This window comes from Roseibium sediminicola (genome assembly GCF_023156505.1).
GTDB classification, from domain to species: Bacteria; Pseudomonadota; Alphaproteobacteria; order Rhizobiales; family Stappiaceae; genus Roseibium; species Roseibium sediminicola.
The window spans coordinates 171,303-225,361 of the sequence record NZ_JALNMJ010000010.1; the positions used below are offsets into that span (position 1 = coordinate 171,303).

Annotated in this window: 55 protein-coding genes, 2 pseudogenes and 1 other annotated feature (1 of these 58 only partly in view); of the genes and pseudogenes, 39 read left to right on the forward strand and 18 right to left on the reverse strand. The window is 61.3% G+C overall.

Features of this window, described 5'->3' with window-relative positions; all coding sequences use genetic code 11:
• From M0H32_RS15720 to M0H32_RS15730, 3 genes are all read right to left on the reverse strand, one after another.
• On the reverse strand, positions 1–36 hold the 5' end (the start) of the coding sequence (locus M0H32_RS15720; RefSeq protein WP_248155666.1) for a hypothetical protein. It extends 129 nt beyond the left edge of the window; only the first 36 of its 165 coding nucleotides appear in the window; it begins with the start codon at positions 34–36; its stop codon lies off the left edge, out of view.
• A gap of 150 nt (positions 37–186) precedes the next feature.
• Positions 187–603: a hypothetical protein gene (locus tag M0H32_RS15725; RefSeq protein WP_248155668.1), complete on the reverse strand. Its 417-nt coding sequence runs from the start codon at positions 601–603 to the stop codon at positions 187–189.
• Positions 603–947 carry a hypothetical protein gene (locus M0H32_RS15730; RefSeq protein WP_248155670.1) on the reverse strand — a complete coding sequence of 115 codons (345 nt, stop codon included), beginning with the start codon at positions 945–947 and terminating at the stop codon, positions 603–605. Before M0H32_RS15730 ends, M0H32_RS15725 begins: the two co-directional genes overlap by 1 nt.
• A 198-nt stretch (positions 948–1,145) precedes the next feature.
• Between M0H32_RS15730 and M0H32_RS15735 the strand changes: the two genes are divergently transcribed.
• The gene (locus M0H32_RS15735) at positions 1,146–1,904 is read left to right on the forward strand and encodes a LexA family protein (protein ID WP_248155672.1); all 759 of its coding nucleotides are present in this window, start codon (positions 1,146–1,148) and stop codon (positions 1,902–1,904) included.
• Positions 1,905–2,111: 207 nt separating this feature from the next.
• The gene (locus M0H32_RS15740; protein WP_248155674.1) at positions 2,112–2,426 is read left to right on the forward strand and encodes a hypothetical protein; all 315 of its coding nucleotides are present in this window, start codon (positions 2,112–2,114) and stop codon (positions 2,424–2,426) included.
• A gap of 34 nt (positions 2,427–2,460) precedes the next feature.
• Here the strand turns inward: M0H32_RS15740 and M0H32_RS15745 are convergent, their stop codons facing one another.
• The gene (locus M0H32_RS15745; protein WP_248155676.1) at positions 2,461–3,402 is read right to left on the reverse strand and encodes a GlxA family transcriptional regulator; all 942 of its coding nucleotides are present in this window, start codon (positions 3,400–3,402) and stop codon (positions 2,461–2,463) included.
• A 77-nt stretch (positions 3,403–3,479) separates the two neighbouring features.
• Here M0H32_RS15745 and M0H32_RS15750 point away from each other — a divergent pair, with 77 nt between their 5' ends.
• From M0H32_RS15750 to M0H32_RS15775, 6 genes are read left to right on the forward strand one after another with little or no spacing between them, the layout of a single operon-like run.
• Positions 3,480–4,640, forward strand: a complete 1,161-nt coding sequence (locus tag M0H32_RS15750) for an acyl-CoA dehydrogenase family protein (protein ID WP_248155678.1) — start codon at positions 3,480–3,482, stop codon at positions 4,638–4,640.
• Between the two features lie 3 nt (positions 4,641–4,643).
• Entirely contained in the window at positions 4,644–6,671 is a 2,028-nt protein-coding gene (locus M0H32_RS15755; protein ID WP_248155680.1) for an acetate--CoA ligase family protein, read from the forward strand.
• Entirely contained in the window at positions 6,671–7,453 is a 783-nt protein-coding gene (locus M0H32_RS15760; RefSeq protein ID WP_248155682.1) for a carnitinyl-CoA dehydratase, read from the forward strand. The genes M0H32_RS15755 and M0H32_RS15760 overlap by 1 nt, the downstream gene beginning before the upstream one ends.
• A gap of 9 nt (positions 7,454–7,462) precedes the next feature.
• Complete coding sequence (gene bcoG, locus M0H32_RS15765) at positions 7,463–8,380, forward strand: 3-dehydrocarnitine:acetyl-CoA trimethylamine transferase BcoG (RefSeq protein WP_248155684.1); 918 nt, start codon at positions 7,463–7,465, stop codon at positions 8,378–8,380.
• Between the two features lie 2 nt (positions 8,381–8,382).
• Entirely contained in the window at positions 8,383–9,147 is a 765-nt protein-coding gene (locus tag M0H32_RS15770) for an SDR family oxidoreductase (protein WP_248155686.1), read from the forward strand.
• Positions 9,144–10,568: a carnitine 3-dehydrogenase gene (locus M0H32_RS15775; RefSeq protein WP_248155688.1), complete on the forward strand. Its 1,425-nt coding sequence runs from the start codon at positions 9,144–9,146 to the stop codon at positions 10,566–10,568. Before M0H32_RS15770 ends, M0H32_RS15775 begins: the two co-directional genes overlap by 4 nt.
• 327 nt (positions 10,569–10,895) lie before the next feature.
• Here the strand turns inward: M0H32_RS15775 and M0H32_RS15780 are convergent, their stop codons facing one another.
• Complete coding sequence (locus tag M0H32_RS15780; RefSeq protein ID WP_248155690.1) at positions 10,896–11,378, reverse strand: CBS domain-containing protein; 483 nt, start codon at positions 11,376–11,378, stop codon at positions 10,896–10,898.
• A 122-nt stretch (positions 11,379–11,500) separates the two neighbouring features.
• Here M0H32_RS15780 and M0H32_RS15785 point away from each other — a divergent pair, with 122 nt between their 5' ends.
• Positions 11,501–11,686 carry a hypothetical protein gene (locus M0H32_RS15785; RefSeq protein ID WP_248155692.1) on the forward strand — a complete coding sequence of 62 codons (186 nt, stop codon included), beginning with the start codon at positions 11,501–11,503 and terminating at the stop codon, positions 11,684–11,686.
• Positions 11,687–11,698: 12 nt separating this feature from the next.
• Here the strand turns inward: M0H32_RS15785 and nqrM are convergent, their stop codons facing one another.
• Together nqrM and M0H32_RS15795 are read right to left on the reverse strand one after the other, a co-directional pair.
• Positions 11,699–11,938, reverse strand: a complete 240-nt coding sequence (gene nqrM, locus M0H32_RS15790; protein ID WP_248155694.1) for a (Na+)-NQR maturation NqrM — start codon at positions 11,936–11,938, stop codon at positions 11,699–11,701.
• Between the two features lie 18 nt (positions 11,939–11,956).
• On the reverse strand, positions 11,957–12,991 hold the full coding sequence (locus M0H32_RS15795; RefSeq protein WP_248155696.1) for an FAD:protein FMN transferase: 1,035 nt from the start codon (positions 12,989–12,991) through the stop codon (positions 11,957–11,959).
• Between the two features lie 172 nt (positions 12,992–13,163).
• On the opposite strand from M0H32_RS15795, the gene M0H32_RS15800 reads away from it, so the two are divergent.
• The 7 genes from M0H32_RS15800 (at position 13,164) to M0H32_RS15830 (ending at position 21,117) form a co-directional block, all read left to right on the forward strand.
• Complete coding sequence (locus M0H32_RS15800; RefSeq protein ID WP_345779333.1) at positions 13,164–14,507, forward strand: Na(+)-translocating NADH-quinone reductase subunit A; 1,344 nt, start codon at positions 13,164–13,166, stop codon at positions 14,505–14,507.
• A 3-nt stretch (positions 14,508–14,510) separates the two neighbouring features.
• Entirely contained in the window at positions 14,511–15,710 is a 1,200-nt protein-coding gene (locus tag M0H32_RS15805) for an NADH:ubiquinone reductase (Na(+)-transporting) subunit B (RefSeq protein WP_248155700.1), read from the forward strand.
• Positions 15,703–16,515, forward strand: a complete 813-nt coding sequence (locus tag M0H32_RS15810) for a Na(+)-translocating NADH-quinone reductase subunit C (protein WP_248155702.1) — start codon at positions 15,703–15,705, stop codon at positions 16,513–16,515. The genes M0H32_RS15805 and M0H32_RS15810 overlap by 8 nt, the downstream gene beginning before the upstream one ends.
• Positions 16,515–17,168 (forward strand): NADH:ubiquinone reductase (Na(+)-transporting) subunit D, encoded by a 654-nt coding sequence (locus M0H32_RS15815; protein ID WP_248155704.1) that lies wholly within the window; start codon positions 16,515–16,517, stop codon positions 17,166–17,168. The genes M0H32_RS15810 and M0H32_RS15815 overlap by 1 nt, the downstream gene beginning before the upstream one ends.
• The gene (gene nqrE / locus M0H32_RS15820) at positions 17,168–17,776 is read left to right on the forward strand and encodes an NADH:ubiquinone reductase (Na(+)-transporting) subunit E (RefSeq protein ID WP_248155706.1); all 609 of its coding nucleotides are present in this window, start codon (positions 17,168–17,170) and stop codon (positions 17,774–17,776) included. The genes M0H32_RS15815 and nqrE overlap by 1 nt, the downstream gene beginning before the upstream one ends.
• 12 nt (positions 17,777–17,788) lie before the next feature.
• Entirely contained in the window at positions 17,789–19,009 is a 1,221-nt protein-coding gene (gene nqrF / locus M0H32_RS15825; RefSeq protein ID WP_248155708.1) for an NADH:ubiquinone reductase (Na(+)-transporting) subunit F, read from the forward strand.
• Between the two features lie 431 nt (positions 19,010–19,440).
• Entirely contained in the window at positions 19,441–21,117 is a 1,677-nt protein-coding gene (locus M0H32_RS15830) for a hypothetical protein (RefSeq protein WP_248155710.1), read from the forward strand.
• Between the two features lie 115 nt (positions 21,118–21,232).
• On the opposite strand, the gene M0H32_RS29645 is transcribed toward M0H32_RS15830, so the two are convergent.
• The 3 genes from M0H32_RS29645 to M0H32_RS15845 all read right to left on the reverse strand — a co-directional run bounded on the left by M0H32_RS29645 (position 21,233) and on the right by M0H32_RS15845 (position 23,436).
• The gene (locus M0H32_RS29645) at positions 21,233–21,952 is read right to left on the reverse strand and encodes a BA14K family protein (protein ID WP_345779334.1); all 720 of its coding nucleotides are present in this window, start codon (positions 21,950–21,952) and stop codon (positions 21,233–21,235) included.
• 131 nt (positions 21,953–22,083) lie between these two features.
• Positions 22,084–22,395 (reverse strand): BA14K family protein, encoded by a 312-nt coding sequence (locus tag M0H32_RS29740; protein ID WP_425607325.1) that lies wholly within the window; start codon positions 22,393–22,395, stop codon positions 22,084–22,086.
• A gap of 339 nt (positions 22,396–22,734) precedes the next feature.
• Positions 22,735–23,436: a Crp/Fnr family transcriptional regulator gene (locus M0H32_RS15845; RefSeq protein WP_248155712.1), complete on the reverse strand. Its 702-nt coding sequence runs from the start codon at positions 23,434–23,436 to the stop codon at positions 22,735–22,737.
• Between the two features lie 124 nt (positions 23,437–23,560).
• On the opposite strand from M0H32_RS15845, the gene M0H32_RS15850 reads away from it, so the two are divergent.
• Together M0H32_RS15850 and M0H32_RS15855 are read left to right on the forward strand one after the other, a co-directional pair.
• Entirely contained in the window at positions 23,561–24,073 is a 513-nt protein-coding gene (locus tag M0H32_RS15850; protein WP_248155714.1) for a FecR domain-containing protein, read from the forward strand.
• Positions 24,070–25,941, forward strand: a complete 1,872-nt coding sequence (locus tag M0H32_RS15855; protein ID WP_248155715.1) for a CHASE2 domain-containing protein — start codon at positions 24,070–24,072, stop codon at positions 25,939–25,941. Before M0H32_RS15850 ends, M0H32_RS15855 begins: the two co-directional genes overlap by 4 nt.
• Here the strand turns inward: M0H32_RS15855 and M0H32_RS15860 are convergent.
• Both M0H32_RS15860 and M0H32_RS15865 read right to left on the reverse strand, forming a co-directional pair.
• Positions 25,914–26,132, reverse strand: a pseudogene (locus M0H32_RS15860) (GDCCVxC domain-containing (seleno)protein). The gene M0H32_RS15855 and the pseudogene M0H32_RS15860 overlap by 28 nt on opposite strands.
• A 124-nt stretch (positions 26,133–26,256) precedes the next feature.
• Positions 26,257–26,823 (reverse strand): cytochrome b, encoded by a 567-nt coding sequence (locus M0H32_RS15865; protein ID WP_248155717.1) that lies wholly within the window; start codon positions 26,821–26,823, stop codon positions 26,257–26,259.
• 183 nt (positions 26,824–27,006) lie between these two features.
• On the opposite strand from M0H32_RS15865, the gene M0H32_RS15870 reads away from it, so the two are divergent.
• Positions 27,007–27,750, forward strand: a complete 744-nt coding sequence (locus tag M0H32_RS15870; RefSeq protein WP_248155719.1) for an SDR family NAD(P)-dependent oxidoreductase — start codon at positions 27,007–27,009, stop codon at positions 27,748–27,750.
• Here M0H32_RS15870 and M0H32_RS15875 read toward each other — a convergent pair.
• From M0H32_RS15875 to M0H32_RS15885, 3 genes are read right to left on the reverse strand one after another with little or no spacing between them, the layout of a single operon-like run.
• On the reverse strand, positions 27,747–29,360 hold the full coding sequence (locus M0H32_RS15875) for a 5-guanidino-2-oxopentanoate decarboxylase (RefSeq protein WP_248155721.1): 1,614 nt from the start codon (positions 29,358–29,360) through the stop codon (positions 27,747–27,749). The genes M0H32_RS15870 and M0H32_RS15875 overlap by 4 nt on opposite strands.
• Positions 29,348–30,547, reverse strand: a complete 1,200-nt coding sequence (locus M0H32_RS15880) for a pyridoxal phosphate-dependent aminotransferase (protein WP_248155723.1) — start codon at positions 30,545–30,547, stop codon at positions 29,348–29,350. Before M0H32_RS15880 ends, M0H32_RS15875 begins: the two co-directional genes overlap by 13 nt.
• A gap of 12 nt (positions 30,548–30,559) precedes the next feature.
• Entirely contained in the window at positions 30,560–31,204 is a 645-nt protein-coding gene (locus M0H32_RS15885; protein WP_248155725.1) for a TetR family transcriptional regulator C-terminal domain-containing protein, read from the reverse strand.
• A gap of 302 nt (positions 31,205–31,506) precedes the next feature.
• Here M0H32_RS15885 and M0H32_RS15890 point away from each other — a divergent pair, with 302 nt between their 5' ends.
• From M0H32_RS15890 to M0H32_RS15910, 5 genes are all read left to right on the forward strand, one after another.
• Positions 31,507–32,280, forward strand: a complete 774-nt coding sequence (locus M0H32_RS15890) for an ABC transporter ATP-binding protein (protein WP_248155727.1) — start codon at positions 31,507–31,509, stop codon at positions 32,278–32,280.
• 200 nt (positions 32,281–32,480) lie between these two features.
• The gene (locus tag M0H32_RS15895; protein ID WP_486660017.1) at positions 32,481–33,194 is read left to right on the forward strand and encodes a transporter substrate-binding domain-containing protein; all 714 of its coding nucleotides are present in this window, start codon (positions 32,481–32,483) and stop codon (positions 33,192–33,194) included.
• A gap of 73 nt (positions 33,195–33,267) precedes the next feature.
• Positions 33,268–33,996, forward strand: coding sequence for an ABC transporter permease (locus tag M0H32_RS15900; protein ID WP_248155731.1), 729 nt, complete (start codon positions 33,268–33,270; stop codon positions 33,994–33,996).
• Positions 33,996–34,811: an ABC transporter permease gene (locus M0H32_RS15905; protein ID WP_248155733.1), complete on the forward strand. Its 816-nt coding sequence runs from the start codon at positions 33,996–33,998 to the stop codon at positions 34,809–34,811. Before M0H32_RS15900 ends, M0H32_RS15905 begins: the two co-directional genes overlap by 1 nt.
• A 13-nt stretch (positions 34,812–34,824) precedes the next feature.
• Complete coding sequence (locus M0H32_RS15910; protein ID WP_248155735.1) at positions 34,825–35,988, forward strand: M20 aminoacylase family protein; 1,164 nt, start codon at positions 34,825–34,827, stop codon at positions 35,986–35,988.
• 30 nt (positions 35,989–36,018) lie between these two features.
• Here M0H32_RS15910 and M0H32_RS15915 read toward each other — a convergent pair whose 3' ends face one another.
• On the reverse strand, positions 36,019–37,296 hold the full coding sequence (locus M0H32_RS15915) for a flavin monoamine oxidase family protein (RefSeq protein WP_248155737.1): 1,278 nt from the start codon (positions 37,294–37,296) through the stop codon (positions 36,019–36,021).
• 598 nt (positions 37,297–37,894) lie between these two features.
• Here M0H32_RS15915 and M0H32_RS15920 point away from each other — a divergent pair.
• The 4 genes from M0H32_RS15920 to M0H32_RS15935 all read left to right on the forward strand — a co-directional run bounded on the left by M0H32_RS15920 (position 37,895) and on the right by M0H32_RS15935 (position 40,280).
• Complete coding sequence (locus M0H32_RS15920) at positions 37,895–38,110, forward strand: hypothetical protein (RefSeq protein WP_248155739.1); 216 nt, start codon at positions 37,895–37,897, stop codon at positions 38,108–38,110.
• A 204-nt stretch (positions 38,111–38,314) separates the two neighbouring features.
• Positions 38,315–38,848: a HAMP domain-containing protein gene (locus M0H32_RS15925; RefSeq protein ID WP_248155741.1), complete on the forward strand. Its 534-nt coding sequence runs from the start codon at positions 38,315–38,317 to the stop codon at positions 38,846–38,848.
• Entirely contained in the window at positions 38,845–38,994 is a 150-nt protein-coding gene (locus M0H32_RS15930; RefSeq protein WP_248155743.1) for a hypothetical protein, read from the forward strand. Before M0H32_RS15925 ends, M0H32_RS15930 begins: the two co-directional genes overlap by 4 nt.
• Before the next feature lie 233 nt (positions 38,995–39,227).
• Entirely contained in the window at positions 39,228–40,280 is a 1,053-nt protein-coding gene (locus tag M0H32_RS15935) for a DMT family transporter (protein WP_248155745.1), read from the forward strand.
• 32 nt (positions 40,281–40,312) lie between these two features.
• On the opposite strand, the gene M0H32_RS15940 is transcribed toward M0H32_RS15935, so the two are convergent.
• Positions 40,313–40,768 carry an Lrp/AsnC family transcriptional regulator gene (locus tag M0H32_RS15940; protein WP_248155747.1) on the reverse strand — a complete coding sequence of 152 codons (456 nt, stop codon included), beginning with the start codon at positions 40,766–40,768 and terminating at the stop codon, positions 40,313–40,315.
• Positions 40,769–40,890: 122 nt separating this feature from the next.
• On the opposite strand from M0H32_RS15940, the gene M0H32_RS15945 reads away from it, so the two are divergent.
• The 9 genes and pseudogenes from M0H32_RS15945 to M0H32_RS15985 form a co-directional block, all read left to right on the forward strand.
• Positions 40,891–41,730 carry a PhzF family phenazine biosynthesis protein gene (locus M0H32_RS15945; RefSeq protein WP_248155749.1) on the forward strand — a complete coding sequence of 280 codons (840 nt, stop codon included), beginning with the start codon at positions 40,891–40,893 and terminating at the stop codon, positions 41,728–41,730.
• Positions 41,699–42,391: a hypothetical protein gene (locus M0H32_RS15950; protein ID WP_248155751.1), complete on the forward strand. Its 693-nt coding sequence runs from the start codon at positions 41,699–41,701 to the stop codon at positions 42,389–42,391. The genes M0H32_RS15945 and M0H32_RS15950 overlap by 32 nt, the downstream gene beginning before the upstream one ends.
• A gap of 71 nt (positions 42,392–42,462) precedes the next feature.
• Positions 42,463–43,734: a sarcosine oxidase subunit beta family protein gene (locus tag M0H32_RS15955; protein ID WP_248155753.1), complete on the forward strand. Its 1,272-nt coding sequence runs from the start codon at positions 42,463–42,465 to the stop codon at positions 43,732–43,734.
• Positions 43,735–43,745: 11 nt separating this feature from the next.
• Positions 43,746–44,042 carry a sarcosine oxidase subunit delta gene (locus tag M0H32_RS15960; RefSeq protein WP_248155755.1) on the forward strand — a complete coding sequence of 99 codons (297 nt, stop codon included), beginning with the start codon at positions 43,746–43,748 and terminating at the stop codon, positions 44,040–44,042.
• Entirely contained in the window at positions 44,039–46,990 is a 2,952-nt protein-coding gene (locus tag M0H32_RS15965; RefSeq protein WP_248155757.1) for a sarcosine oxidase subunit alpha family protein, read from the forward strand. The genes M0H32_RS15960 and M0H32_RS15965 overlap by 4 nt, the downstream gene beginning before the upstream one ends.
• Positions 46,983–47,555 (forward strand): sarcosine oxidase subunit gamma, encoded by a 573-nt coding sequence (locus M0H32_RS15970; protein WP_248155759.1) that lies wholly within the window; start codon positions 46,983–46,985, stop codon positions 47,553–47,555. The genes M0H32_RS15965 and M0H32_RS15970 overlap by 8 nt, the downstream gene beginning before the upstream one ends.
• Positions 47,556–47,839: 284 nt before the next feature.
• Entirely contained in the window at positions 47,840–48,010 is a 171-nt protein-coding gene (locus tag M0H32_RS15975) for a hypothetical protein (protein WP_248155761.1), read from the forward strand.
• 142 nt (positions 48,011–48,152) lie between these two features.
• Positions 48,153–49,040: a hypothetical protein gene (locus tag M0H32_RS15980; protein WP_248155763.1), complete on the forward strand. Its 888-nt coding sequence runs from the start codon at positions 48,153–48,155 to the stop codon at positions 49,038–49,040.
• Between the two features lie 89 nt (positions 49,041–49,129).
• A pseudogene (locus tag M0H32_RS15985) lies at positions 49,130–49,516 on the forward strand (transposase); the annotation flags it as partial.
• Between the two features lie 51 nt (positions 49,517–49,567).
• On the opposite strand, the gene M0H32_RS15990 reads toward M0H32_RS15985, so the two are convergent.
• A complete protein-coding gene (locus tag M0H32_RS15990; RefSeq protein ID WP_248155765.1) occupies positions 49,568–50,314 on the reverse strand; it encodes a substrate-binding periplasmic protein in 747 nt (248 codons plus the stop codon).
• Between the two features lie 655 nt (positions 50,315–50,969).
• Here M0H32_RS15990 and M0H32_RS15995 point away from each other — a divergent pair.
• Together M0H32_RS15995 and M0H32_RS16000 are read left to right on the forward strand one after the other, a co-directional pair.
• On the forward strand, positions 50,970–52,706 hold the full coding sequence (locus M0H32_RS15995) for a sensor domain-containing diguanylate cyclase (RefSeq protein WP_248155767.1): 1,737 nt from the start codon (positions 50,970–50,972) through the stop codon (positions 52,704–52,706).
• A gap of 79 nt (positions 52,707–52,785) precedes the next feature.
• Positions 52,786–54,017 (forward strand): IS3 family transposase gene (locus M0H32_RS16000; RefSeq protein ID WP_248155769.1). Its coding sequence is split into 2 segments (ribosomal slippage): positions 52,786–53,080 and positions 53,080–54,017, totalling 1,233 coding nucleotides; the frame shifts between segments, so codons are not numbered across the junction.
• Positions 53,073–53,189: a sequence feature (AL1L pseudoknot), on the forward strand. Its footprint overlaps the gene before it by 117 nt.
• Positions 54,018–54,059 lie beyond the last annotated feature (42 nt).

Consider the following 54,059-nt stretch of genomic DNA (forward strand, 5'->3'; position numbering starts at 1 on the left):
GGCGTGCAATTGCGCCTTGGTGAGATAGCTGTTCATCCTGCCGCTTCCCAAACCCTTGAAAAATATGCCTCTCGCCAATCTCACCCACGACGCACCGCAAAGCTGGCTCGCCGACCGCCGGACACGCAACACAGCCGTTGATTGACCCGCGCAGTGTAATCAACCGAATTTGTCTGACAACTGCTTTCATGCCGCCTGCTCCCGTAAACCACCGCCCATTTGCCGGTCCAGCTCATAGGAAAGCAGGACTGACATCGTCACCGTCGGAGCAGCTGGATTCAGCTGTTTGGCAACCGCCAGAAGCGCCTGAAGATCGATCCTGTCGAAGTGATCCAGAAACCCCTGCCGGTCGACCCAGTCCGGCTTGTTGAGCACCAGCCAGGACACCGCGGTAAAACAGGGCGCAGACCAGTTGCCGCGGTTTTCCGCGGTATTGATCAGGCCGAAGACCAGCCGCAAATGCTCCGGACCGTGCTTCTTCAGAAGCGTCTGACAGGTGCGTCGCGCCTTGGATTGATGCCGGCCCTCTGCCCGTCTTGTGTGCGCGACGAAATGCACGCCAAATTCGGCGGCGATCCTGTCGACCACTGCACCTGATGCCATCACACCACCTCCTGTTTACCGGTCTGCGGCTTGCGCAGGGTCGCAAAGGCCTCTTCGGCGCGCTCCCGCGCCGTTCTTGGCATTTGTTCATGCTTTGTTCTTCTTGCTTCAAATCCCGCGCTTCGTCCGGTCCCATGCCGGGCCGGACCTGTCGTCCCCTTTGATGTTGCCGGCCTCTGCTCCTGGCCCAGCTTCAAGTGTCTCAGCTCCAGGGTCAGAAGCCTGTTGCGCGCCTTTTCCAGCGCAAAATCGTCTTCCAACCGGGAGCCGGGCCGTTCCGCCCGGATCCTGCAATGGGCGACCTTGGCCCGGGCGGCATCGATTTCGTCCTCGATGTTTCTCATGACAAGCGCTCCCGTTTTCCGGTTCTGCAGACCCTTGAGACCAGCGCGCCGATCCCTTTCTCCACCCTCCTCAGGGCGATCCGTTTGACAGTCATCGTCGCTCCAACGCTATTACTAACGACACAAATCTGATGTACGCTTTATGCGTACAAGTGTCAACGTTTACTCCATACAAATTTGCTGCTATGACGTATGTAAATGACGCATTGGATCGACGCTGCCATGGAGACGAACACACAATCCGCCCCATCGGCTCAGCTTGTGGAACTGAAGGACCGCAGCGGCCTGTCGATCCGTGCGATCGCCCGCGCGATGGGCTATCAGAATGCGTCGTCTATCCAGCGCTATTTCAGCCCCGACTACGCCAAGCCGGCTCTGCCGGCGGATTTCGTCGCCAAATTGCTGCCGGTCCTGATCGGCAAGGGCGAAAGACCCATCAGCCGGGACGACATCCTGGCTCTCGCTCCGACTTCGCTGACGGATCTGGAAGCCGCAAGTGCCCCCTCAAGAGCAGCCGTCGCCCTGGATCTCAAGGGCCAGGTTGCGGCGGGTCTTTGGATGGAAGCCGGTCTTTTCGAGACCGATGCAATCCGGGAAACCAGCATCGCGGGAGACCTCCGATTCCCGAGTGAAAGCCAATATCTTCTTGAAATAAAAGGCGAAAGCTTGAATCGGATTGCCCAGGACGGCGACTTCATCCTGTGCCTCGACTATCTGGAAGCCGGAATTGAAATGAAATCCGGCGACCTTGTCGTTGTGGAACGGTCCCGGGACGGCGGCCACACGATCGAACGCACTGCCAAGCGCGTTGTCCGCCGCAATGGCATGATCGAACTGCGGCCTGAGTCCGACGATCCGCGCTTCCAGGAACCGGTCATCTTCGACGAGCATGACGAAGAAACCACCGAAGTCCGCATCATCGCCAAGATCCTTAGCGTCATCCGCCAGATCGTCTGAAACCCGCGCCGAAACACCTGACCGACTGTCTTCGCCAGCGTCGATCCGATGCCAGCGCCGGCGCGCGATGACAAGGCAAAATCGCGCGCGCGCCACCTCCCCTTCGCCGGACACCCAAGACCCGCTCGCCGACATATCACATACGCAAAATTTGACATATACGCAAAATGCGTACATACTTGCATATAGAGTATTTGGGAGGATTTAATGAGTTTGAACCTCGACAGGAGCTTTTATTCAGTCATTTCCGATCTTGGAAAATGCCTCTACACGCCGGAGATGGAGCTGGACGAAATGAGCCTTCCCCAGATTATCCGGGACTTGCGGGCCGGTCAGCTGGAGAATGTCCGCGCCATACTGGAATTCAACCCGGCGGAGGGCTGGTGCAACGACGTTACCGGTGACGTCCTGGCGGCGGCGTTTCCGGCGGAGATCGGAACAGTGGAGCCGGACTGGTCGGATTATCACGAAGAACGCTTGGACGGCCACCGCGCCGGGGTCTCCGTCCTGGTGGCCGCCTGAGGCCTTTCAGCCAGGGCCCGGTTCAAAGTCTGAACTAGCTCCGGTGCGCCCGGGGCGGCTGGCCGAATTCCTGTCGGTAGGCCCGGGTCATGGCGCTGGCATTCTGATAGCCGCAGCGCTCGGCGATCTCCGCGATGCTGAGCCGGGTCAGCGACACCAGCCGCCGTGCCTCCCGCAGGCGGATCGCCTTGTAGACGGCAAGCGGCGTCATCCCCACCTCCTGCCGAAAGTGCTCCTCCAGGCTGCGCTGGTCGACATTGAGCCGGTCCGCCAACGTGCCGATGGCAAGGGGGCTCTCCAGGGTTCTGCGCATCAGCGCCGCCGCGCTGCGCACCAGGCTGTCGGCAGTCAGGCGCAGCCGGGGGTCCTGTCGTTCGAAGGCATCGCCATGCATGAAATTGGCGGAAACCTCCAGCGCAAACATGGCGCCGTGCTGCTGTTTGATAAGCTCCAGCGTCAGCTCGAAAGTTGTCGACGCCCCCCCACAGGTGCACGTGTCCCCGTCCAGGACCACACGGTCCTCGACCACGTCCACGTCCGGGAACGTTTCGGCAAACAGAGAGAGCTCGTCCCAGTGAATGGTGGCCTTGCGGCCCTCGAGTAGCCCCGCCGCCGCCATCAGCCAGGCCCCCGTGTCCATGCCAACAAGGGTGCCGAACCGTTTTCTTGCAGCGCGCAGCACCCTCTGCATGCGTGCGCCGGCAAAACCGGTATAGTCGTAGCTCGGCATCACGAACAGAAAGTCCCCGGCGGGCATAGCCTCGGCCCAGGACCTTGTCGCCACTGGCAGGCCGCTGGAGGAGGTCACGGTGCCGCCGTCCAGGCTGACATGTTCCCAGACATAAAGCGGCCGGCGCGCAATCGTGTTGGCTGCCCGGAACGGTTCGACCGCATTGGCCAGGCAATAAACCGAGAACATGTCGAACAGGAAAACGCAGATCCTGCGAGGACCAGCCGATTTTTCCGAAACCTGCATCTATATTTACCAAAACTGCATAGTGACGTTTTGCCTCTTGTCTCACTCTCAAGACAACGAAGCAAGAGGAGGTCCCGATGGAGTTTGGCTTGAGCGAAGAACAGGAGATGATCGTCTCCACGGTCCGCTCCTTCGTGGAAAACGAGATCTATCCGCATGAGGCAATGGTGGAGAAAACCGGCCAGGTGCCCGTTGAGCTCGGCGAAGAGATCAAGCGGAAATGCATCGATCTCGGCTTCTATGCCTGCAACTTCCCGGAAGAGGTCGGCGGCGCGGGCCTCAGTCATTTGGACTTTGCCCTGGTCGAGCGCGAACTCGGTCGTGGCTCAATGGCTCTCAACCACTTCTTCGGACGCCCGCAAAACATACTGATGGCGTGCGAAGGCGACCAGAAGGAACGTTATCTGCTGCCGGCGGTGCGCGGCGAGAAGATGGACGCGCTCGCCATGACCGAGCCGGACGCCGGCTCGGATGTGCGCGGCATGAAATGCCAGGCGGTGCGTGATGGCGGCGACTGGGTGATCAACGGATCCAAGCACTTCATCTCCGGGGCGGAACACGCGGATTTTTTCATTGTCTTTGTGGCAACAGGCGTCGACGAAACCCCGAAGGGACCGAAAAAGCGCATCACCTGTTTCCTGGTCGACCGCGGCACGCCCGGCTTCGAGGTCCGCGACGGCTACAACTCCGTCAGCCATCGCGGCTATAAGAATTGTATCCTCTATTTCGACAATTGCCGGCTTCCGGACGCCCAGGTTCTCGGCGAGGTCGATGGCGGATTCGAGGTGATGAACGAATGGCTTTATGCCACCCGGATCACGGTCGCGGCCATGAGCGTCGGCCGCGCGCGCCGCTGTTTCGACTATGCGGTAAACTATGCCGCGGAGCGCAAGCAGTTCGGTCAGGCGATTGCCAAGTTTCAGGGGATCAGCTTCCAGGTCGCCGACATGATCACCGAGATCGACGCTGCCGACTGGCTGACGCTCGCCAGCGCCTGGCGGCTCGACCAGGGTTTGCCCGCCAACCGCCAGATTGCCAGCGCCAAACTCTACGCCTCGGAAATGCTGGCAAGGGTCACCGACGCGACACTGCAGATCTTCGGCGGCATGGGGCTGATGGACGACTTCCCCATCGAACGCTTCTGGCGCGATGCACGTGTGGAGCGGATCTGGGACGGCACCAGCGAGATCCAGCGCCACATCATTAGCCGCGACATTTTCCGCCCGCTCGGAGCCTGATCCATGCGCTCCCTGGAACGTCTGCTCAGGCCGCGATCCATCGCCGTCATCGGCGGCGGCACCTGGTGCCGAAACGTCGTCCGTGAATGCCGCAAGGCCGGCTTTGACGGCGACCTCTGGCCCATCCATCCGACCCGCAGCGAAATCGAAGGAGTCCAGGCAGTCCGCTCCGTGGATGAGCTGCCGTCAGCGCCCGACGCCGTCTTCATCGGCGTCAATCGAAACGCCACCATCGAGGTTGTCGGAGCCCTCGCCCGTCTGGGTGCGGGCGGCGCGATCTGCTTTGCCTCCGGTTTCAGCGAAGCCACCCGCGAATTGGCAGACGGCGCCGATCTTCAGGCCGCTCTGGTCGAAGCCGCGGGCGGCATGCCCATCCTCGGGCCCAACTGCTACGGCTTCCTCAACGCCCTTGACGGCGCTTCGCTCTGGCCGGACCAGCACGGACTGCCCCCTGTTGAGACCGGCGTCGCCATCATCGCCCAATCGTCCAACATCGCTCTAAACCTCACCATGCAGACCCGAGGTCTGCCGATTGCCTATCTGATGACGGCCGGCAACCAGGCCCAGACGGGCCTCTCGGCGATCGGCAACGCGCTTCTCGACGACGACCGCGTCACCGCCATCGGGCTCTATATCGAAGGCCTCGACGATCTTGCCGCCTTTGAGGCCTTCGCCCGCCGCGCCCATGCGCTCGGCAAGCCGGTCGTTGCCTTGAAGATCGGCCGCTCGGAAGCCTCGCAGGCCGCGACCGTCTCGCACACGGCATCGCTTGCGGGCAGCACCGCGGGCTCCGACGCCCTCTTCAAGCGCCTCGGCATTGCCCGCGTCGACAGCCTGCCCGCGCTTCTGGAAACCTTGAAGCTGGTGCATGTCGCCGGCCCGCTCGCCAATGCCAACATCGCGTCCATGTCCTGTTCCGGCGGCGAAGCCAGCCTGATCGCCGACACTGCCGTCGGTCGCATGGTTTCCTTTCCGGCCCTGACCGCCGATCAGCGGTCCGCGCTTGCCGATGCCCTCGGCCCCAAGGTCGCGCTCGCCAACCCACTCGACTATCACACCTATATCTGGGGCGACGAAGCCGCCATGAGCCGCTGCTACGCAGCGATGATGCTCGGCGATCTTTCCCTCGGGCTCGTCATACTCGACATTCCGCGCCAGGACCGCTGCGATCCGCAGGCCTGGCTGATGGTGTTCGACGCCGTTGAAGCGGCCCAGAAATCCTCCGGCAAGCAGATGGCCATTCTGAGCTCCCTGCCCGAGCTGATGCCGGAGGCCATCGCAACCGACCTGATCGCCCGGGGTATTGTCCCGCTCTGTGGCTTCGACGAGGCCCTGTCCGCCATCGAAGCGGCCGCACTTTTCGGCAAGCCCTTGACCGCCGACCCGGTCCATATCCCCGGCCCTGTCCTTGCCCCACGCCTTGTCGAGGAAAAGGACGCCACGGCTTTGCTCGCGAGCCACGGCCTGCGCATTCCGGCCAGCAAGTCAGCGGACAGTCCCGCAGCCGCCGCGCAAGCCGCCGAAGAAATCGGCTTCCCGGTGGTCCTGAAAGGGACCGGCATAGCCCACAAGACCGAGGCCGGTGCTGTCATGCTCAATCTCAGCACGGCCTGCGAGGTGCATCAAGCGGCCGAGACCATGCCGACGGCCACGTTCCTGGTTGAGGAGATGGTCACCGGAACCCTTGCCGAGCTCCTGGTTGGCGTCGTCCGCGACCCGGCCCATGGCTACGTGTTGACCCTCGCAGCCGGTGGTACCCTGACAGAGATTCTGCAGGACAACACCTCGCTCGTCCTGCCTGTTCGAGAAGAAGATATCCGCAAGGCTCTCGACAGTCTGAAGATTGGTCGGGTGCTCCAGGGCTATCGTGGCATGCCACCTTGCGATCAGGATGCCATCGTCGCCGCCGTCCTGGCCGTTCAGGCCCTTGCCCTCGGCGCACCGGTCGAGGAAGTTGAAATCAATCCCCTGCTCTGCGGCAGGGACTTTGCCATCGCCGCCGACGCGCTGGTGAGACTGGGAGGAAACTGATGGAAGGTCCCATCAAGACCGAAAGACGCGGCCACATCCTGGCCGTCACGCTGGACCGGCCCAAGGCCAACGCCATTGATCTCGCCACCAGCCGGATCATGGGCGACGTCTTCACCGACTTCCGCGACGATCCGGAGCTGCGCGTCGCCATCGTCACCGGTGCGGGCGAGAAATTCTTCTGCCCCGGCTGGGATCTGAAGGCCGCCGCCGACGGCGATGCGGTTGACGGCGACTATGGCAAGGGTGGTTTCGGCGGCCTGCAGGAACTTCGCGGCCTCAACAAGCCGGTGATTGCCGCCGTCAACGGCATCTGCTGCGGCGGCGGCCTTGAACTGGCACTGTCCGCCGACATCATCCTCGCCGCCGACCATGCCACCTTCGCCCTGCCGGAGATCCGCTCAGGCACGGTGGCCGATGCGGCCAGCATCAAGCTGCCGAAGCGCATCCCCTATCACATCGCCATGGAGATGCTGCTGACCGGCCGCTGGATCGAAGCGGACGAAGCCGCCCGCTGGGGCCTGATCAACCACATCTATCCCGCGACCGATCTGATGGTGGAAGCCTGGAAGCTGGCCGAGCTGCTCGCCTCCGGTCCGCCGCTTGTGTACGCGGCGCTGAAGGAAATCGTGCGCGAAGCGGAAGACATGAAGTTCCAGGACGCCCTCAACCGCATCACCCGAAGCCAGTTCGAAACGGTCGAAAAGCTCTATCGCTCGGAAGACCAGAAGGAAGGCGCCCGCGCCTTTGCCGAAAAACGCGATCCGGTCTGGAAAGGCCGCTAGGAGTTCAAAATGCCCCTTCAAATGAACCGCGACGTCTTCATCACCTGCGCCGTGACCGGCTCCGGCGGCACCCAGGACAAGTCTCCTCACGTGCCGCGCAGCCCGAAGCAAATCGCCGACAGCGCCATTGACGCTGCCAAGGCGGGCGCGGCCATCGTTCATTGCCATGTACGCGAACCGGAAACCGGCGCTCCGTCCCGCCGCCTGGACTATTACCGGGAGGTCACCGAGCGTATCCGCGATGCGGATGTCGATGTGGTCTTGAACCTCACGGCCGGCATGGGCGGCGACATCGTCTTCGGATCCACCGAGGCCCCACTCCCTGTCAATCCGGCCGGTACCGACATGATCGGCGCCACCGAGCGCATGGCCCATGTCCGTGAGTGCCTGCCGGAAATCTGCACGCTGGACTGCGGCACCATGAATTTCGCCGAGGCGGACTATGTCATGACCAACACGCCGGGCATGCTGCGCGCCATGGGCGCCATGATGACCGAGCTCGGCGTCAAGCCCGAGATCGAGGCTTTCGACACCGGGCACCTGTGGTTCGCCAAGCAGCTGGTCAAGGAGGGCACTCTCGCCTCCCCGGCCCTGGTGCAACTGTGCATGGGCGTGCCCTGGGGCGCTCCGAACGACCTCAACACCTTCATGGCCATGGTCAATGCCATTCCGGACGACTGGGCCTGGTCGGCCTTCAGCCTCGGCCGGGACCAGATGCCCTATGCGGCCGCGGCCGTTCTGGCCGGCGGCAATGTTCGCGTCGGCCTGGAAGACAACATTTTCCTCGAAAAAGGCGTTCTTGCCACCAATGCCCAGCTGGTTGAAAAGGCCGTCGGCGTGGTCGAAGGCATGGGCGCCCGCATCATTGGGCCGGAAGCTGTTCGTGAGAAGCTCGGCCTGACCAAACGCGCACCGGTGGCAGCCTGACCATGAGCTCGCGCGTCCTTGTCACGGCCGGTGCTTCCGGCATCGGCCGTGCCATTGCAGAACGGTTCTTAGGCGAAGGGAACCGGGTCGCCATCTGCGACGCAGATCCTGCCGCGGTAAAGGCGTTTGCGGAAACGCATCCGGCCGCGATCACAGCCGTTGCCGACGTCACCTCCGAAGAGGACATGGACCGGTTCCTGACCGGCCTTGAGGCCGACTGGGGCGGCATTGACATCGTCTGCGCCAATGCCGGCACAGGTGGCCCCGCCGGAGCCATCGAGACGCTGGATTACACGGAGTGGCAACGCTGTGTCGCGACCAATCTGCATGGCGCTTTCCTGACCTGCCGCTGGGCGGCCAGGGTGATGAAGGCTCAAGGGCATGGCCTGATCACGCTTACCTCCTCCACCGCCGGTCTTTACGGCTACCCGTTCCGCTCCCCCTATGCCTCGGCCAAATGGGCCATCGTCGGCCTCACCAAGACCTTGGCCATGGAGCTCGGGCCCCATGGCATCCGGGTAAACGCCGTCTGTCCGGGCGCTGTCGAAGGCGATCGCATGGACCGGGTCGTTGCCATGGAAGCCAGGGCCCGCGGCGAGACCGAAGAGGCCATTCGCCAAAGCTACGTCAAAGGCGTCTCGCTCAGGACCTGGGTGACCGCCGAGGACGTCGCCAACAGCATCCACTTTCTGGCGTCCGAAGCCGGCGCCCGTATTTCAGGACAGATCCTGGCCATTGACGGCCACACGGAGACACTCGCACCATGACCCAAAAAGCATGCATCGTCGGCGGCGGCGTGATCGGCGGCGGCTGGGCCGCCCGTTTTCTTCTGAACGGCTGGGACGTTGCGGTCTTCGACCCCGACCCGGAAGCCGAACGCAAGATCGGCGAGGTTATCGCCAATGCCCGCCGCAGCCTGCCGTCCCTCTATGACAAACGCCTGCCGGACGAAGGCAAACTCACGTTCCATAATGATCTGACCGAAGCCGCAAAGGGCGCCGACTGGATCCAGGAAAGTGTGCCGGAACGGCTGGAGCTGAAACACAAGGTGCTCGGCAACCTGACCGAGATGGCGTCCCCGACCACCGTCATCGGCTCCTCCACCTCCGGCTTCAAACCCTCGGAACTTTGCGCGGAAGGCGCCCGCGCCATCGTCGCCCACCCGTTCAACCCGGTCTATCTGCTACCGCTGATCGAGCTGGTCGGCGATCCTGGCGAGACGGCGCGCGCTGCGGAAATCCTGCGGTCCATCGGCATGTTCCCGCTGACTGTGCGCAAGGAGATCGACGCCCACATCGCCGACCGCTTCCTGGAAGCGGTCTGGCGCGAGGCCCTCTGGCTGGTCAAGGACGGCATCGCCACGACGGAAGAGATCGACGAGGCCATCCGCATGGGCTTTGGCCTTCGCTGGGCGCAAATGGGCCTGTTCGAGACCTACCGCATCGCGGGAGGCGAAGCCGGCATGAAACATTTCATGGCCCAGTTCGGCCCGTGCCTCACCTGGCCCTGGACCAAGCTGATGGACGTGCCTGAGTTCACCGACGAGCTGGTCGATCTGATCGCAGGCCAGTCGGACGACCAGTCGCGACATCTTTCGATCCGCGAACTGGAGCGGCTGCGTGACGACAATCTCGTCGGCATGATGCGCGCCCTGAAAAAAAGCGGCAGCGGCGCCGGTGGCGTTCTGGTGGCCCACGAAAAGGCCCTTGCCAATGCCGAACCGGCCGAACTCCCGGTCACCGTGGACCGCCAGATCCCGCAAAGCTGGACCGATTACAACAATCACATGAACGAGGCCCATTACCTCGAAGCCGGCGCGGCGGCGACCGATCGCTTCATGGAACTGATCGGTGCGGACGCGGACTATATCGCCTCGGGCAAGAGCTATTTCACCGTCGAGAACCACCTGCGCTATCTGGACGAGCTGAAAGCGGGCGAACGCCTCACCGTCACCACCCAGGTCCTTCAGGGCGAAGGCAAGAAGATGAAGCTGTTCCATTTCCTGAAAAACGGCGACGGCAAGGTGGCCGCCACAATGGAAACCATGCTGCTCCATGTCGACCTCACCACCCGCGCCAGCTGCCCACCGCCCCCTGAGGTCGAGGAAAAACTGACTGCGTTTGCGAAGGCCCATACCACGCTGCCCGTGCCCGATGGCGCAGGGCGTTATGTGGGGCAGCGGGGTTAGCTCGGGAGCATTCGAACCCGAAAGGCCAAAACCTCCGGTCGTCACACCCACCGACGTCATCCTGAGGAGGACCGCCAGGTCCGTCTCGAAGGATCGGCAGCGCGCTCAGAAGCCTGTGGCCTATCCTTCGAGACGCGCGCAAGCGCGCTCCTCAGGATGACGCTGGTGAGGATACAAAGTCCGAAGTGACACGATGCGTCCACCTGGTGAGCGGCAATGGACAGACCGGCGCCCCCCTCCACCGTCATTCCGGACAAGTGCAGCGAAGCTGCGCGCAGATCCGGAATCCAGCGCATCGGCGTGAGCGCAGCGAACTCCGTTTCCCTCTTACCCCACGATCAGCTGCTTCAGCTGCAGCGCTTCGTACTCCAGTTCGGTCAGCCGGTAATTGACCACATCGCCAATGGTGATGATGCCCGCGAGGGCGTCGTCCTCGACCACCGGCATGTGGCGGAAGCGGCCGTCGGTCATCTTGCGCAGCACCGTGATCAAAGCATCGTCCGGGTGACAGACCTCAACGGTCTTCGTCATGATGTCCTCTACCTTTTGCGGCAGGGTCTGTCCCGGCGTTTCGGCCAGCCGGCGCACGATGTCGCGCTCCGAAAGGATGCCCTGCAGCCTGCCGTCGGCGTCCTTCACCACCACCGCGCCGATTTTCTTGTCGCGGAGCATCACCACCGCCTCATGCAGCGTGTTCTGCGGGCGCAGCGCATGAACGTCCGATCCCTTTTTATCTAGGATCTTCCGTACGGTCGCGGTTTCATGCTTGAGATTGGTGTCTGGAGTCTGGCTATGCGTCGTCGCGTGCATCTTGTCTTTTCGGCTGGGGGCCTGATAAGAGCTTGGCATGTATATGGCTCCTTACTGATTGACCGCCTCGGGCAGTAAGGAACAGCTTAACCGAAACTGGTCGGCCTAAGGAACTCTCCAAATTGGCAGAATATTTTCTGACGCCCCTGACCGCCACGATCTTCTTCGTGCTCGCCTGTCTGGCGGGCTATCAGTACCGCCGCGTCTGGGTCAAGGAAGGGCCACGCTGGCAATTGTGGCTCTATGGTGTGATCGCCGGCGCCTGCCTGGCGCTGGTAGCGTTCATTCCGGTGTCGGCCACCGGGTAACAAGGACGGCTTTCAGCCCTCTTGCGCTTCCATTTCCTTGAGCATCTTGCGGGCGCGCGGGCACGCCAGACGTTCCCGCAGCGGGCTGTTCGGATCGATTTCCTTGTTGCAGACCAGGCAATGATCCGCATCGGCAATCGCGTTCAGCCCGCCGCAACTTCCCTTGATGGTCCGGCCGGAAAAGATCACGCCGACCGCCATCCCGGTGATGACGGTCAAAAGAAGCGCGAAAGCCAGAACAAAGGTCAGCACGGTCTCGGTCCGTTCGGTTTAGGCCTGAAGGGCAGCGAACCTGTCGCTGGACGAGGTCACGAAACCCTTGTCGCCCGCATCCGCATGCCGGTCAATGAACAGCACCGCCAGATCACGCTGATTTGCGATCTCAAGGCCCCGCTCGGTGCCATGCACCAGCAGCGCGGTCGCCCAGGCATCCGCCAGCATGGCGTTTTCCGCCAGGACGGTTACGGAGGCGGTGCGGTGGGTGATCGGCCGGCCGGTCTTGGCATCGATGATGTGCGAGTAGCGCTGGCCGTCCTGCTCGAAATAATTGCGGTAGTCGCCGGAGGTTGCCATGCCTAGATTGGAGACGCTGGCGACCTTGTAGGCCTGACGGTTGAGGGCATCGGGAGATTCGATGCCGATCTGCCAGTCGAGCCCGTCGGCATTGCGGCCGGACACATAGAGATCGCCGCCGATTTCAACCATGAAATCGGTCAAGCCGAAGCTTTTGACCACCTGGGCCATCTGGTCGATGCCGTAACCCTTGCCGATCGACGGCAGAAAGATCTGCGTGTTCGGACGGCCCTTGCGGACCTGTGTGCCATTGACGCTCAGGCCGTCCGTCTGACCAGCGGCATCGAAGGCGGCTGCAAGCTTGTCGGCGGAAGGCTGTGCATGAGCGGAACCGCCCTTGGCGCCGAAACCCCAGGCTTCGATCACCGGGCCGAGGGTGATGTCGAACTGGCCTTCGCTGGCGGCATGGACGTCCTTGGCGGCGCTGATGACCCGGGCAAGATCCTCGGAGACGGACATCGGCTGGGTCGAGGCATGCGCGTTGAAACGCGACACTTCGGAGGACGCGTCCCAGTTGGACATCTGCGCGGTGACCTTGAAGAGACTGTTTTCGATTGCCAGACGCAGGGCGGCCTTGTCCACGCCGCGCTCATGGTCTAGAGCCTTGACCGAATAACTCGTCCCCATCGTCGATCCTGAAAGCTCGACAACATCCGCACCGCCTTTACAGGCAGCCACGGTGAGCGACATCAGGATGAAACTCCGCCGGGAGAATTTAATGTTAGTTGGCACGATACCAGCCTCCGATCGATCACCTGCGACTTTCGCCGCGCACTCAGTCGCGCTTTTCATTGGTTCCGGTGTCTGATTCAACAAAAAAATGGAGCTAATTGGCAAATTAGTTCTTTTTCGCGGCGCAAAAACGTAGGATACGGCGTTTTGTCGAAATCTGGAGGCCAGATGCGTGCAAAGCTTTAAGCTTAAAAAAGGTCTTGATCTTCCGGTGCTGGGGGCACCTGTGCAGGAGATCAAAGACACCAAAGAGACAGAAACAGTGGCGGTTCTGGCCGCGGACTATGTCGGCCTGAAACCCAGGCTCCTGGTCCAGGAGGGCGATGTTGTCGGCCTCGGCGCCCCGCTGCTTTTCCACAAGGACACGCCCGATGTGATGATCGCCGCGCCGGCCTCCGGCCAAATCAAGGCAGTCAATCGGGGCGCGCGCCGGGTTCTGATCAGCATCGAGATCGAAGTCGACAAGGACGCCGCAGCGCCGGTCGATTTTTCTTCTGTTGGCGACACCACGACGGCCGAAGGGCTCACTGAGCGCCTGTGCGCCTCTGGCCTGTGGACCTCTTTCCGCACCCGCCCCTATTCCAAGGTTCCGGACCCCGCCACCCGCCCGGCGGCCATCTTCGTGACCGCCATGGACACCGAACCGCTCGCTGCGGACCCGGCCGTGATCCTCGCCGAAAGCGGCGCTGACTTTGCCAAGGGTCTCGAAGCGGTCGCCTCCTTGAGCGGTGGCAAGACCTATCTCTGCCAGGAGACCAACGCTTCCATTCCCGGACGCGAAGTCGCCGGGGTCGAAACCGCCGGTTTCTCGGGTCCGCATCCGGCAGGCCTCGCCGGCACCCATATGCATTTCCTGGAAGCGCCCGGCTCCACCAGAACCGTCTGGACCATCGGCTACCAGGACGTCATCGCCATCGGCCGTCTGCTTAAGACCGGCCAGGTTGACCCCTCGCGGGTGATTGCCCTGTCCGGTCCGCGCTGCGCCCAACCTCGTCTGATCCGCACGGTTGCCGGCGCTTCCCTGGAGGCTCTGTCCATGGGCGAGATCGAAGGCGATGCGCCGGTGCGCCTGATTTCCGGGTCGATCCTGAGCGGCCGTCTCGGCGAGGGGCCGAGCGCCTATCTCGGCCGCTACGCCCGCCAGCTGACGCTGATCGAAGAAGACCACAAGCAGATCCCGCTCGGCTGGATCCGTCCGATGGCATCCAAATATGCCTTCCAGCCCGTGCTCGGCTCGGCCTTCACGAAAAAGCTCTACGCGCTGACGTCCAACCTCAATGGCGGCCGTCGCGCCATGGTCCCGCTCGGCACCTTCGAAGAGCTGATGCCGCAGGATTTCCTGCCGACGCAGCTGCTGCGCGCGCTTCTGGTCATGGACACGGACCAGGCCCAGGCGCTTGGCGCGCTGGAACTGGATGAGGAAGATCTGGGGCTGGTCGGTTTCGCCTGCCCCGCCAAATATGAATACGGCATGGCACTGCGTGACTGCCTTGCCAAAATTGAGAAGGAGGGCTGATCCTTGGGCCTTCGCAACTTCTTCGACCGCATCGAACCACATTTCGTGAAAGGCGGCCGCTACGAGAAGCTGTTCCCCGTCTACGAGATGGTGGAAAGCTTCATCTACACGCCGAAGACGGTGACCACGGCAGCGCCTCATGCGCGCTCCTATGTCGATATGAAGCGGATCATGACCTATGTGGTCATCGCCACGATCCCCTGCATTCTCGTCGGGCTCTACAATGTCGGCTTTCAGGTGAATTCGGCGATCGCCGTTCACGGCGCTTCCGGCTGGCGCGCCTTCATCATCGAGGCGCTGGGCATCGGCTTCGATCCGGCCAATCCCTTCGCCAATTTCGTGCATGGCGCGCTTTATTTCCTGCCGATCTACATCACCACACTGGTGGTCGGCGGCATCTGGGAAGTGATTTTCGCCACCGTGCGCGGCCATGAGGTCAACGAGGGTTTTCTTGTCACCTCCATGCTCTACGCGCTGATCCTGCCCCCTTCGGCGCCCCTGTGGCAGGTGGCCCTCGGCATTTCCTTCGGCGTGGTCATCGGCAAGGAAGTCTTCGGCGGCACGGGCAAGAACTTCCTCAACCCGGCCCTCACCGGCCGCGCCTTCCTCTATTTCGCCTATCCGGCGCAGATGTCCGGCGACACCATCTGGACGCCCGTCGACGGTTTCTCCGGGGCAACCGCTCTTTCCATCGGCGCCTCCGACGGCTACCAGCAGCTCGCCGCCCATGGCGTCACCTGGATGGACGCGTTTCTGGGCTTCATCCAGGGCAGCATCGGCGAGACCTCGACCCTCGCCTGCCTGATCGGCCTTGCCTTCCTGCTCCTCACCAAGATCGCCAACTGGCGCCTGGTGGTCGGTTGCCTGATCGGCATGATCGGCTTTTCCTCGCTGCTCAATCTGATTGGCTCTGACAGCAATCCGATGTTTGCCATGCCCTGGTACTGGCACCTGGTGGTCGGCGGCTACGCCTTCGGTCTCGCCTTCATGGTCACCGAACCGGTGTCGGCGTCCCACACCAATCTCGGCCGCTATATCTACGGCGCGCTGATCGGCTTCATGGTGGTGATGATCCGCGTCATCAACCCGGCCTTCCCGGAAGGCATGATGCTGGCCATTCTCTTCGGTAACGTTTTTGCACCGCTGATCGACTATTTCGTGGTGCAGGCAAACATCAAACGCAGGGCGAAGCGCAATGCCTGACGTGAGTGGAAACAACAACAAGGGCTTCATCCGGCGCTTCCTGGATCTGCCGCCGGATTCGGTCCCCAAGACCGTCTTCGTTGCCGTCACCCTGTGTCTGGTGGCCTCGATGATCGTGTCGGCCGCCGCCGTCGCCCTCCGCCCGGTCCAGGAGATCAACAAGCTCCGTGACAAGCAGGTCAACATTCTGCAGGTCGCCGGCCGGTATGATCCGGCGGTGGATATCACCGAGGCTTTCGCCGAGTTCGAGCCGCATGTGCTGGAGCTTGAAACAGGCGAATTCACCGACGCATTCGATGCCGCGACCTTTGACGACCGCGCCGCGGCCGACGATCCGGCGACGTCAGTCGCCCTTGAGGATGACCCGGCCTCGATCGGCCGCAAGGCCAAATTCGTGACGGTCTATCTGCTGCGGAACGACGACGGCAGCCTCGACAAGGTGATCCTGCCCATCCACGGCTACGGCCTCTGGTCGACCCTTTACGGCTACATCGCGCTGGAAGAAAACGCCAACGACATTTACGGCCTGCAGTTCTACAGCCACGCGGAAACGCCCGGCCTCGGCGCTGAAGTTGACAACCCGCGCTGGAAATCGCTGTGGCGCGGCAAGAAACTCGCCGATGACAGCGGCGAATTGCTGATCACGGTTGCCAAAACCGCGCCGCCTGAGGGCGAGGACTATCACGTCGATGCTCTGGCCGGTGCCACGCTGACCACGGTCGGTGTCGACAATCTGGTCCGATTCTGGATGGGCGAAGCCGGTTACGCTCCCTTCCTGGAAAACGTCAAAGCAGGAGAGATCTGATGGCACAGACCAAAAGAAGCATGCTGATCGATCCGCTGGTCGACAACAACCCGATCACGCTGCAGGTTCTCGGGATCTGCTCGGCGCTCGCCGTCACCTCATCGCTCCAGGTCTCCTTCGTGATGGCCATCGCGGTGACCTTCGTGACCGCGTTTTCCTCCATGTTCATCTCCATGCTGCGCAACCACATTCCGGGCGCTATCCGGATCATAGTGCAGATGGTGATCATTGCCTCGCTGGTGATCCTGGTCGATCAGGTGCTCAAGGCCTATGCCTACGAGATCTCAAAGACCCTGTCGGTCTTTGTCGGCCTGATCATCACCAACTGCATCGTGATGGGCCGGGCGGAAGCCTTTGCCATGAAAAATCCGCCGGTTGCCTCCTTCATTGACGGCATCGGCAACGGACTGGGCTATGGCCTGATCCTGATGCTGGTCGGCTTCATCCGCGAACTCTTCGGCTCCGGAAGCCTCTTCGGGCTCACCGTTCTGCCGACGATCAACAATGGCGGCTGGTACCTGCCGAACGGCATGCTGCTGCTGCCGCCGTCCGCCTTCTTCATCATAGGTCTTCTCATCTGGGCCTTCCGAACCTGGAAGCCGGAGCAAGTCGAAGAGCGTGAATACAAGATCCAGACGGTGGAGGCGCATTGATGGAACAGCTGGTTTCCCTCGCCGTCAAAGCGGTTTTCGTCGAAAACCTGGCGCTGTCCTTCTTCCTCGGCATGTGCACGTTCATCGCCGTTTCCAAGAAGATCTCGACCGCCATCGGCCTCGGCATTTCCGTGATGATCGTGCAGGCCATCACCGTGCCGGCCAACAACCTGATCCTGACCTATCTGCTGGCGCCGGGCGCGCTGTCCTGGGCCGGTTTCAGCGATGTCGACCTGACCTTCCTGGGGCTGATCTCCTATATCGGCGTCATCGCCGCCCTGGTGCAGATTCTGGAGATGGTGCTCGATAAGTATTTCCCGCCGCTCTACAACGCGCTGGGCGTGTTCCTGCCGCTGATCACCGTGAACTGCGCCATTCTCGGCGGCTCCCTATTCATGGTCGAACGGGACTACAATTTCCCGGAAGCAGTCACCTATGGCGTTTCCTCCGGCTTCGGCTGGGCGCTGGCAATCACCGCCATGGCCGGCGTGCGCGAAAAGCTGAAATATTCCGACATCCCGGAAGGCCTGCAGGGCCTGGGCATCACCTTCATCACCGCAGGTCTGATGGCCCTGGCCTTCATGTCCTTCAGCGGCGTCAAACTGTAACGGGAGCGCCCAGTGGCCACATTTGGACTAGGCATTCTTCTCTTTACCCTGATCGTGCTCGGGCTCGTCACGATCATTCTCGCCGCGCGCTCGAAACTCGTCTCGGTGGGCAACGTCAACATCACCATCAACGGTGAGAAGACCATCGCGGTGCCTGCGGGCGGCAAGCTGCTGCAGACGCTGGCCGAGCAGAAACTGTTCGTGCCCTCGGCCTGCGGCGGCGGCGGCACCTGCGCCCAGTGCCGGGTGAAGATCTTCTCCGGCGGCGGCTCGATCCTGCCGACCGAAGAGACCCACATCACCAAGCGCGAAGCCGCCTGCGGTGACCGCCTCTCCTGTCAGGTGGCCGTCAAGCAGGACATGGAGATCGAGGTCCCCGAGGAAGTCTTTGGCGTCAAGAAATGGGAGTGTACGGTCCGTTCCAACGAGAACGTCGCCACTTTCATCAAGGCGCTGGTACTGGAACTGCCCGAAGGCGAGAACGTCAATTTCCGCGCCGGCGGCTACATCCAGATCGAGGCCCCCGCGCACCATCTCAAATACACCGACTTCGATGTCGAGGAAGAGTATCGCGGCGACTGGGACCGCTTCAATCTCTGGCAGTACGAATCCACGGTCAGCGAACCGGTCGAGCGCGCCTATTCCATGGCGAACTACCCGGAGGAAAAGGGCATCATCATGCTCAACGTCCGTGTCGCTTCGCCGCCTCCGGGCACCGAAGGCATTCCTCCGGGCAAGATGTCGAGCTACATCTTCAACCTGAAGCCCGGCGACAAGGTGACGATTTCCGGTCCGTTCGGTGAGTTTTTCGCCCGCGACACCGAGAAGGAAATGGTTTTTGTCGGCGGCGGCGCCGGCATGGCGCCCATGCGCAGCCACATCTTCGACCAGCTCAAGCGGCTCAAGTCCAAACGCAAGATCAGCTTCTGGTACGGCGCCCGCTCCAAGCGCGAGATGTTCTTTGTCGAGGATTTCGACCAGCTCGCTGCGGAAAACGAGAATTTCGAGTGGCATGTGGCGCTCTCCGACGCGCTGCCGGAAGACGAATGGACCGGCTATACCGGCTTCATTCACAACGTCCTTTACGACGAATACCTGAAGGATCACCCGGCTCCGGAAGACTGCGAATTCTACATGTGCGGCCCGCCCATCATGAACCAGTCCGTGATCAACATGCTCCTGGACCTCGGCGTCGACCGCGAAGACATCATGCTCGACGACTTCGGCGGCTGACGGTCTAGGGTCAGGACCCATTCATTTGAGTGAAATGGTAGGGATGAATTTGTTCGGATACGAGGCGCAGAGCTGCAGGAAACCGTCCGGTTTCCAAAGATTTGCAACGACGTTGCCGGGCAAATTCACCCTATCCCGGAGGGACGCAAATACGGCTTTGATTTGCTGCGTCAAACCGCTCGACCGGGCAGGAAGTCCGCTTTTCGCGCTTTTCCTTGCAACTCGTTGCCGTTTGTTGCGCCATTTCGACCAAATCAATGAGTCCTGACCCTAAGGCCCTGAAAAAAATGAGAAGCCCGGCGTTCCTTCGCTGGGCTTTTCCTTTTTCGGCCGGAGCACGACACGGTGGCCGCCGAAGTTCAACCGGGAATCGTGGACTTTTCGGTGGCCTGCCAATAGCCTTTCCGCAGTAGGTGACACGGAGTGTATGAATGGCTTTTTCTCGGTTCAGCGGCAGCAGGCTGATGGCGGACCTCGCAGCGGCGGGATCGGAAATCCCAGGCTACGCAAGACCTTACAAGGCTTGTTGGGTTGCCGCTCTGCTCTTTGTGTCCGTGGCCTATCCTGCCTCGGCACAGGAAACCACTGTGACCGAATATTTCGACGACCGGTCAGGCGCGATGGCGCTCAATTACGACACCGAGCTGTATCTCTGCGGAATGATCCACAGCAGTAAGGGCCATGATCCGGTGAATTCGGCCGTTCGTGCGGCCCGGACCCGGGTCGGTTGGCCGAACCTCCTTGAGGACGCCGAAACCTACGGCATTCCGCAAACTTTCAATCTGTGCGGACATGACGCGGTCTTCGGCGACGACGGACCCGGCGACCTTGCCAAGCTGGACCAGTTCAACCTGTTCCATCGTGACAAGCACTGGTGGACCAACACCTGGTATTCAGACGCGCCCCCGAACGGCGGCGACTACCGCACCGTCGGCGATCTGAGCGGCTATACGCGCAGCTACGGACTGGTTTATGGCGGCGACATGACCGAGGCGGCCATGAACGCCTCCGTCCCCCACGAGATCTCGTTCCACACGTTTGGCCATGGTGGCCTGAACAAGCTCCCCGGCTACATTCTGGACGAAACCTTCAGGGTGGGTAAGATCTATCACAAGCGCATCGGCAACAAGATCACGGCCCAGGCACCACCTTGGAACGGCAACCCGATCGAGGCACGCTATCCGATCTTTGTCGACCACGGCATCTTTCTCTACAACCGGTTCGAGGAAACCACGGCCAAACCTCATGAGGTCATCGAAAATCTGTGGGTGATCGCAAGGCATCGCGGCTTCGATGCCGACACCGATCTCCGGGACGACATCGATGCGGTGATCGCCGCGGGTCATGTTCTGGCACCCTATTCCCATCCCGAAGACGGCTTTGCGAAGCCATCGCGCGATGGCTTCCAGAAAACGTTGGCTCACGCCCAGGCCAAGGTGCAATCCGGCGAGCTGTGGGCAACCACTCTCAGCGAAATCGGACGCTATTGCGAAGCCAAGAGCGATGTCGGCACCGTCACCCGATCCGGTGAAGGTGCGACGACCGTCGAGATCACGCTGAACGACTACAAGACCGAAACCTTTGGCATTCCCTACCTGACCTTCAAATCGCCCATGCCTGACGGTTCGGAATTCGCCCGGATCTCTGTCGATTTTCCCTCGGACCTCACACTCAATTCCAATTCGGACACGGTGCGCGTGGAAGACGGCCTCGCCGTCTACTCGATCTATCTCAATCCAAACGGACCGACCAATGTCCGGATCGAAGGTGTTTCGGCCCCTCACACCGATGGCGTGGACATCAATACCCCGGTCCTGACTGTCACAACGGTAGCGCCGACCGAACCACCCTCGGCGACCCCGGTCAAAATTCAGGCCCAGACCGAAAGCACCGATACCATCTACACGGTCAACCTGATTTATCAGCACAATACGGGTGCGAAAAAGTCGGCGATCATGACCGGGAAGAACGGCGCATGGGAGACCGAGATCGGCCCGTTCAATCCCGGCGACTGGGTCACCTACTATGTCTCGGCGACCGACAACACCGCGCGCAGAGTGACCACGCCGCTGCAGCGCTTCCTGGTGCGGGCGGAGACCTCGGAATAAGGGCCGCCAAACATAGGCAAAGCCCCCTGCTGGACCAGCCGAACATTGCAACAGAAAAGCCCCCGGTGTTCGCCGGGGGCTTTTTCTGTCACCTCGCAGCTGCGGTGAGCTGTTATTACTCTGTCGCCGTCTCGACGTCCGCCTCCGCACCAGGCGCAGGTGCTGCGAGAACGGCTGCCGCCGGTTGCACTTCGCTGGGTCTGGCCGAGACATCGGTCTCGGCCGCGCTGCGGGCAGTTGACGGCTGGTCGGTTTCAGAAGCATTCACCGGTGTCTGCTCGGGCGCAGCTCCCTCAGAGGACGTTGCCACGGGTTGGCTCTCAACCGCCGGCGCACCATTCACAGCGGCCTGTTCAGGCAGATTGCCGAATGCATCGGCCTCGTCGCCAGTGCCGACCAATGGTGCCGCCCCCGCCGGGGTAGTTTCCGACAGATTACCGAAGGCATCACGCCCGGTTTCGTCGAGGCCCACGCCGGCCTGATCCCGGAACAGGATCTCGGGCGCCTCGCCCGGATAGCCGACAAACAGCGCGCGCCGCTCCTGCTCATAAGGAGACAGGCATTCCTGGCGCGGCCCGTGATAGGGCTGGAAGCTGTTGTCCATGAGACGGTAGGACCGGTACCGGTTGAAGCACCAGGCCAGATGACGATTGCTGCCGGCATAAACCTGGCTGCGCACATGCTGACGCTTCGACGCATGGGCCTGATAACCGCTCCAGCCGGACTTGCTTCCATAGCCATAACCGCCGGCCATGGCGGCGCCCGACATCGGCAGGACAACGGCAGCAACAGCCAGCGCCAGGGTCACTTTGGAAACGAAGTTTGTGGCAGTCATGTCAAAATCCTTTGCTCGAACCCGCTTGAGGATGCATTCAATCGTCCCGGGTCTGAAAGACCGTGAAACAAGCGGGGAGAGGAGAGACGCGGGTCTCAAAAAGACCCGCGCTGTCGGAAAATCCGGCGGGCTCAGCCGCTGATGTAAGGCGACCAGCACTGGGCACGTGGGCCGTTATAGGGCTGGTAGGTGTTGTCGTAGGTTTTGAAGCTCTTGAAGCGGTTGTGGCACCAGCTGACGTGTTTCTGCCAGATGTGATCCTGGATATGCGCAAACGGACGGTTGGAATGCGCCTTGCCGTAGCCGGAAGTGTTGTAGTTGTTATAGGACTTGTGGGAATTGTAGCCGTAGCCGCCCGCAGAGGCGGTGCTGACGCCGGCCGCGGCAACGGTCGCGGTGACGATGGCGAGAGCGGTGGCTTTCAGAAAAGTCTTGCGAAACATATGTTTGTTTCCTTCTTGGGTTGAGGTACCGGCGATGTCGTCCGCCGATGACCTATACCTAGGAAGGGACCGCGCCCAACACCTGTGACGCGCGACACGCTGGAAGCAAGCCTTTGGAGTTTTTGTGTTTTCAACACCAGATCAACGCCGTCTTTCAACAGCTCAATAATCTCCGCGACCACCGCACGCACAGCGTCATCCTGAGGAGTGTGCTCGCACGCGTCTCGAAGGATCTGCCACCAACTCTGGAACAGGACCGGTTCCTTCAAGACAGCGCCGTCGCGCTTCCCCAGGATGAGGCCGGTTAAATGTGACGGCTACAAGGTAAAGCGAACTCCGTCACTCCCCGTGCGCCAAGGCCTCCAGCCGGTCGCGGTCCCTGATGATCAGCCAGCCGTCCTGAAGGTTGATCAGCTCCGCCTTCTGCCATTTGCGCAGGCAGCGGTTCACGTTTTCCCGCGTGTTGCCAATCATGCTGGCAAGTTCCGATTGGGACTGGGACAGCTTCGCCAGGGGTTTCTCTTCCGAAGCGGGCGGCGCCACCGTCAGCCTCAGCAGCAACTTGGCAAGGCGGGCCGGCAGGTCGAGAAAGGCGATTTCGATCATGCGCTCATCGGAGCGACGCACCCGTTGGCACAGAAGCTCGATCAGTCTGACTGACAGGATGGGGTTGCGCTGCAGGACATCGAGCAGTGCACGCCGTTCCAGCACCACAAGCGTGCAATTGGTCAGGGCCTTGACGTTGGCGGAGCGCTCCTGACCATCCAGCATGGCGATCTCGCCGAAAACGTCTCCGGCCTGCAGATCGTTCAGCGTGACCTCCCGGTCGCTCGGCGTGAACATGGTGACCCGCACGGTGCCCTCGGCAATCGCCATCATGCTTTGTCCGGGCTCGCCCATGGTGAAGATCTTGTCGCCGGCCGCATACCGCTTCACGTAGGAAAAATTGGCCAGCTCCTGCCGCGCCTGGTCGTCCAGCGCATCGAAAATGAAACTCTTGCCGAGCAGTTTCTCTTTTTTAAGATCGCCGTCCGTGTTCATTTTCTTTTCATCCTGTCGGTTTGAGCAGTACAACGCTAGTGACAACAATCACACGTTCTGCACGCCTGAGTGTGATCTAGAAGACCCCAGGGGCGCTTGAAAAGCACAAATTGGGAATTTGACGATGAAAAAACGGACAGTCCTTGCCGCCTGCGCCCTGTTTGCCCTCCTCACCGCATCCCCGCTCGCAGCACAAACCTTGTCCGGTTGCAGCAAGACCGAGCTTCAGGACCCGCCGCGCAGCGTCTATCGATGCGCCGGCGGCATTACACTGGAAGCCGAGGCCGCCACAGCACTCGGCATCGTCGAGCGGCAGGCGGACGACCGGCCCAGCGATGTCGAAGTCTCCAGGGACGGCCTTTACATCGAGGTCACGCCCGGCAGCGGCCCCTTCCAGATCCAGACACCGCACGCCATCGCCGCCGTGCGCGGCACCGTCTATGTCGTCGATGTCACAGACACAATGACCGCTGTCTTCGTCCGCGAGGGCGAGGTTAGCGTCTCCAGGGCCGACGGCTCCGATCCGGTCCTGCTGACGCCGGGTCTCGGCGTCGAAGTTGTGCCCGGAACACCACTCGAGACCCGCCGCTGGCCGGCGGCCCGCGTCGACGCTCTGCTCAGCCGCTTCGGCCGATGAAGCCAAATCTACCTGTCGCGGTTGCCGCGCTGGCTGTTGTGATTGGCTGCCTCTGGGCAGGCCTGGTTGTGCGCACCCATTTGACGGGCGCTGCCAGCGTGATCGACCGGTTCGAGACAGTGCTCGTGGACATCCGGATTGCGCTTGCGGGCGCAAGGCCGCCGCCGGAGGACATTGTCATTGTGGCGATCGATGACGGCACCATCGACGCGATTGGCCCATACCCCCTGCCGCGAGACACGCTCGCCGAGCTTGTGGGGAAGATCGGCGATGCCGGTGCCCGGGCACTCGCCGTGGACATCCTCCTGTTCGGCGCTTCCGACGAAGCGGCCGATGCCTCCCTGGCGGCTGCGATTGGCACCTTGCCGACGGTAATTGCCGGTGCCGGTCAAATGAGCGCGGACACGCCCCCACAATCCGTCGTGCCTGCCGTGAGGAAGGTTCTGTCGCCGGCGCTGCAAATCGCAAAAGCCTCGTCGGTCGGCCTTGCCAACATCGCCACCGACACCGGCGGCACGCCTCGCCATATGCCGATGCTGTTCCTGACGGACCAGGGCCTGCAACCTTCCCTCGGCCTTCAGGCCGCCGGCCTTTATCAGGGCGGAGCAGCGAACATCACCGAACAGGGTCTCCGCTTCGGCGACCATGCATTGCCGCTGGATCTTGGCTGGCATCTCGCCCTCAATTATTACGGCCCGGGCGGGACGATCCCGACCGTCAGCGCGCTTGACGTTCTGCAAAGCCCGGCCGCTGCCGCCGACGGTGCGATCTCTCCTCTGAAAGGGCGCATGGTCGTGCTTGGTGTCACCGCCACCGGTGTCGGCGACCGCTTCTCGACACCGTTCGATCCCATCATGCCCGGGGTGGAAGTCCAGGCGACCGGCATAGCCAACCTTCTGGACGGCATGCCGCTGCACCGTGACACCGGCACCCGCCGTCTCGACGGTGCGGCAGCCGTACTGATCACGCTCTGCGGCATGTTGGCTGTCCTGGTCCTGCCGCTGGCGCCCGCGACCGTGTTTTACCTGCTGCTGCTCATCGGCTGGCTGGCGGTCTCTGCCGTTGCCTTTGCGAACGGCACCTGGCTGAACGCCGCCCTGCCCTTTGCCGCCAGCCTGCCGCCAGTTCTTGGCCTCCTCGTCACCCGGCAGGTGGCCGACCGGATCGTGGCGCGCCAGCAAATGCAGGCCCAGGAAGCCCTCAGCCGCTTTCAGTCCCCGCGCCTGGCGCGCCGGATTGCCGAGGATCCGTCCTTCCTGGCAAGTCCGAGGCAACAGACGGCCGCCATCCTCTTTGTCGACCTCTCCGGCTATACCGGCCTCAGCGAACGCCTTGGGGCCGCGCAGACCCGGGATTTCCTGAAAGAGTTCCACACCATTGTCGTCAATGTGGTCAGCAAACGGGACGGCGTGGTCCTCGATTTCATGGGCGACGGCGCCATGCTCGGCTTTGGCCTGCCGGAAGAAGACCCGCAGGACCCGGTTCGGGCGCTCACTTGCGCATTTGAATTGGAAAGGGAAATTGCCGCCTGGCTCGAGACATCCGGGCGCAGGACAGAGATCAGCAGCGTACGGGTCGGCGCCCATATGGGCCAGGTCGTGCTGTCGCGCCTCGGCCACGACCGCCAGCAACAGATTGCCGCGACCGGCGACTGCGTCAACGTTGCCAGCCGTCTGCTGGAAGTCGCCAAGGACCATAAGGTCTCCGTCGTCGTTTCCGCCAATCTGATTGAAGCCGCCAATCAGATTTCAGAACGCCCGGTCGAAGCGCCTCGTCTCGTAACGGTCGCCATCAGAGGTCGCCAGCAGGTCCTGCAGGTCGGCCTTTGGGTGTCCGGCGATCAACCGCAGCAGCCTTGCCCGGCCTGAACCGGTGGACAGACAACTGTGCCATAGGAACAGAAAACACAACAATCACCGGGTTTTGGCTTAAGCAGGGCCTTTCAGTTCCTGCATTCATGGAACCACTGGCAGGCATCCGTCGGCATGGTTTCGATCTCTGCGTGCCCACATTGAGGGCAGGTCAGTTCGGTTTTCAAAATCGGATCTGTTTCGACCATCAATCCGCTCCCTGCCATGCCTGGCGCTCAGCCCCAGACAGGCCCCTGGCACATGGTAATGCGGCCGGCACAGAAAATGCCAGCTGCCGCATGCGAAATTGAATGAAACGACCCAACCGCGGACTTACAGCATGCGGAACAGGGTCCTGTCCTTGCGGATAACATGGTGGAACAACACCGCGCCAAGATGAAGGCCGATGAGGCCAAACAGGATCCAGGCACTCCAGGCATGGATGGACGAAAGCGTCCAGGCGATGTCCGGGCTCTTGCCGAGCGGGCTCCAGACCTCGACAAGGCCGAACCATTTCAACGGAAACCCATGCGCATTGGTGGCAAGAAATCCGGAAACCGGCATGACGATCAGAAATGCGTAGAGCAATCCGTGCACGCTTGCCGCCGCGAGACGCTCATGCAACGGCCCCTCGCCTTCCGGGGCCCGGGTCAGGAGCTTGTTGCCCACGCGGATCAACATCAGCCAAAGCACCAGGAAGCCAAAGCCCTCGTGCAACATGTAGAAATCCATCACCACGTCTTTCTTGGCATACCCGATCATCAGGCCAAGCGGCCAGGTCAGCAGAACCAACCCCGCCACCGCCCAGTGCAACAGGCGTGCGGGGCCGCCATGGCGGACAACCGGCGCTGCCGGATTGGCATAAAAACTCTCTTGTGTGGCTAATGTCTCTGCGCTCATGTGAAGCCCCCTTCCAACCCTTGCGTTTCACCGAGAGAACCGAATATGCCTCTCTGAAGTTAGACATAGGCACTGCCGCCATCGCTGACCTGTGACGCGCGGCACAGGGAAAACCGGAATAAGCTTGATTGTCTTTCCGGCCGCCCTCCGCTTACAACTGTCGTCAGTTGGAGGGAGCAACCGATGACATCCGAATTTTCCGGAAAGACCATATTGATCACGGGCGCTGCAAGTGGCTTTGGCAGGTTGCTTTCCGAGAAACTCTCAAGGCTCGGCGCCAATCTCGTTCTCGGCGACATCAACACATCCGGCCTCGATGATCTGACCTCGGCGCTGCCCGGTCGGTCTGAAGGCTTGCGCTGTGATGTCTCCCGGGAAGACGAAGTGCGCACCCTTTGCCAACGGGCCGAAGACGCATTCGGCGGCCTGGACCTGGCGGTCAACAATGCCGGCTTCGCGCCGCCGATGAAAAGCTTTCTGGACACCACGGAAGACGACCTCGACCGGTGTTTCGCGGTTAACACCAAAGGGGTCTTCTTCGGCATGAAACACCAGATCCCGCTGATGCGGGACAAGGGCGGAGCCATCCTGAACGTCGCCTCGGTCGCCGGCCTCAACGCCGCGCCGAAACTGGCCGCCTATGCCGCCGCCAAACACGCGGTCATCGGCCTGACCAGGACGGCCGCCGTCGAATTTGCCCGCCAGGGCATCCGCGTCAACGCGATATGCCCCTTCTTCAGCCCGACCCCGCTGATGACCGAGAGCGGTTTCGCCGACAAGGAGGACTTCCTTGCCGCGGGCGTCCCCATGAAACGCCTGGGGCAGCCTTCGGAAATCGTCGAGACCATGCTTGCCCTGCTCCACCCGGGCAACACCTATCTCACCGGCCAGGCCATCGCCGTCGACGGCGGAGTTCTCGCGCTTTAGGCCGTCGCCCCACTCGTCCCCCTTTCGTGGATTTCGATCAGGCCTGGACCAGATTCGGACGCCATCCGCTTGAGCACCTCTTCCAGCTCGGCCACATCGCTCAACCGCTTTGAGGGCACGCCATAGGCCTCGGCAATCTTGAGGAAATCCGGCGCGCTGGGCGTCACGCCTTCCGGCACGATGCCCGCGTCTTCCATGAAGCTGCGGATCTCTCCATAACCGTCATTGTTCCAGACCAGGAAGATCACATTGGCACCGCAATCCTTGGCCGAGCCGATTTCGGCAAGTGAGAATTGCAGACCGCCATCGCCTACAATGCAGACCACGGGGGTCTCCGGTTCGCCGATGCTTGCGCCGATCGCCGCGGGCGGGCCATAGCCAAGCGCTCCGAAGCCGGTCGCCGCGTTGAACCAGCCACGCGGCCGGTCCGCCTCGAAATAGAGATTGCCGGAATAGATTGCCTGGGTGCTGTCGCCAACAATGATGCAGCCCGGTAGAGACTCCCGGATGGTCTCCAGAACAGCGAATTCCGCATGCGCCTTGGCATCAAACCCGGTCACCACGGAATTCCGGCAGGCCTCGGCCCGTCCGGCACCGTCATTCGAAGCGTTCAGCCCTTCGAGTTGAGGCAGCAGGTCATCCAGGAGATTTTCGACTGTCGAGAGGATCGACCGGGACGCTGAAGTCCCCCGGGTCAGCTGTTCGGCATCGATATCGACCCGCATCAGGTTTTCAAGTGCCGGAAAGCCGCCATCGGCATACATGTCGTAATCCGTCTGGCCCATCTGCGTGCCGAGCGCGATGACAATGTCGGACTCAGCCAGCAACTCGCGAACCGGCTCCAGGCTTGGGCTTGCCGGCACAGACAGCGGGTGACCTGCCATGATGCCGCGCGCGTTGACCGTAGTGACCACCGGTGCGTCAAGGAACTCCGCCAGGGTTCTGATCTCGTCGGCTGTCGACACCGCTCCGCCACCGGCAAGGATCGTCGGCTGCAGCGCCAGCCGGCAAGCGGCCGCAAGAGCGGCAACGTCGGCGGCCGCCGCGCGGGGACCATTGACCTGAACAGGACGGATGTCACCAATCGAAATGCGCTGTGCCATCACGTCTGTCGGGATCTCGATATGCACCGGCCCGGGACGGCGGGACTGCAGTATGGCAAACGCCCGGTTCATCACCTCCGGCAGATCGTCCGGCTCGAGCAACGTGTGCGACATCAGGGCGAGCGTCGCCATCATGGCCTGCTGGTCCGGCAACTCATGCAGCTTGCCGGTGCCGTGGCCGAGGCTGTCGCGCCGGTTGACCCCGGAGATCACCAGCATGGGAACGCTGTCCTGATAGGCCTGCGCCATGGCCGTGATGGTGTTGGTCAGGCCCGGTCCTGTGATCACCAGAGCAACGCCGGGCTTGCCGGTCACCCGTGCATAACCATCCGCCATGAACCCGGCGCCCTGCTCGTGGCGCGGCGTGATGTGGCGGATTGGGGAGCTCGACAGTCCCCGGTAGAGTTCAACCGTATGAACCCCCGGAATGCCGAAAACGACTTCGGTGCCGTTGGCTTCCAGAATGTCGATCAGGGCCTCGCCCACCGTGCGTGTCACGACGCCCATTGCTGTTTTCCTTCTGCTGCCTCAAGACCGTCGGCAAAGACGGCGATCCTGTCCGCGGCTTCCGACAGAACCTCGTCCGCCACCGTCAGGGAGAGGCGGATGAACCCGGCCGCCTGCACGCCGAAGGACGCGCCCGGCATCACGGCAACCTGTTTTTCCTCCAGAAGCCGGGCCGCAAAGGCCTCTCCGTCCAGACCTGTGGCGCTGACATCGATCAGCAGAAACATGCCGGCTTCCGGTCGCATCGGTTTCAACGCCCCATGGCCGGCCAGATGGTCGAGGATAAGGTTTGTGCGCCGGATGTAGCTAGCGCGCATCCGCTCTGCGGTATCGAAGTCACCTGATACGGCCTTGGCCGTCATGTCGGCAATGAACGGCTGGCCACCGAACAGCATGGTTTCGGAGACGGCCAGCAGCCGGTCGCAAAACTCTTCCGGCCCGACCGCCCAGCCGGAGCGGAAACCCGGCGCCGCGTGGGACTTGGAGATCGACGACACGACGATGGTCCGGTCCGCGAGTTCGGCAAGGTCGAAGGGCGAGGCAAACGCACCGTCAAAGATGATTTTCTCGTAAACCTCGTCGCAGACGATCCAGAGGTCGTGCCGGCGGCAGACCTCCCCGATCGCGGCGATCTCCTCCCTGGACAAGGTCGCGCCGGTTGGATTGTGCGGCGTGTTCAAGAGCAAGACCCGGCACTCCGGCGTCACGGCTTCTTCCAGATCCTGGGCCTGAAGGTGAAACCGGTTCTCGGGCCGGAGCGGCACCGGCACCATCTTTGCACCTGTCGCCGCGATCACGCCCTCGTAGGTGGCATAGAGCGGATCGCCGACCAGAACGGCATCGCCGCCTTCGACAAGTCCAAGCATGACCGCGAAGAGCGCCGTCTGGGTGCCTGGAAAACACAGGATGTTGCGCTCGGTGACATCCGCCCGGCGCTGCCGGTATTTCTCGGTCAGCGCGGCGACAACGCTCGGCTCGCCCCGGCCGTTGGAATAACGGATCCGGCCGGCTCGCATCGCCCGGTCAGCCTCGTCCATCAGGGCTGTGTCGGGCATGATATCCGGTTCCCCAATCGTCAGCTCGATGACCGGCACCCCCTTGGCCATCATCTCGCGTGCCTTGAGATGCACGGTCCATTTTCCCGAGCCCAGATGGGCCAGACGATCGGTGATCGACGCATAACGCATGGTTCAGCTCTTTCAGCTTGAGGGGGTGTCCTGGGCAAGAACGATGCCGCCTAGAAGGGCTTCCGCGGATCGGATCGCAATGCCCGGCAAGGGATTGTCGGTGAAAAGATCGCCGACCAGGGTGCCTTCCAGCCAGAGGCCGTCGATGACGCCGTTGATGGCAATGCCAAGTTCGCGGCAACGCTGCGGAGCCGGTTCTTCGCCCGCTTCCGCCAGCACCTCGGCAAGCAGTTCTTCAAGTGCGGACCGGAAGGCCAGATAGCTCTCCCTGTGGATCTCGGCAAAAGCCGGATCGACCCGCACATGTGAGATGAACGCCGCCCAGAGCGATAGCCTGCGGCCGTCAGCGACCGGCGGCGTCAGGTTGGCGACAATGAAGTCGTGCAGCCTTTCCCGCGCGCTTTGCTGGTCCCCGTCGGCAGCTGCGACAACAGCCGACGTCATCCCGGTCATCACTTCCCGGTAGGCGTCCTGCAGCATCTGGTCCTTGCTGGAAAAATAGTGCCGGATCAGACCTGGCGTCACGCCCGCGCGCGCAGCGATCTGGCGCACCGTTGCACCTTGCAGGCCGCTCTCGGAAATACAGTCGAGCGTCGCCGCGATCAGATCGTGGCGGCGAACGTCCTCGCCTGCGCGATGGAACGGGCGGCGGCTCATGGACGGCTCCGGACAATCGATGAGGTGGCAGCAAGAAACACCAGTCCGGCGCAGTACATCCGACAGGGGAACGTTGGCATTCCTCTCGTTTTCCGCGCCATTTTGGTGTCCTCCGCCAACCGCCGGCGATTTGCGCACCGGTTTGATTTTTTTGTTATTATACGGTTGAATAATTACGAGACAAGTGCAAAGCTGACCAAATGATCCGGGCGGTGAGCTGGCCCCGCACCGGAAAAAACAGCTTGGCCAGCGGGGAACAGTTGCAACAACAGCACCGGCAAAAGCCGGGCAATGGCGGTAGGATGGACACAGCGGCGCCAGCCATCGAGGTGCGCGACCTCTTTAAACGTTTCGGACCCTTGGAAGTGCTCAAGGGCGTTTCGCTGACAGCGCGGCAGGGCGACGTGATCGCCATCATCGGCGGGTCCGGGTCCGGCAAATCCACCTTCCTGCGCTGCATCAACATGCTGGAACTGCCCAGCGCGGGGTCGGTCACCGTCCACGGCGAAGAGATCGCCCTGAGGGATGACGGCCATCACGGCCTCAGGCCGGCCAACCGCCGCCAGATCGAGCGCATTCGCAGCCAGCTTGCCATGGTCTTCCAGAGCTTCAATCTGTGGCAACACATGACAGTGCTGCAGAACGTGATCGAAGTTCCGATCCATGTGCTCGGCATGAAGCGCGACGAGGCGGTCTCGATCGCCGAGAAAATTCTGCGCCGCGTCGGCCTTCACGAAAAACAGGATGCTTACCCGGCTTTCATGTCCGGCGGCCAGCAGCAGCGCGCCGCCATCGCCAGGGCGCTTGCCGTCCAGCCGCTCGCCATGCTCTTTGACGAGCCGACCTCGGCGCTCGACCCGGAACTGGTTGGCGAGGTTCTGAGCGTCATCGGCGATCTGGCACGCGAACGCCGCACAATGATCCTGGTTACCCACGAGATGAAATTCGCCCGCGAAGTTGCCAGCCACGTCATCTTTCTGGACAACGGCATCATCGAGGAACAGGGACCGCCCGAGCAGGTGTTCGGCGATCCGAAGTCGGAGCGCTTGAAGAAGTTCATCAGTTCGATCCATTAGAAAATCGAATGGCCCCGGAGGAACAGGCCGCAACCAGGATTGAACCGACGAAAGAAAGGTCCCGTGTACGTGAAAACGACGCGGGCTGGAATGGCCGGAACCACCGGCGGAAAAACCGAAAACAGGGGAACAACATGAAACAGATTGTCAAAGCAGCATTCGTGGCGGCGGCAGTGACCACCGCCGGCTTCACAGGCGCCATGGCCGAGGAAGTCAAGGTCGGCGTCGCCGCCGAACCCTATCCGCCCTTCACCTCTCCGGATGCCAGTGGCAAGTGGGTCGGCTGGGAAGTCGAGTTCATGGAAGCGATCTGCGCCGAAGCCAAGCTCGACTGCGTCATCACCCCGGTCGCCTGGGACGGCATTATTCCGGCCCTGACGTCTGAAAAGATCGACATGATCGTCGGCTCCATGTCGATCACCGAAGAACGGCTGAAGACCATCGACTTCTCGGACAAGTACTACAATACTCCGACCGGCATCATCGGCGCCAAGGGCGACGACTTCGAAGCCACTCCGGAAGGTCTCTCCGGCAAGATCCTCGGCGTTCAGGTCTCCACCATCCATGCCGATTATGCCGACAAGTATTTCGGCGAGACCGCGGACGAGATCAAGCAGTACCAGACCCAGGACGAGGTCAACCAGGACCTGGCCGCCGGCCGTCTCGACGCCGTCCAGGCGGATGCGATTGCGCTTGACGCCTTCCTGAAATCCGATGCCGGTGCCTGCTGCGAGCTGAAAGGCAACGTTGCCGACGATCCGGCCATCCTCGGCGCTGGTGTCGGCGTCGGCCTGCGCAAGGGCGACACCGAGCTGAAGGACAAGATCAACGCGGCCATCGCGGCGATCCGCGCCAACGGCACTTATGAGGAATTCTCCAAGAAGTATTTCGACTTCGACATCTACGGCGGCTGATCGCCCCTTCCTCAAACCGGTCCGCGCCTCGGTGCGGACCGGCATGTCTTTCCCAAGAGGGTGACCGCCGCCGATGGCTGCCGACTCCGGTTTTCTGAATCTCGATCTGCTTGCCCTGTCGCCTCCAGGTTGGGGCGGGGTCTTGCTGGCAGGCTTCGCTGCGTCTCTGCAGCTTGCGGTCGGCGGTTACGCGCTGGGCCTTGTGATTGGTGTTGCGGGTGCCTTCGGCAAGCTCTATGGCGGCCCAATTCTGAGGGATCTTCTCGAAATCTACACCACCGTCATCCGCGCGGTGCCCGAACTGGTTCTGATCCTGCTGCTTTATTATGCCGGAACCGACGCGGTCAACGCGCTCCTGGTGATGGTCGGCCTGCCGCGCGTTGACATCAGCGGCCTGGCCGCGGGCATCTTCGTCATCGGCGTGGTTCAGGGCGCTTATTCCACGGAAGTGCTGCGCGGAGCCATCAACGCCATTCCCTCCGGTCAGATCGAGGCCGCGCGCTCCTATGGCATGTCGCCCTTCAAGACGCTGCGCCGCATCACGCTGCCCGCCATGCTGCCTTATGCCATTCCGGGCCTCTCCAACCTCTGGCTGATCGCCACCAAGGACACGGCGCTTCTGGCCGTGGTCGGTTTCTCGGAGCTGACGCTCGTGACCCGGCAAGCCGCAGGCAGCACCAAGGCCTATATGCTGTTCTACTGTACGGCCGGTGTGATGTACCTGACGCTCACCCTTGTCTCCAACCAGGTCATTGCGCGCATTGAAAGACGCGCAAGGCGCGGCATCGCGGGGCCGGTCTGATGAGCGACACCAAAGTGACCATGCCGGCCTATGTGCCGCCGCCCCCGCGCCGCCTCCTGGAGCCGCACCGGATCTTCCTGCTCGCTGTCTTCGCGGCGATTGTCTTCTGCGTCGTCTGGTTCATGCGCTGGGACTGGTTGCCGAAATACCAGTGGAAGCTGATCGAAGGCATCGGCGAGACCCTGTTCCTGCTGTTCTCGACCGCCGCCGTCGGCTTTCTGCTCGCCCTGCCGCTCGGCCTTGTCCAGGTTACCGGGCCCTGGCCACTGGCCTGGCTGGCGCGCGGGTTCTGCACCCTGATCAGAGGCACGCCCCTGCTACTTCAATTGTGGCTGCTCTATTATGGCCTCGGCTCGGTCTTCGCCCAGTACCCTGAAATCCGCCAATCGGAGCTCTGGCCCTATTTGCGCCAGGCCTGGCCCTATGGCTTTACCGCCCTGATGCTCTCCTTTGCGGCCTATGAGGGCGAGGTCATGCGCGGCGCCTTTGCCGGCGTGCCCCGCGGCGAACTGGAAGCCGCCCGCGCATTCGGAATGGGCCGGTTTACGATGTTCCGCCGCATCTGGCTGCCGCGCGCCTTCTACCGCGCCCTGCCCACCTTGAGCGGCGAAACCGTGCTGCAGCTGAAATCGACCCCGCTGGTCGCCACCATCACCGTGGTCGATGTCTACGCGGTGATTTCAAGGGTCCGGCAGGACACCTATCTCACCTATGAGCCCCTCCTGCTGCTCGCACTAATCTATATGTGCCTGACCGGGATTCTGGTATTGCTGTTCCGTTTCCTGGAAAACAGGATCCCCAGCCGCGGCGCTTAGAACGAAAACCCAAATGACCCTTCAGACCTCGAATATCATGCCCGATCTTGTCGCCACCCGGCGGCACCTGCATCAGATCCCGGAAATCGGCCTCTCCGAATTCAAGACATCGGATTTTGTCGCCGAGGCGCTCACGGACATGGGCTATGAGGTCACAAGAGGGATCGCCAAGACCGGCATCGTGGCGACCCTTAAAAACGGCACGTCTGCCAGAAGCGTCGGCATCCGCGCCGATTTCGACGCCCTTCCGATCCAGGAAGAGACCGGCGTCGACTATGCCAGCACCCATCCGGGCGTGATGCATGCCTGCGGTCATGACGGCCACACCGCAATGCTGCTCGGCGCCGCGAAGATGCTGGCCGAACGCCGTCAGTTCGACGGCACGCTCCACCTCATTTTCCAGCCGGCCGAGGAAAATCTTGCCGGCGCCCGGCTGATGATGGAGGACGGCCTGTTCGAGCGCTTCCCCTGTGACGCGGTGTTTGGCCTGCATAACGAGCCGTCCCTGCCCTTCGGCCAGTTCACCTTCCTTGAAGGGCCGATGATGGCGGCGGCCGACGAATGCAAGATCACGGTCATCGGACAAGGCGGACATGGCGCGGAACCGCAAGCCGCCGCCGACCCGATCGTCTGCGGCGCCAGCATCATCATGGCGCTGCAGACCATCGCCTCGCGCAACATCCACCCGCTCCAGGGGTCGGTGGTTACCGTCGGCGCCTTCCACAGCGGCGTCGCCAGCAACGTCATCCCGGAACGCGCCGAGATGAACCTGACGGTCAGAGCTCTAGACAGCGATGTCCGCGACGAATTGGAGCGCCGCATCCGCCTGATCGCGGAAGGTCAGGCAGCAAGCTATGGCATGCATGTGGAAATCGATTACGAGCGCGGTTATCCACCGATGGTCAACCACAAGGCCGAAACCGACTACCTGCGTGCGCTCGCCACGCGCTTCGCCGGCGCCGACAAGGTCACCGACCTCGCCCGCCCCTTCATGGGCAGCGAGGATTTCGCGTTTTTCCTCGAAGAGGTTCCTGGCAGCTATTTCATGCTCGGTACGGCCAGGACCGGCAACGATCCGGCGCTGCACAATCCCAAATACGATTTCAACGATGACATCCTGCCCGTCGGTGCCACCTTCTGGGTGGAACTTGCCGAGGATTTTCTGAAAGGCGCATAGCGGCGACGCGTCGCAATAACCTGGCGGCGCTCATGCGGACCGTCGCCGGCCTGCACTCGTTTCCATCAGGTGCGCTGCCATGTCACGGCCGGTCCGGATCGCGCCTTCCACGAACCCGGGAAACCGGGTGGCAAGTTCCGTACAGGCAAAGGCAAGACCGTTTTCGCCGCGCCGGATCCGCTCCACCGCTCCCTCCGCATGCGGCCCTGCGGCAAAGGCATTGTAGCCTCCTGTGCCGAGTGGATCCGCGGCCCAGTCCCGTTCGACATAGTCAAGCGGCGCGGCGGCCTCCGCGCCCAGCGCTTTGGCGAGATCCTCCAGGATTTTCGCGCGCCGATCCCGGGCCGATAGCAAACGCAAGGCTGCCGCGCCGGGACCGCCCGCGAAGCCGACCAGCATGGGCTTTTCCGCAGAAAAACTGGAATCGCCGAACCACATTCCCGAAGGCTCGCTCCACTGGCACAGCCCGCTGAGCCCCCTCTCCCGCCAGAAGGCCCTGTCATATCGGATCAGGAACTTGAAAGTATCCGTTGGATGAAAGGCCTGAAGCGCCCGCATCAGATCCACCGGGAGCGCCGGCTCGAACGCCATCTCGCGTGCCTGCAACGGCGAGGTGGCCACAAGAACCGTGCGAGCCTCGTAGACGTCGTCGCCCGCCTCGACCCGGAACCTGTCGCCTTGCCGCGTTACGGAACGGACCGGCCTCCCAAAATCGACGCAGCCGAGTTTCTCCGCCAGCAGCTCGGCAATCCGGTGCAGGCTTCCGTCCACGAAATACTGCATTTCGGTAAAGCCGTCGGGTCCCGCATCGCGCATGCGTAAGAGTTCCTTCAACGGCAATATCTCGGCATCGATGCAATTGGCGCACTCGGCCATCGAGCGGGCCGCGCTGCGCACGCCTTCATCCGCGATCGTTCGCGCCAGCCAGCCGGCAAGCGAAAGACCGCCCACCTCCGCTGACAATTGCGCCGTCGTCGGCAACTGATGGTAATAAAGCCGGGAGGCCTCCGAAAAATGGGATCCGTCGTCGGGAAAGGGCAGGCCAACGGCAGCGCCGGAGGTGATTTCTGGTTCAATCAGGCACCCACCAAACCGGTCAATCATATTGAGCACATACGGCATCTCGTCGGAAACGAACTGACCGCCGATGTCCACCCGTTCGCCCAAACCGTTGACGAGTGAGTGCGTTCGTCCGCCAACGCGTTCCCGCGCCTCGACGACGCGCACGCTCCACCCTTCGTTGATGAGCATTTCAGCCGCGCTCAGCCCTGCATATCCTGCTCCGATCACAACACAATCAGACGTCATCTCGCATCCTATTTGGTTGAACGTTCATTCAATATTGGAGGGAAATTTGCCATTAGACAAGAGCCGGTGCAAACGGCAGCGCACGCCCGAGAACCCTGAAGGATTGACCCACCGCCCCTCGGCCGGTTTGAGTGTGCCGAAAGGCGTACCGGTTCAGTCAGGCACGGATGCGCCGCAAAGGTGTTTAAGGGGAACGCCCCCTCGGTTCCACGCACCACTATCTGCATTCCGGTGTTCTTGCCGGACCAGCCCGGATAATCATGAGAGGCTGCAGCAGAGGGCAACGCTGCAGCGCTCCGCACTCGCTTCCATCGCGGTTGACACTGCGAGACGCTTCAGCACGCTCAAGAAATGGCGAAAATCAACACGCCCTCCAGCGTAAACCACACCACACGCACACATTCATTGGAAATACTAACACTCTTATGTATTAGCAGCGCACATCTTGAGGAGTAACCGAATACTCAACAGATATTTGATCAATGACACGGAAACTTTCCTAGAGACACCGCCGCAAATGCTAGGCAATGGGAATAAACGTTGGCGCGTCTCTACCGGATTGACCTTCAAGCGGAACGAACTGAAGTTGGAGCCTGGAATGCTGATATCCATGTCGATCTCGACAACCCTGAAAGCCTCGCTCGCCGGGATTTCCGCAGTCATCCTCGCCTATGTCTTTTTCTCCGCCTGGAGCACAAACAGACTTCAGCGCACATCAGAGATTGCCCTGAACGACGCGATAACGACTGCAGGACCGGCGGTCGAACTGACGAACCTCATCAAACAGGTCCAGCTGGATGTGGCCCAGGTGTAGCAATGGCTGACCGATATTTCCGCGACACGTGGCCTGGACGGCCTGAATGACGGGTTCGACGAAGCCGAAGTCTACGCCGACCGCTTCGACGAAGATGTCGCCAAGGACAGAACGCTTGCCAAAGATAGGAGTCTCAACGAAATCGACGCGGCGCTGCAATCCGCTTCGAACAGTTTCGGCCCCATTTACGAAACCGGCAAGCGCATGGCTCAGGCCTATATCGACGGCGGCCCGGAAGCCGGCAACAAGATGATGAGTGACTTCGATGCGGTCACGCAAAAAATCGGCGAGGACGTCGAGGGCATGCTCGAGGCCAAGAACAAGGCCGTTGAGGCGATCCTGACCAACCTGAAAGAGGAAGTGCAGGCGGAGCACCAGGTTGCCGACATGAACACGTATTTTACCATCGCATTTGTCATTCTCCTGGCCGTGGCGATGGCGGGCAACTTCGTGGTTCTGACCCGGCGTGTCATGCGCCCGCTCGACAAGATCGTGGAAAGCATCCGCCAGATCGGTGCCGGCCTATACGATCAACCGATCGACTTTGCGAACCGGCCGGACGAAGTTGGTGAGATCGGCGCTGCCTTGTGCGCTTTCCAGGAGAACGGTCTCAAGCGGGAACAGTTCGAGCGGCTTGAAAACACCAATCGCGAGCGCGAACGGCTGCGTCAGAACCACATGGAAACGGTTCTGAACGATTACCGAGATGTCAGATCAAGTCTCAACTTCTACACATGAAAGCCCTCCCCCAATTCGCCAAGGGGCAGGATGTCACGCTGATCTTCCCGGACAGGACGACAAACACCGCCAGGATCGTCTGGATCCGAGACGGCGAAGCCGGCCTGGAGAGCGCCGAAGCCGCACAGGCATCCAAAGCAGCCTGAAGAACCGGCACTTGGACCGTCAACGGGCCCGAGACCCTCTTGACCGGCCCCTGCCGGCGAGACAGTTGGCCATTTCCCCAGCCTCTCCCTGAGGCGCCCGCTAGTCAAATTGCGTCAGCACCACTAGGACCGCTGCAGGAAAACCGTCGCCTGTGGAGGATTCCGTCGTTTTCTGACCACCTTTCGGGGAAATCCAGCAAGCACAAAAACCCGAATGCGCCTAGCATGCTGTCATGCTTTTCCGGGCCATTGCCGGCGAGGCAGAGCTGCTTTCCAACATCGCTTCCGCGGACACCGGCATGACCACCTTGAATGCCCAGAATTGGGATCGCAATCCTGCGGTCACCAGCATTGCCTGCATCCTCGGTTCAGTCGTCAGTTTCTCTCTCGGCGATATGACGATGAAGCACATTTCGCAGACCACCGTCCCACTGCATCAGGCAGTCGCGCTCAGGTCGGCGATCGCACTCATTCTAACGCTGCTGCTGTTTCGCGGCGGCAAGTCTCTGTTGGCGGCCTTTCGAACGGAGAGACCGGTGCAGCATCTGCTTCGCGGCCTGGCGGTGTCCGTGTCCAACATCACCTATTTCGCGGCTCTCGCGGCCCTGCCGATGGCCGACACCGCGGCGATTTTCTTTATTGCGCCCATGCTGCTGACGGCCTTCTCGGCGATCTTCATCGGCGACCATGTCGGTCCCTTCCGATGGGCTGCCCTGGTGGTCGGCTTTGGCGGTGTCCTTCTCATCATCCGCCCCGGATCGCCGGATTTTGAATGGGTCTATATCCTGCCTGCCCTGTCGGCCGCCGCCTATGCGGTGATGCAGACGATCACGCGAGGCATGGGCCTGCGCGAAAGCACCCTGTCGATGGCCCTCTATGCGCAGGTCGGCTTTCTTGCCGGGTCGCTGGCGCTTGGGGCGGCTCTGGGAGATGGACGCTTCGCCGGGTCCGGCGGACCGGCCGCCGATTTCCTGTTGCGTCCCTGGGTTCTGCCGACAAGTCGTGAACTGACGCTCATCGTCTTCACCGGTGTCACCATCACCATCGGCGGCTATCTTGTCAGCCAGGCCTACCGCCTCTCGTCAGCCAGCGTTGTCGCCCCCTTCGAATATACCAGCCTTGCCCTGGCTGTGACCTGGGGCGTCCTGATATGGGGCGACGTACCTGATGCTCTGGCGAGCATCGGCATCGCCCTCATCCTGCTCTCAGGCCTCACCATCGCCCTTCGCGAAGCCCGCGCCGGACGCAAGAAACTCTCGGCGCAGCGTATGGTGATACGTCGATAAAGCGTTGTCGCTGCGAAGAGAACGGAGACCGGTCACTTCACCGGGCGCAGGGGCGGCAACCGGCTTTCGAAGATCGAGGATTTCACGATCGACGTGTGTGTCTCGGCGCGTTCGTGGAACGGCAGCAGGATGTCGTCCAGTTCGGCCACGTCGGCAATTGCCAGGCGCGTGACATAACAATCGTCCCCTGTGACCCTGTCACAGGACAGGAACCGGGGCTGTTCCTCGATCATCCGTTCGACGGCATGAAGTTGCCCACTGCGCGGCTTGATCCGCACCAGCGCCTGGATCGTGTAGCCGAGCGCGCGCAAGTTGATCTTCGCGCCGAAGCCGGCGATATAGCCCTGTTCCCGTAAATTGCGCAGTCGCTCCCCGACAGCAGGACCGGACAGACCGACCTGCTTGCCGATGTCCGCAAGACTCATACGTCCGTCAGCCTCGAGTACCTCGATGATCTCGCAATCCGTCTGATCCAGCGGTTTCGACATGAAAGTATCCTTGGTCCGACAGCACTGATGTGAAGGCGTATTGCCTGAAATGCAATGGCGATCGTTGGGACAAAAGCCTAGTCGGCCCCTAAAATCCTGTCAAACAAACACAGGAGATTTCCATGGACATTCAACGCATTGCAGCCTTCAGTCTGGGTGCTTCGGGCGGCAACCCCGCCGGGGTCGTTCTCTTGCAGGAAGCCACTGATGAAAAGGACATGGCGCGCGTCGCCGCCGAGGTCGGCTATTCGGAGACCGCCTTTGCCGTTCCTCGGGACGACACCGGCAAGGCCTGGCGCGTCCGCTATTTCTCGCCCGAATCCGAGGTCCCGTTCTGCGGCCACGCCACGATCGCGCTTGGCGCGGCACTTGGACAGCACAGCGGCCCCGGCACGTTTGCCCTGACCCTCAACAACGCCTCAATCACTGTCGACACCAGAAAAACACCTGACGGCATGCTCACGACGCTCCAGTCCCCGCCGACGCACAGCCGGGCCATTTCGCTGGAAGAGCGTCTGGATGTGCTCGCCCTGTTTGGGCTCACGGAAGAGGATCTCGATCCGCGGCTGGCTCCGGCGCGCATTCATGGCGGCGCGGATCATATCTTGCTGCCCCTGAAGGAACGCGCGGCGCTCGCCGCCATGACCTATGATCTCGACCAGGGCCGCGCCGTCATGCGCAGGCACGGACTTGTTACCGTCATGCTGGTCTTCATCGAAGCGGATCAAAGTTTCGTCGCCCGCAACGCCTTTGCCTCCGGCGGCGTGCTCGAGGACCCGGCAACCGGTGCGGCAGCAGCGGCCTTCGCCGGCTACTTGCGGGATGCCGGCTGGCCCCATGGCGGCGCCTTCACGATCCGCCAGGGCGAGGATATGGGCAGCCCCTCGCTCATCAAGGTGGAACTGACCGGCACAAAGGGCGCGCCAGTTCTTGTATCGGGCGGAACCCGCGCAATCGGCTGACAACCGGTCCGAAGGAAACAACAAAACGCCGGAGCAGGAGGCGGCCAGCCGGCTCCTGCTCCGGCGTTCCTTTCTGAACTTTCCTGCTGATGCGGAATTCAGGCGAGATCCGTCTATTTCCTGCTTCCGCCACTGTCTTTTTGAGAGCGCAGACACGCCCGATCAGGATATCTTCCCGCCTGACACCGTTTTGGTGATAGAAAATGGCGGTGGAGTACTGACCACGACAAGGCCCGGCACCCGTATCATCCGGCGAAAACCCGCCGGGTACGGAATCATGACCAAGCTGACAAGACCGTCTTTTTCAGGCCAATACGCCGAATGCTCTTTGCCGGCCGGAGGGTTGGCCGACATCACCGGTTTCGGGGATCATCTGAATGCCCCCAGCACCTCCTTGTGCCCGTGCAGTACAATTTCCCTGCCTGACCTTAGGGTCTGTGGACAATTAGGTTTTGGTCTTGGCGCTTGCCGGATTTCGGTCTTCGAGCAGAAGGAAAGTTCGCTGTGGTGCTGCCCACCACAAGAATTTTCCGACGCACGCGAAACCGAAATCCGCTGCGTCCCCCCAGATATCGGGAATGGGGGATTTGAATGCAAATGGCTCATTTCGGCGTCGCAAAGGCTTGAAAGGGCTGACCCTTCCTGCGCCTTTGCTTCTTGAACTCGAGCCATTTGCATTCAAACCAAGACCAAATCCTAATTGTCCACAGACCCTAGAACCTTGGAAACACAATGACGCGATTTTCAGCCTGGAGTGTCTTCAAGAACGGCCTGACCGGCCAGAAGGGATGGAGCCGGCAATGGCGCGATCCCGAGCCGAAGCCCCATTACGACGTCGTCATTGTCGGTGGCGGGCTGCACGGGCTGGCAACGGCCTATTACCTGGCCGCCAACCACGGCGTGAAGAACATTGCCGTTCTGGAAAAAGGCTGGCTCGGCGGCGGCAATGCCGGCCGCAACACCACCATCGTGCGCTCGAATTACTTCCGTCCCGGAAACCGGGAATTCTACGAGCATTCCCTGAAACTCTGGGAAAATCTCAGCCATGAGCTGAACTACAATGTCATGTTCAGCCAGCGCTCCCACATTTCCCTGCTGCACAGCCCCGGCGCAATCGATGCGGCGGCCCGCAACTACAACATCCTGCGCCGGACCGGAACGCCGGACGCGGAAATCTGGGACCTGGCGACGCTGAAACGCGCGGTCCCGCACCTGAACTATTCCCCGACATCGCGCTTTCCGATCATGGGCGCCGCCGTTCAAAAACGCGCCGGCACGGCCCGGCACGACGCGGTTGCCTGGGGTTATGCCAGGGGCGCCGACAAGCACGGCGTCGATATTCTCCAGCAATGCGAAGTTCAGGGCATCACCCGTGAAGGCGACAGCGTGAGCGCGGTGGAAACCTCCCGCGGCACGATCCGAGCCGGCAAGGTTGCGTTTGCGGTCGCCGGCAACACCTCCAGGCTCTGGACCATGGCCGGGCTCGGCAAACTGCCGATCGAGTCCCACAAGCTGCAGGCTTTTGTCTCAGAACCCTTGAAACCCCTGCTCGACCAGGTCGTGGTCTTCGGCATCGGCGGCGCTCATTTCTACATCTCGCAATCTGACAAGGGCGGCATGGTCTTTGGCGGCGATCTGGACTGGTACAAGTCCTATGCCCAGCGCGGCAACCTGCCCATCGTTCAGGACACGGCCGAAGCCGCCATGTCGATCCTGCCGTGCCTTGGCCGGGTGAAGCTGTTGCGCCACTGGTCCGGCCTCGTCGACATGTCGATGGACGGCACGCATTTCCTCTGCAAGACGCCGCTCTCCAATCTCTACCTGAACGCCGGCTGGAACTACGGCGGCTTCAAGGCGACCCCGGCCTCCGGCTGGTATTTCGCCGACCTGATCGCCAATGACCGCCCACACGAGAAGATCCGCAATTTCGACCTGAAACGCTTCGAGCGCGGCCTCCAGATCGACGAACGGGGCGCGGGCCCCGATCCGAAGCTGCACGGATAGGGAAAGCAGAAATGATCCGAATTAATTGCCCCTTCTGCGGCACGCGCGACCACAGCGAGTTCAGCTATGGCGGTGACGGCTCGATCGACTATCCGGCCCTCGACGCAACGAAGGAAGCCTGGCACGACGCGGTGTTCATGAGAGACAACATCTGCGGCGTGCAGCTCGAAACCTGGCACCATGTCCATGGCTGCCGCATGTGGCTCAAGATCGAGCGCGACACGCTCACCCACGAAATTCATTCCGTCCGGCCGGCCCATCCGGGCCTGGCGGCGGCGCTCTCCTCCGAACAGGAGGCAGGTCAATGACGGCTCGGCGTTTGGACACGGGCGGCCGCATTGACCGTACCCGGCAGATCGACTTCCGATGGGACGGCAAGACGCTGACCGGCTTTGCCGGTGACACGCTCGCCTCCGCCCTGATGGCGAATGGCGAAAGCGTTCTCGGTCGCAGCTTCAAATATCACCGGCCGCGCGGGATCATGTCCGCCGGTGTCGAGGAATCCGGGGCCATCGTCACGGTCGGGGAAGGCGCACGCCGGGAGCCGAACGTCAAGGCGACGATGCAGGAGCTCTACGAGGGCCTGAGCGCCTCGGGCCAGAACGCCTGGCCGAATGTGCGTTTCGATCTTGGCGCGGTAAACGGTCTCTTCAGCCGCTTCTTTGCCGCCGGTTTCTACTACAAGACCTTCATGGGGCTGCCGCCGTTCGAATGGGGCCATGGCACCGGCCTCTGGATGCAGTATGAGAAACTGATCCGCAAGGCCGCCGGCATGGGCACCGCTTCGCGCGAAGCCGATCCGGACACTTACGATCATGCCCACGGCTTTTGCGACTTGCTGGTGGTCGGATCCGGCCCGGCTGGTCTCAATGCGGCGCTGACCGCCGCCAAGGCCGGGCGCGACGTGCTCCTGGTCGAACAGGATTTCGAGCTTGGCGGCGTCTACCTGAACGACCCGGAAGCCGAACAGCAGCGCCTCGATCTGGTCGAGGCTGTCCGCGCCGCCGGTGTCCGGATCATGACCCGCACCACCGCATTCGGCCTTTACGACGACGGCACCGCCGGTCTTCTTGAGAAAGTCACCGACCACCTCTCCCGCCCCGACCCTCACCTGCCGCGCCAGCGTTTCTGGACCGTCCGGGCCGGCGCAACCGTCCTGGCGACCGGCGCCCTGGAACGCTCCATCGCCTTTGATAACAATGACCGGCCCGGCGTCATGACGGCGGCGTCCGCCCAGGCCTATCTCAACCGTTTCGGCGTCCAGCCCGGCGAGCGGATCGTGATCGCCACAAACAATGACAGCGTCTACGGCACAGCGGCCGAACTCGCCCAAGCCGGCGCAGAAGTCACGGTTGCCGATTACCGCAGGGAGCCATCCTCGGAAACACCAACAGGTGTCACGGTCCGCACCGGAATGGCACCGCTCAGCGCCATTGGAAAATCCGGACTGCAGGGCATCGAGCTTGCCCGCGAAGCCGGTACCAGCTGGCAGAAGGCGGAACGGCTCGACTGCGACCTGCTGCTGGTCTCCGGCGGCTGGTCACCGGTGGTGAACCTTTCCTCTCACCGCGGCGCCAAGCCGGTTTGGGACGCCAAAGAGGCCTGTTTCCTGCCCGGAGAGACAAGTGAGCCGATTTTCCATGCGGGGTCTTCCGCCGGCATCTGGACACGGGAGGCCTGCGAAGCCTCCGGTATTGCGGCCGCCAAAAAGGCCATGGGCCAGGCGGCGGATACCCTTGCCCCCGGTGGCTGGACGACGCCGATCACCCCGCTCTACGAGGTCCGTCTTCCGAACCGGCAGTCCAAGGCCTTTGTCGATTTCCAGCATGATGTGACCGGCGACGATGTCCGCCTCGCCCAGCAGGAAGGCTTTGTCTCGGTCGAGCACCTGAAGCGTTACACCACGCTTGGCATGGCGACCGACCAGGGCAAGATGGGCAATGTCATCGGCCTTGCCCTGATGGCCGAAGCGCTCGGCAAGGACATTCCCGATGTCGGCACCACCCGCTTCCGTCCGCCCTATACGCCGGTCGCGATCAGCGCGCTGTCGGGCCGCAACGTCGCCCGCCACTTCAAGCCCCTGCGCCGGACACCGCTGCACGACTGGAACCTGCGCTACGGCGCGACCATGACCGAAGCAGGCCTCTGGCACCGGCCCTGGTATTTCGCACGGCAAGGCGAAACCATTGCCGAGGCCTATGTGCGCGAGGCCGCGACCGTCCGTGAGACCGTCGGCATCTGCGATGTCAGTTCGCTCGGCAAGATCGCGGTGCAGGGCCCCGATGCGGCCGAATTTCTCAACCGGGTCTACACCAATGGCTTTGCCAAGCTGCCCGTCGGCAAGGCCCGTTACGGCATCATGCTGCGCGACGATGGCATGGTGATGGATGACGGCACCACCTGGCGGCTCGGCGAGACCGAATTCCTGACCACGACCACAACGGCCCAGGCTGGCAAGGTGATGGTCTGGTTCGACGAATTGCTGCAGACCCGCTGGCCCGATCTGAAGGTCCATGTCAGTTCTGTCTCGGACCAATGGGCGGGCGTTTCCATCGCGGGGCCGAAATCCCGCGAGACGATCGCCGCCTGTCTTGAGACGGGCGAGGACATTTCCAACGAGGCCCTGCCCTTCATGGGCGTTGCCCGGGTGCGGCTCAAAGGCGGCATCGACGCCCTGATTGCCCGGATCAGTTTCTCGGGGGAACGCGCCTACGAGCTTTATGTGCCGGCGGCATCCGGCGAAGCCATGATGGATCTCCTGTGGCCCACGGCGGAGGCCCTTGGCGGGTGCCTTTATGGCATGGAAGCGCTTGGCACGCTGCGGATCGAGAAGGGTCATGTCACCGGTGTCGAACTGGACGGCCGTGTCACGATCGACGATGCCGGCCTCGGCAAAATGGCCTCGACCAAGAAGCCCTTCATCGGCAGCGCCTTGCGCCAGCGGCCGGAGCTCCTCAGGGAAGACCGCCCGCAGCTGGTCGGCATCTTCCCGAAGGACCGGAGCCAAAGGTTCAACGGCGGTTCGATCCTGTGCCGGCCCGGAGACCCCGAAGGGTTTGGCGATGGCTGGATCACGGCGGTCACCCACTCGCCCGCCCTCGGCCACTGGATCGGCCTCGGCTACATTGCCGGCGGCGTCGATGCCTGGCAGGGCACAGCCGTCCTTGCGAACGATCCGACCCGGTCCGGCGATGTCGAAGTGGAAATCGTGTCGCCCCATATGGTCGACCCGCAAGGAGTGAGAATGCATGGCTGAGTTGATGTCCGCCCTGAAAGGCCATCTGACCCCGGGCCGTTATGGTCTGGAAGGCACCGCCGGCGTAACCCTGTCCGAGGTTCATCCCTTCTCGCTGACGCAGATCGCCGCCTGGCCGGACAGCCTTCAGGCCGTCGGTCTGGAAGCTACCCTCCTTGCCGGCTGCGACGCTGCCCCCACACCGGGTCAGGCGGCCCTTGGCCCCAACGGCACCCTGCTCCGGGTGGAACCGCTGAAATGGTGGCTGATCGGCCGGGACACGCCTCCCGACCTGCCGTCTCTCCCCGCGGAGACCGGTGCCGTCCTCGACCTGTCGTCGTCCAGAACCTGGATCAGGCTCGGCGGAGCCAACGCAGCCGATCTCCTGAACCGCTTTCTGCCGCTCAACCTCTCCGCGACGGCCTTCCCTGCCGGCTCCAGCGCCTCGACCGCCTTCCACCATATCGGCGTCACGCTCTGGCGAGACGAGGACGGCTTCAATCTCCTGCTCCCGCGCAGCTTCGCGGCATCGCTCTGGGAGATGCTGACGGAGAGCGCCGCGCAGTTTGGCACCGAGGTGGTTTAAGCGGGCATGGCGAGCGCCTTCCCTTCTGAAGGAACTCGATTGACCGTTGCCAGCTATTTCCCAAGATAGACCGTTACCGAAACGCGGCTCACTGGGCCTACCGCATAAAATGTCCCGGTGCCCGCTACGGCAGTCGGCCCGCCGACATCATCAACGACGACAAGTCCACGTCGGGCATCATCGGAAACGGCGGCGGCGTCGACAGCCTGTATTTCGGCGAGAAGCTGCACAACATCGTCCTGGATCCTCAGGGAGACGATCTCTACATCTACTCGAAGAATGACGTGAACGACGACGGCATCGTCACCGACTACATCATCATCGAGGATCACTTCTCCAATCCCGACAATACGCTGGAAAAACTCCATTTCCAGAACGATACCGGCGGGTGGTCGTGGCAGGATCTGAACCAGGATCTGGCGGACTATCTCCATTACCCCGACGCGGTCCTCTGACAGCGCCGTTCTTTGCCGCCCGGCAGAAAATTCCGCACAACTGCTTTAAAAGCCGTCACCTGGTCCGCGGATTTCCTGAATGAATTGAACGGAATGAGATTTTCTTCCCGCCTTGGTTGAAATCCGCCTCAGGAGCACAACCATGCCACCCATCCTCCCTGCCGGGGTCAATCACTGGGTGCCCCCCGGCAAGCCAGCCGGACAGGACACGACAGGCCTTCAGGACCAGCGCACAAACGCGCCGGCGGCACAGCCGCCGGCCGCCGATGCGGCACCGGTCACGCAGCCGACCACCGTTGCCTCGAAAACAACCGACCCTGCGACGGAAGCGAAAGCCGCGGCCAGCACCCGGGCGGCGCTGGCCGCCCAGGAGGAGGCACAGGGACGACCGAAAGACGAGGAACCGGCCTGGCTACAAACAGCCCGCCAGACCATCTCCAAGTATCTTTGGGACGACCGGATGAAACACCCCGACAATCCGGTAGCCTCCTATCCACCCGGCACGGATCCCGCATCCATTCCCTATTTCACCGATCCGGCATACGCCGCCGATTTTTCCGCCAACATCTATTCCGACGGCTCGATCTACATCGTCACCTCGCACAGGGTCTTTGGCTGGGATATCGTGCAAAACGGTCTGTCCGACACCCGCCAGGTCCTGGACGGAACCGAGGCCGGCTTCCAGCGCTATGTGAGCAATTTCGAAGAAACGCAATCGGCAAACGCGGAGGCCAGACAGGCGGCCGCCCCGTCGCGGCAAAACGCCTTGGCGGCGGACCGATACGAGCTCTATTTCCTTGACGACACCAAAGGCGCCGCCCTTCTTGAAAAGGATGGCGAGACCGTTGGCATTGTCTATGAGGACGGCAGGTTGAATGTCATCGACGCGTTCAGCGACAAGGCCCAGGAGCTGCAGACCTCCGCCAACTGGCGGGATGTCGCCACCCAGGCAGCAGAGCGCTTCGGTGCGAAGATCACCTTGGCCCCGGCCTTCGCAGACGCCGGAACACCCGTTTGGGAGCATGCCTGACGGAAAGGTCGGGCACACCGCAGACAGGCCCCCGCCGGCAATCTCTCCCATCCGGACGATCTCCAGCACGCGGGGGCCGACATCGCCGCGCGTTCCGCCTTGAAGGTCATGAAGCTGGCGGAGAGACCTGGCGCCGCGTTGCCGATCAACTCCGCGGCAGGTGGCCCAAACTCGCCGATCTCATGAACGACAGCGAACACGATGTCCTGGCCTACATGGCCTTCCCCCGCCAGCACCGCACAAAACTTCACAGCACGAACCCCATCGAACGGCTGAACAAGGAAGTCAAACGCCGGGCCGATGTCGTGGGCATCTTTCCAAACGAGGAATCCATCATGCGCCTGATCGGCGCCGTCTTGTTCGAACAGAACGACGAATGGCAAACTGCGAGCCGCTATATGATGGTCGAAGCCTTTGCCGAAATCGACGCACAGGAGACCGATCCCATCCTCTCAATCTCAAACAAGGCAGCCTGATTATGACCTCAGGCCATCCGGAAAATTACACCACATTGACGGACGTGACCCTCAAAACAACTTCCATCCTGTGTCATTGACCTTTTGGATTATTCCGTCCTGCTTCAAATGTTGGATTGTGGTGTTGGCTGATTGGATCAGCCTTTTTCCCTTTTCGTTGTCACGGCAAACGAAAGTCACTTTCGACATCGCCAGAGGCGCCGACTGATCAAACTCGGGTCTTTCAAAACCATTTTCGTCGGCCGATAGAAACATGTCCGGCATCCATCCGATGATGGCGTCCACTCGCCCCAGAGCCAGCATCCTCAATTTGGCTTCCTGGGTACTAACTTTGAACGTTCTCACATTCAGCCGGCGCAGTTCCTCTTCTAGGTTGCTACCGGCCAGGATCGCAACAGACTTGCCGCTCAGCGACTTCAGGCCGGATAGCCTTTGGTCACCGCGTCGAGTGAACACAAATTGTTGCGTCAAAAGAACCTGACCGCTCTCAAGGAGGGGATCTGTATCTGTGTCGAAACTGCTCAGAAGGTTCTTATCCATGCCAAACAAGCAGTCGGCGCTGCCATTTGACATCGCGACGAGGGCTCTTTTGAGCGGCACCGCCGTATAGGAATATTTCCCGTCTCCCGCCCCTAGTATGGTTCGTGCGAGTTTCGGATATAAACCTGTTCCGTCGGCGGACTGCAGACCGACACCGAGTATCGGTGCAACGATCTTGATTTCATCGCTCGTCGCAACTGGCGAGAACGCCCCGATGCCAATGAGAACAGCGAGGGCTCTTACGACATTTCTCATCATTTCGAAGTTATGGCTTGCCTCTCAGGCAACGCGCACCGATTTCATCTCGATTTTTGTCATTGCTGAATCGGCGCTCATGTTGAATGAGTGAGAAATAGTAGTTGATTGTGTCTTTTTGAGGCCTCCCAAAAAAAACGAAAGTATTGGTAAATAAATACACTCATACGCACAAATACCAGGACACATAGTTATTGCTTGCAGGAGAAGACAATTTATCCAACCCAAGGCTTTGCTCCTCGGCATGCCGCCGCGGCTAAAGACACGAATGAGTCCCGCGGCCAAGCCCGCTACGAATGTGAACCTTTAGCCATCACTTCAGATGAATTCAGTATAGTGGTTTGCAGGCAGGAAGACGTAAGTGACTTGTGGGTGATCGGCAGGCTGCTGTTCTGGTATTTGATTGAATGAAGCATGATGTTTGCAACACAGGATTTATTGGCTAGCTGGGTTTCAAAAACAGCCTGCAGCAGGCACGTCTTATTAAAGACAGATCTTTAGTGCGACGTGCTGCCAAAGCTCCTTGCTTGGCTCATCCGACACCGCGATTCCTTCAAAGCGTCTGATTTTGTGAAGCAATCCGTTTTCGAATTTTTTATTTTTCTCCCCTAGAGTAACTTGCGATTTTTATCGTAAGATCAGCTGGATAGTGACCAGAATGCCATTTGGAAAGGCACTCTCTCTCTTTAAGAACGCCAGAGACCGAACGAGTCTTCGCCAGCAAATTACATTTCTGGCTGTCAGCTTTTGTATTCTTTCCGCTTCCGCTGCCACAATCGGTGCCTACGTAGTTGCGAGGAATGAAAGCCTTCGCGAGAGCCGTTGGGATTTGACGCTGATAGCGCGCAATCTGACACAGCGACTGGACCAAACCGTATTCGAGCGCCACAGGGAAATAGGCAGCGTCTCCAACAGAGTGGTGATGCGGTCCAAATGGACCACCGACACCGCCACTGTCCGCGCGACGCTAGATCAGTTGCAAAACAGTGTTTCACAATACGCTTGGATCGGTTTCATCGCTCCCGACGGAACAGTTCTTGCCGCCACGGAGGGGCTTCTTGAAGGCACTTCAGTTTCCGGAAGGGCCTGGTTCGTCAACGCCTTAGAGGCTTCACCCTCAACCATGGTGGACGAGTTTCCAACCAAGCTTGGCAACCACTCTCCACACATACCAACCAAAACGCCCTTGAACCGATTTGTCGTAACAGCATCTCCCATTAGAAGCGACGATGGCGAAGTAATCGGCGTGCTGGGGGCTCGATTGAACTGGTCTTGGGCGAAACATGCGTTGCATGAGGTGCTTGAAGGCAACACAGGCGAGGATGCCCTGGAGCTGCTTGTTTTCGACAAAAACAACATGTTCCTGTTTGGCAGTGTCCCTGGTGGGGCGCCTCGCTTTGACAGCAGTGATACCAACATGCTGACAGCGGTTGTTGCGACTGCCGGCCAGAGTGACTTTCCAGGACTGGGCTGGAAAGTGGTGGCACGCCAACCCCGGTCCGTCGTTTCAGTTACTTTGACAGGCTTGTTGTTTCACATTTTTCTTGTTGGACTTGGTGTGAGCTTACTCGCTGCGCTATTCGCCTGGCTGATTTCACGCTCCGTATCACGCCCCCTGATCGGTCTGATTGAAGCGCTTGACGGCATTGGCCGTGCAGATGGCGACAACAACGTGGCGCGCCAGCACGGCTCCCGAGAGATTCTGCAATTGTCCGCGTCCATTCGGTCCTTGTTGCGCCGCATCGACAGCGCCGAAGAGGTCCAGCGGGATTCCACGAGCAAGTTCCAGCAAATGCAAGGCCTGATCAGCAAGCAGCTCAGAATGAGCGAAGAACGCAACAGACAGCTGGGCGCCGATATTGTGAACCTGAAAACCCTGGCGGAGCTTGACCCTCTATCGGGCCTACAGAATAGACGCGCTTTTCAGCCTTTCGCGGAAGATGCTTGGGCGGCTTTCAGACGCCATAAACGGGCTTACAGCATCCTGATGATTGATGCGGACTACTTCAAAATGGTGAATGATCGTTTCGGCCACCGAGCAGGCGATGATGTTATTCGGCAGATCGGCAGGGTTATATCGGGAGAAGTTCGCGCGACGGACAAGGCTGCAAGATATGGGGGAGAAGAATTTATTGTTCTGCTCAGGGAGAATGACGCCGGCGGCGCCCTGGTGCTGGCAGAACGGATTCGAAAGAGGGTCGAGGACCTGTCGATACCATTCGCCGGAGAGGAGATTTCGATTACCGTCAGCATCGGTGTGGCGCAAGTCTTGGCAGAAGACCGCGATTTCGAAGACACCATAGCGCGCGCAGACCGGGCCCTCTACAGTGCCAAGTCCTCGGGACGTAACCAGGTCAGCATCGACGACCCTGTTAGCAAAATTCAATCCGCGTAATTATTTGTCCAAAACAGTTTTCGCGGCTGTGAACCGCCCCGGGTTTACCGGAGAGTAAAACTCTCACAGGATACCCGTTATGGATCAGAAGACAGTTCCCCCGAGATATACAGCTGAGTTCCGCGAACGTGGCGTTCGGCTTTTTCGAGACCACCGCAACGACTATGACAGCGACAACGCCGCCTATCGTGCCATAGCGTCGAAGCTCGGTTGCTCCAAGGACAGTCTGCGTGCGTGGTGTGTCCAGGCGGCGCGTGATGCAGGAGAACGAGCAGGCCCGACGAGCGAGGACAAGGCGCGGATCAAGGCTCTTGAGCGGGAGAACCGGGAGCTTCGCCAGGCCAACGAGATCCTGAAGAAGGCGTCTGCTTATTTTGCCCAAGCGGAGCTCGACCGCCCGTTCCGCAAATGATCGCGTTCATCGAAGAGTACCGTGAAGCCTTTGGGGTCGAGCCGATCTGCCGCGTTTTGCCGATCGCCTCATCGAGCTACTATTCGCATGCCGCTGCTGCCCGTGATCCGGATCTGGCTTCGGCCCGCGCGAAGACGGATGCCGCAGATGCCCAGGAGATCCTGCGCGTCCATGAGATGAGCAAGGGGCGCTACGGAGCCCGCAAGATTTGGCGTCAACTGCACCGCGAGGGCTGGGACATTGCCCGCTGCACCGTGGAGCGCTTGATGAAGGGGCTTGGCTTGCAAGGCGTCACGCGTGGCAAGAAAAAGACAACAACACCGGATCCGGCCACGCCTTGTCCACTGGACAAGGTCAACCGGAACTTCACGGCCACAGCCCCGAACCAGCTCTGGGTTTCGGATTTCACCTATTGTTCGACATGGCGGGGAATGGTCTATGTGGCCTTCGTCATCGACGTCTTTGCCCGCAAAATCGTTGGCTGGCGGGTCTCCACCTCCATGTCCACAAGCTTTGTGCTCGATGCCTTGAACCAGGCCATCTGCCAAAGGCGCCAGAACCAGGCCGGTGGGCTGATCCATCACTCCGACCGGGGCAGCCAATATCTGTCGATCCGCTACTCGGAACGGCTGGCGGAGACCGGCATCGACGCGTCGGTCGGAAGCGTTGGCGACAGCTATGACAACGCTCTGGCCGAAAACATCATCGGTCTGTTCAAGACGGAAGTCATCAACCTGTTCGGCCCATGGAAATCAGCGGGCCAGATCGAATGGGAGACCCTGAAATGGGTCTCTTGGTACAACACCGAGCGGCTCCACAGCGCAATCGGATACTCAACCCCATGCGAAGCCGAGGAGGCCTTCTTTCGAAACCTAAGCGCCCTTGATAAGGTTGCCTAATCTTTGAAACAAAATCTCTCCGGTAAACCCGGGGCAGTTCAG

What these genes read in the sequence shown, in the direction of transcription:
- M0H32_RS15725 (WP_248155668.1), bottom strand. Translation starts at nt 603, where the DNA reads ATGGCATCAGGTGCAGTGGTCGACAGGATCGCCGCCGAATTTGGCGTG.
- M0H32_RS15730 (WP_248155670.1), bottom strand. Translation starts at nt 947, where the DNA reads ATGAGAAACATCGAGGACGAAATCGATGCCGCCCGGGCCAAGGTCGCC.
- M0H32_RS15735 (WP_248155672.1), top strand. Translation starts at nt 1,146, where the DNA reads ATGACGCATTGGATCGACGCTGCCATGGAGACGAACACACAATCCGCC.
- M0H32_RS15740 (WP_248155674.1), top strand. Translation starts at nt 2,112, where the DNA reads ATGAGTTTGAACCTCGACAGGAGCTTTTATTCAGTCATTTCCGATCTT.
- M0H32_RS15745 (WP_248155676.1), bottom strand. Translation starts at nt 3,402, where the DNA reads ATGCAGGTTTCGGAAAAATCGGCTGGTCCTCGCAGGATCTGCGTTTTC.
- M0H32_RS15750 (WP_248155678.1), top strand. Translation starts at nt 3,480, where the DNA reads ATGGAGTTTGGCTTGAGCGAAGAACAGGAGATGATCGTCTCCACGGTC.
- M0H32_RS15755 (WP_248155680.1), top strand. Translation starts at nt 4,644, where the DNA reads ATGCGCTCCCTGGAACGTCTGCTCAGGCCGCGATCCATCGCCGTCATC.
- M0H32_RS15760 (WP_248155682.1), top strand. Translation starts at nt 6,671, where the DNA reads ATGGAAGGTCCCATCAAGACCGAAAGACGCGGCCACATCCTGGCCGTC.
- bcoG (WP_248155684.1), top strand. Translation starts at nt 7,463, where the DNA reads ATGCCCCTTCAAATGAACCGCGACGTCTTCATCACCTGCGCCGTGACC.
- M0H32_RS15770 (WP_248155686.1), top strand. Translation starts at nt 8,383, where the DNA reads ATGAGCTCGCGCGTCCTTGTCACGGCCGGTGCTTCCGGCATCGGCCGT.
- M0H32_RS15775 (WP_248155688.1), top strand. Translation starts at nt 9,144, where the DNA reads ATGACCCAAAAAGCATGCATCGTCGGCGGCGGCGTGATCGGCGGCGGC.
- M0H32_RS15780 (WP_248155690.1), bottom strand. Translation starts at nt 11,378, where the DNA reads ATGCACGCGACGACGCATAGCCAGACTCCAGACACCAATCTCAAGCAT.
- M0H32_RS15810 (WP_248155702.1), top strand. Translation starts at nt 15,703, where the DNA reads ATGCCTGACGTGAGTGGAAACAACAACAAGGGCTTCATCCGGCGCTTC.
- M0H32_RS15815 (WP_248155704.1), top strand. Translation starts at nt 16,515, where the DNA reads ATGGCACAGACCAAAAGAAGCATGCTGATCGATCCGCTGGTCGACAAC.
- nqrE (WP_248155706.1), top strand. Translation starts at nt 17,168, where the DNA reads ATGGAACAGCTGGTTTCCCTCGCCGTCAAAGCGGTTTTCGTCGAAAAC.
- M0H32_RS15830 (WP_248155710.1), top strand. Translation starts at nt 19,441, where the DNA reads ATGGCTTTTTCTCGGTTCAGCGGCAGCAGGCTGATGGCGGACCTCGCA.
- M0H32_RS29645 (WP_345779334.1), bottom strand. Translation starts at nt 21,952, where the DNA reads ATGACTGCCACAAACTTCGTTTCCAAAGTGACCCTGGCGCTGGCTGTT.
- M0H32_RS29740 (WP_425607325.1), bottom strand. Translation starts at nt 22,395, where the DNA reads ATGTTTCGCAAGACTTTTCTGAAAGCCACCGCTCTCGCCATCGTCACC.
- M0H32_RS15845 (WP_248155712.1), bottom strand. Translation starts at nt 23,436, where the DNA reads ATGAACACGGACGGCGATCTTAAAAAAGAGAAACTGCTCGGCAAGAGT.
- M0H32_RS15850 (WP_248155714.1), top strand. Translation starts at nt 23,561, where the DNA reads ATGAAAAAACGGACAGTCCTTGCCGCCTGCGCCCTGTTTGCCCTCCTC.
- M0H32_RS15855 (WP_248155715.1), top strand. Translation starts at nt 24,070, where the DNA reads ATGAAGCCAAATCTACCTGTCGCGGTTGCCGCGCTGGCTGTTGTGATT.
- M0H32_RS15865 (WP_248155717.1), bottom strand. Translation starts at nt 26,823, where the DNA reads ATGAGCGCAGAGACATTAGCCACACAAGAGAGTTTTTATGCCAATCCG.
- M0H32_RS15870 (WP_248155719.1), top strand. Translation starts at nt 27,007, where the DNA reads ATGACATCCGAATTTTCCGGAAAGACCATATTGATCACGGGCGCTGCA.
- M0H32_RS15875 (WP_248155721.1), bottom strand. Translation starts at nt 29,360, where the DNA reads ATGGGCGTCGTGACACGCACGGTGGGCGAGGCCCTGATCGACATTCTG.
- M0H32_RS15880 (WP_248155723.1), bottom strand. Translation starts at nt 30,547, where the DNA reads ATGCGTTATGCGTCGATCACCGATCGTCTGGCCCATCTGGGCTCGGGA.
- M0H32_RS15885 (WP_248155725.1), bottom strand. Translation starts at nt 31,204, where the DNA reads ATGAGCCGCCGCCCGTTCCATCGCGCAGGCGAGGACGTTCGCCGCCAC.
- M0H32_RS15890 (WP_248155727.1), top strand. Translation starts at nt 31,507, where the DNA reads ATGGACACAGCGGCGCCAGCCATCGAGGTGCGCGACCTCTTTAAACGT.
- M0H32_RS15895 (WP_486660017.1), top strand. Translation starts at nt 32,481, where the DNA reads ATGGCCGAGGAAGTCAAGGTCGGCGTCGCCGCCGAACCCTATCCGCCC.
- M0H32_RS15900 (WP_248155731.1), top strand. Translation starts at nt 33,268, where the DNA reads ATGGCTGCCGACTCCGGTTTTCTGAATCTCGATCTGCTTGCCCTGTCG.
- M0H32_RS15905 (WP_248155733.1), top strand. Translation starts at nt 33,996, where the DNA reads ATGAGCGACACCAAAGTGACCATGCCGGCCTATGTGCCGCCGCCCCCG.
- M0H32_RS15910 (WP_248155735.1), top strand. Translation starts at nt 34,825, where the DNA reads ATGACCCTTCAGACCTCGAATATCATGCCCGATCTTGTCGCCACCCGG.
- M0H32_RS15915 (WP_248155737.1), bottom strand. Translation starts at nt 37,296, where the DNA reads ATGACGTCTGATTGTGTTGTGATCGGAGCAGGATATGCAGGGCTGAGC.
- M0H32_RS15920 (WP_248155739.1), top strand. Translation starts at nt 37,895, where the DNA reads ATGCTGATATCCATGTCGATCTCGACAACCCTGAAAGCCTCGCTCGCC.
- M0H32_RS15925 (WP_248155741.1), top strand. Translation starts at nt 38,315, where the DNA reads ATGGCTCAGGCCTATATCGACGGCGGCCCGGAAGCCGGCAACAAGATG.
- M0H32_RS15930 (WP_248155743.1), top strand. Translation starts at nt 38,845, where the DNA reads ATGAAAGCCCTCCCCCAATTCGCCAAGGGGCAGGATGTCACGCTGATC.
- M0H32_RS15935 (WP_248155745.1), top strand. Translation starts at nt 39,228, where the DNA reads ATGCTTTTCCGGGCCATTGCCGGCGAGGCAGAGCTGCTTTCCAACATC.
- M0H32_RS15940 (WP_248155747.1), bottom strand. Translation starts at nt 40,768, where the DNA reads ATGTCGAAACCGCTGGATCAGACGGATTGCGAGATCATCGAGGTACTC.
- M0H32_RS15945 (WP_248155749.1), top strand. Translation starts at nt 40,891, where the DNA reads ATGGACATTCAACGCATTGCAGCCTTCAGTCTGGGTGCTTCGGGCGGC.
- M0H32_RS15955 (WP_248155753.1), top strand. Translation starts at nt 42,463, where the DNA reads ATGACGCGATTTTCAGCCTGGAGTGTCTTCAAGAACGGCCTGACCGGC.
- M0H32_RS15960 (WP_248155755.1), top strand. Translation starts at nt 43,746, where the DNA reads ATGATCCGAATTAATTGCCCCTTCTGCGGCACGCGCGACCACAGCGAG.
- M0H32_RS15965 (WP_248155757.1), top strand. Translation starts at nt 44,039, where the DNA reads ATGACGGCTCGGCGTTTGGACACGGGCGGCCGCATTGACCGTACCCGG.
- M0H32_RS15970 (WP_248155759.1), top strand. Translation starts at nt 46,983, where the DNA reads ATGGCTGAGTTGATGTCCGCCCTGAAAGGCCATCTGACCCCGGGCCGT.
- M0H32_RS15980 (WP_248155763.1), top strand. Translation starts at nt 48,153, where the DNA reads ATGCCACCCATCCTCCCTGCCGGGGTCAATCACTGGGTGCCCCCCGGC.
- M0H32_RS15990 (WP_248155765.1), bottom strand. Translation starts at nt 50,314, where the DNA reads ATGATGAGAAATGTCGTAAGAGCCCTCGCTGTTCTCATTGGCATCGGG.
- M0H32_RS15995 (WP_248155767.1), top strand. Translation starts at nt 50,970, where the DNA reads ATGCCATTTGGAAAGGCACTCTCTCTCTTTAAGAACGCCAGAGACCGA.